Origin of the sequence: Streptomyces sp. CA-179760, assembly GCF_050937045.1 — a bacterium.
In the GTDB taxonomy this organism is placed as follows: Bacteria; Actinomycetota; Actinomycetes; order Streptomycetales; family Streptomycetaceae; genus Streptomyces.
The window spans coordinates 623,934-681,604 of the sequence record NZ_JBNJLZ010000001.1 but is presented as its reverse complement, the minus strand read 5'-3'; the positions used below and the strand labels follow the sequence as shown (position 1 = coordinate 681,604).

Genomic DNA, 57,671 nt, shown 5'->3' with positions numbered 1-57,671 from the left:
TACAGCAGCGAGCTGTTCGACCCGACCACGATCGAGCGGATGGCCGGCCACCTCGTCACCTTCCTCGACGCCCTCGCCGAGGAGGGGGACCGGCCGATCGACGACCTGCCGGTGCTGACCGAGACCGAACGGTCCCGGCTGCTGTACGAGCGCAACGACACGGCCGAGCCGCTGCCCGCGGTGGGCGGTGTGCACGAACTGATCGCGGCACGCGCCGCCGAGCACCCGGACGCCGTGGCAGTGGTGTGCGGTGACGCCTTCCAGGAGTACGGGGACCTCCTGGCGCGCGCGAACCGCCTGGCCCACCATCTGCGCGCTGCCGGCTCCGGTGCGGACACCGTGGTGGCCCTGTGCTTGCCGCGCGGCATCGACATGGTTGTGGCTGCGCTGGCGGTCTGGCAGGCGGGCGCCGCCTATCTGCCGCTCGACCCCGAATACCCCGCCGAGCGCCTGGAGTTCATGCTCGCCGACAGTGGCGCCAAGGTGCTCGTCTGCGCGGGCGCGACGGCCGAGGGTCTCGGGGCGGAGACCGTGATCAGGCTCGACGAGCCGACAGTCGCGGATGCGCTGGCCGTGCTTCCGGCGAGTGCCCCCGAGGTGACGACGTCTCCCGACCAGCTGGCGTATGTGATCTATACGTCGGGTTCGACGGGCCGTCCGAAGGGCGTGCAGGTCGCGCATCGTGGTGTGGTGAACCTGGCGCAGGCGCAGGGGCGTGTGTTCGGGGTCGGTGAGGGCGAGGGGGTGTTGCAGTTCGCGCCGTTCGGTTTCGATGCTGCTGTGTCCGAGGTCGTGGTGACGTTGGCGGCGGGTGGCCGGTTGGTGGTGGCGACGGCGGAGGAGCGGGGCGAGCCGCGTGCGCTGGCCGGGCTGGTGCGGGAGAGGGATGTGCGGGTGGCGACGCTGCCGCCGTCGCTGCTGGCCGTGCTTGAGCCGGCCGATCTTGCCGGTCTGAGGACTCTGGTCACCGCCGGTGAGCGGCTGGAGGAGGCGGCGGCCGCGCGTTGGCGTGGCGAGTACCGGCTGCTGAACGCGTACGGTCCGACCGAGGCGACGGTCTGCGCGAGCATCGCCGTCCTCGAGGCCGACGGTGAGGGGGAGGGGGCTCCGTCCATCGGTGCGCCGATGGCCAACACCCGCGCTTATGTCCTCGACGGTCAGCTGCGCCCCGCGCCGGTCGGTGTGGCCGGTGAGCTGTACATCGCCGGTACGGGTGTGGCCCGCGGCTACCACGACCGGGCCGCGCTCAGCGCCGAGCGCTTCGTCGCCGATCCCTTCGCCGGGGACGGCAGCCGCATGTACCGGTCGGGCGACCGGGTGCGCTCGCTGCCGGGCGGAGAGCTGGAGTTCCTGGGCCGGGCGGACGATCAGGTCAAGGTGCGCGGGTTCCGGATCGAGCCCGGCGAGATCGTCTCGGCGCTGGCCACCCACCCCGCCGTACGCACCGCCGCGGTGACCCCCTTCGGGACCGGGAACGAGCAGCGCCTCGTCGCGTACGTCGTTCCCGAGTCCCAGACCGAGGGCATCCCCGCCGTCGGCGATCTGCGGGACCATCTGAAGCAGTCCCTGCCGGCGTTCATGATCCCGTCGGCGTTCGTGGAGCTTGCGGCGTTGCCGTTGACTCCGAACGGGAAGCTGGACCGTGCCGCCCTGCCCGACCCCGACAGCGCGTGGGCGGGTGTGGCGGGGGTGTTCGTCGGGCCGCGTTCCGGGGTGGAGCGGGTTTTGGCGGAGGTGTGGGCTGAGGTTCTGGGTGTGGAGCGGGTCGGGGTCGAGGACAACTTCTTCGAGCTCGGTGGCGACTCGATCGTGAGTATTCGTGTGGTGGCTCGGGCGCGTGAGCTGGGTGTTCATGTGACGGTGGCGCAGTTGTTCGATCATCAGACGGTGGCGGGGCTGGCGTCGGTGGCGTCGTCCGGGAGTGGGGTTGTTGCCGAGCAGGGTTTGGTGGTGGGTGGGTTCCCGCTCACTCCGATTCAGCGGTGGTTTTTGGAGCGGGGGTTGCCGCGGGCCGGGCATTTCAATCAGTCGACGGTTGTGGAGGTCGACGGGTGGGTTGATGTCGAGTTGTTGCGGTCGGCGGTGGGTGTGCTGGTCGAGCAGCATGATGCGTTGCGTTCGCGGTTCGTGCGGCGGGGCGGGGCGTGGGTCGGGCATGTGGTGGCCGCTGAGACGTCGGATCTGGTCACGGTCGTCGACGCGACGGGCGTGGGGGGTGAGGTTGAGGCGGAGTTCCTTGAGGCGCGAGCCACCGAGATCCAGGCCGGCCTCGACCTGGAGCAGGGACCACTCTTCAGGGTGGCGCTCTTCGACCTCGGCGATCGGGGGCAGATAGTCCTGGTCGTCGCTCATCACCTGGTCGTGGACGCGGTGTCCTGGCCGGTGTTGCTTGAGGATCTGGCGTCGGCGTATGCGCAGGTCGAACAGGGTGTCGGTGGTGTGGAGCTGGTGGCGAAGACGTCGTCGTTCGTGGCGTGGGCGCAGCGTCTGGAGGAGCTGTCGGGTTCGCCGGAGGTGGTGGCGGAGGCGGAGTTCTGGCGGGCCGTCGAGGCGGCGGCGGAGCCTTTGCCGCGGGTCTTCGAGGGCGGGGCGAACCTGGTGTCGGGGGCGCGGCGGGTGTCCGTGGTCCTGGATGCCGTGCTGACGGAGCGACTGCTGCGTGAGGTGCCGGCGGCGTTCCGGACGCAGATCAATGATGTGCTGCTGAGCGTGCTGGGTGCGGTGTTCACCGAGTGGAGCGGGTCGCGGTCTGTCGTGGTGGATGTGGAAGGTCACGGCCGTGAGGACGTCGGTGCGGACGTGGACGTGTCCCGTACGGTGGGCTGGTTCACCAGCGTCCACCCGGTGGAGCTCACCGCCCTGGTCGAGGGTGACCTGGGTGCGCTCCTGCGCCGTACGAAGGAGTACTTGCGGGGTGTCCCTCGCAAGGGTCTGGGTTACGGTCTCCTGCGCCACCTCACCGACTGGGTCCCGCAGGGGCATGCCGAGGTCGGCTTCAACTACCTCGGACAGTCCGGCCGCCGACCGGACGCGGCTGGCGACGCTGCCGCCAAGGACAACAGCCGCGTCCGCTTCCGGCCGTCCGGTGATCCGCTCGGTGCGACGCAGTCGGCCGAGGGCGAGCGCCCCCACCTCATCGAGGTCAACAGCCAGGTGGCCGACGGTCGCCTGGAGATGGTGTGGACGTATGGCGCCGAGGTGCACGACGAGGCCACGGTCACCGGGCTCGCGGAGCGGTACGTCGAGGTGCTGGCCGAGCTGATCGAGTACTGCTGCCGCCCCGACACCGGCGGGCACACGCCCTCCGACTTCCCGCTCGCGGCGCCGATCGACCAGGCCGCGCTGGATCGGATCGCGGCCCGCGTCCCCACCGACATCGAGGACATCTACCCGCTCACTGCCCTCCAGAAGGGCATGCTCTTCCACGGGCAGCTGTCCGAGGACTCCGGCATGTACTGGGTCCAGAACGGTCTGCTCCTGGAGGGCGACCTGAACCTCGACGCCCTGAAGCGGGCGTGGGAGCTGGCGATCTCCCGGCACGAGGTGCTGCGCACCGCCGTGGTGTGGGAGGGAGTGGCCGAACCGCTCGCCGTGGTGTCGCGATCCGTACCGCTGCCTCTGCGCGTGGTGGACTTCGCGCACCTCGACGAGGAGCGGCGGCAGGAGGCGTACGAGCATTTCCTCGCGGAGGACTGGGCGCGCGGTGCGGACTTCTCCGCGTCGACGTTGGTTCGTCTGGCGTTGGTGCGTCTGGGCGAGGGCCGGCATCAGCTGGTGTGGAGTTATCACCACCTGCTGTTGGACGGGTGGAGTGTGCCCATCGTGCTGGGCGAGGTCCTGGAGGCCTATCACGCTTTCCGCGCCGGCCGGCGGCCCGAGTTGGGTGCGCGGGCGCCGTTCCGTGCGTTCGCGGCGTGGGTGGCGGGTCAGGACGAGGAGGCTGCGCGGGAGTACTGGGCCGGGCGGCTGGCCGGGTTCGGCGAGGTGACGTCGCTGGGCGTGGAACGGGCGACCGGCGAGGAAGGCCTGGAGGAGCTGCACCTGCGGCTGCCGGCGACGGTGGCGGGTGAGGGGCTCGCGGGGTTCGCGCGGCGTCATCGGCTGACGTTGAACACGGTGGTGCAGGGCGCCTGGGCGTTGGTGCTGGCGTTGTACGCGGGTTCGGACGATGTCGTGTTCGGTGTGACGTCGTCGGGTCGTGGCGGTCAGATCGACGGCATGGACGAGATGGTGGGCCTGCTGCTGAACACCACCCCGGTACGGGTGCGGGTGGAGCGTGACCGGCCGGTCGCGCAGTGGCTGGCGGGGCTGCAGGACGAGCAGGTTCGGGCGCGGCGCTTCGAGCACACGCCGCTGGTCACTATCGCCGACTGCAGCGAACTCCCGGCTGGGCAGGCGCTGTTCAACACCCTCTTCGTCTTCGAGAACTACCCTGACCAGGCCCTGGTCGAAGGCCGGGAACTCTCCTCCGAGAGTGGCCTTGAGACCGACCTCAACCACGTCCGGCAGCAGGCGAGCTACCCGCTGAGCGTGACCGCGGGCGCCGGTCGCAGACTCAAGATCAAGTTGTCGTACGAGAAGTCCCAGTACGATGCGGCGACGGTCGAGCGGCTGGCAGGTCACCTGGTCACCGTGCTTCAGGCGGTGGCCGAGGAGGGCGACTGCCGGGTCGGCGAGCTGCCGGTGCTGTCGGCGAGGGAGCGCGACCTCGTGCTGGAGGGCTGGAACGCGTCGACGGCGGAGCTGCCGGCGGTGGTCGGCGTGCACGAGCTGATCGCGGAGCGGGCGGTTGCCGCTCCGGATGCGGTGGCTGTGGTGGCCGGCGGGGAGTCGCTGACGTACGGCGGGCTCATGGCGCGGTCCAACCGCCTGGCGCATCACCTGCGCGGTATGGGGGTCGCCGCCGAGTCGGTGGTCGGTCTGTGTCTGCCGCGTGGGGTGGACATGGTGGCGGCCATGGTCGGTGTCTGGCAGGCCGGTGGCGCGTATGTGCCGCTGGACCCGGAGTACCCGGCTGACCGTTTTGAGTTCATGCTCGCGGATGCGGGTGTGCAGGTCGTGGTGGGCGAGCGGTCCCTGGTGGAGGGTCTGCCGGTCGGGCAGGGTGTGTGGCTGGACGATCCGGCTGTACGGGACACCCTTGCGTCCCTGCCGGCGGAGGCACCTGAAACGACCGTATGTGCCGAGCAGTTGGCGTATGTGATCTACACGTCGGGTTCGACGGGTCGGCCGAAGGGTGTGCAGGTCGCGCACGGCAGCGTGGTGGGCATGGTGTCCGCGCTGGCTCCGGTCCTCGACGCGGGGCCGGGGGTGCGGATGCTGCAGTTCGCGTCGTTCAGTTTCGACGCGGCCGTCCTGGATGTGGCCGTGACGCTCGCTTCCGGCGGCGTCCTCGTCGTCGCGTCCTCTGAGGAGCGGGCCGAGGCGGCTCTCCTGACCTCGATGCTGCGGGCCGAGGCTGTGCGCGCGGCGAGTGTCGTCCCGTCCCTGGTGGGTGTCCTGGACCCGGAGGAAGTGTCCGGGCTTCAGACGCTGCTGCTCGGTGCGGAGCGCCTCACCGAGCCGGTTGCCCGTGCCTGGTCGGCCGGTCGTCGGCTGGTGAACACGTACGGGCCGACGGAGTCGACGGTCATGGTGACCACGGGCGTGGTGGAGCCCGGGGGCTTGACGGGTGCTCCCGCGATCGGTGCGCCGGTGGGCAACGCCCGTCTCTACGTCCTGGACGACCGGCTGAACCCGGTCCCTGTGGGCGTCGCCGGTGAGGTGTACATCGCGGGTCCCCAGGTCGCCCGTGGTTATCGCGGTCGCCCGGACCTGACCGCCGAGCGGTTCGTCGCCGATCCGTTCGCCGCGGACGGCACGTGCATGTACCGGTCGGGTGACCGGGCGCGCTGGCTGCCGGACGGGCAGCTCGACTTCGTCGGGCGGGCCGACAGCCAGGTCAAGGTGCGCGGATTCCGGATCGAGCCGGGTGAGATCGAGGCGGTCCTGGCCGGCCACCCGCAGATCCGCACCGCCGTCGTCGCCGCCTTCGGCGACGAAGAGGACCGACGCCTGGTGGCCTACCTCGTCCCCGCCGACCAGACGGCCGGCATCCCCTCGGTCGCCGACCTCCGCGCGTACGCGGGCAGTCGGCTGCCGGCGTTCATGATCCCGTCCGCGTTCGTGGAGCTCGCGGCCCTGCCGCTGACCCCGAACGGCAAGCTCGACCGTGCCGCCCTGCCCGACCCCGACAGCGCGTGGACGGGCTCGGCGGGCGAGTTCGTCGCGCCGCGTTCCGAGGTCGAGCGGATCCTGGCCGAGGTGTGGGCCGAGATGTTGGGCGTGGAGCGGGTCGGGATCGAGGACAACTTCTTCGAGCTCGGCGGCGACTCCATCATCAGTATCCGCGTCGCCGCGAAGTGCCGCGAGCTCGGTGTCCACGTGACGGTGGCGCAGCTGTTCGGCCACCAGACCGTCGCCGGCCTGGCCTCGGTCGCCACGAGCGAGAGCCAGGCGGAATCCGAACAGGGGCTCGTCGTCGGCGACTTCCCGCTCACCCCGATCCAGCGGACCTTCCTGGACCGCGACATGCCGCGGCCGGCGCACTTCAACCAGGCGGTCGTCCTGCAGGCCACCGGGCCCGTCGACCCCGACGTCCTGCGCCGGGCCCTGGGCGCGCTGGTCGAGCATCACGACGCGCTGCGTTCCCGGTTCGTGCGGCAGGAAGACCGGTGGACCGGCCGCATCCTGGCCGCCGAGCCGGCCGACCTGCTCTCCACGATCCACGTCCCCAGCACGGACGTCGACGCCGACGCCGAACGGCAGCTCCTGGACGCCCGCGCCACCGAGATCCAGGCCGGCCTCGACCTGACCGACGGCCCCCTCCTGCGCGCGGCGCTCTTCGACCGTGGCGACGGCAGCGAGATGCTCCTCGTCGTCCACCACCTCGTCGTGGACACAGTTTCCTGGCCCGTGCTCCTGGAGGATCTCGAGGACGCGTACCGGCAGGTCGAGCAGGGTGCTACCGTCCTGGAGCTGCCCGCCAAGACGACCTCGTTCCTGCACTGGTCGCAGCGCCTGGCAGAGCTCGCGGCGTCGCCGGAGCTCGCGCTCGAAGCCCCCCACTGGCGGCAGGCGGAGGCAGCGGTCGTCCCGCTGCCGCGCGACCACGACGGCCCGAACCGGAACGCCTCGGTGCGCAACCTGCGCCTGTACCTGGACGCCGAGCTGACCGAGCAGCTGCTGCGCGAGGTCCCGGCCGCGTACCGGACGCAGATCAACGATGTGCTGCTGAGCGTGCTGGGCGCGGTGTTCACCGAGTGGACCGGGGCGCGGTCCGTCGTGGTGGACGTCGAAGGCCACGGCCGTGAGGACGTCGGCGCTGACATCGACGTGTCCCGTACGGTCGGCTGGTTCACCAGCGTCCACCCGGTGGAACTCACCAGGCCGGCGGCCGACGGTGACCTCGGCGCGCTCCTGCGCCGTACCAAGGAGTACCTGCGGGGCATCCCGCGCAAGGGTCTGGGCTACGGCCTCCTGCGCCACCTCACCGACTGGGCCCCGCAGCAGCGCACCGAGGTCAGCTTCAACTACCTCGGCCAGTCCGGCCGCCGCCCCGACGACACCGCCCTGGCCACCGAAGGCGCCCGCGGACGTGCCGCCGGCGCCCCCGCCCTCCGCTTCCGCCGCACCGGCCGCACCCTCGGCGAGTCCCAGTCCCAGGACGGCACCCGCGCCTACTTGATCGAGGTCAACAGCCACGTCGCCGACGGCCGCCTGGAGATGGAGTGGACGTACGGCGCCGAGGTGCACGACGAGGCCACGATCACCGGGCTCGCCGAGCGGTACGTCGAGGTGCTGGCCGAGCTGATCGCGTACTGCTGCCGCCCCGACACCGGCGGGCACACGCCCTCCGACTTCCCTCTCGCGACGCAGCTGGACCAGGCCACGCTCGACCGTGTCGCGCAGAAACTGCCCACCGAGATCGAGGACGTCTACCCGCTCACCGCCCTCCAGCAGGGCATGCTCTTCCACACCAGCCTGTCCTCCGACCCCGGCATGTACTGGGCGCAGAACGGCCTCCTCCTCGAAGGCGAACTGGACCTCGACGCCCTCACGCGGGCGTGGGAGCTGGTGGTCTCGCGGCACGAGGTGCTGCGCACCGCCGTCGTCTCCGAGGGTGTGCCGCAGCCGCTCGCGGTCGTCTCCCGCGCCGTGCCCGTCCCCCTGGAGCTGCTGGACCTCTCCGCGCTCGACGAGGAGGAGCGGCGGCACGCGATCTCCGCATACCTGGAGGCCGACTGGGCGCGCGGCGCGGACTTCACCGCGCCCACGCTCGTGCGGATCTCGGTGATCAGGCTCGCCGACGACCGGCACCAGCTCCTCTGGAGCTACCACCACCTGCTCCTCGACGGCTGGAGCATCCCCATCGTCCTGGGCGAGGTCCTGGAGGCGTACCGCGCCTACCGGGCGGGCGAGGAGCGGCCGGTGCTCGCCGCGCGCGCCCCGTTCCGGAACTTCGTCTCCTGGGTCGCCGGACAGGACTCGGACGAGGCCCGCGGATACTGGCGCGACTACCTCGCCGGGGTCACCGAGCCGGTCACCCTCGGCGTGGAGCACGCCACCGGGCAGCAGGGGCGGGACGAGCGGCAGGTGCCGCTGCCGGCCGAGGTCGCCGAATCCGGCCTCGCCGACTTCGCACGTCGCCACCGGCTCACGCTCAACACCGTGGTGCAGGGCGCCTGGTCGCTGGTGCTCGGCCTGTACGCGGGCTCCGACGACGTCGTGTTCGGTACGACGTCCTCCGGCCGTGGCGGACAGATCGACGGCATGGACTCCATGGTCGGTCTGCTGATCAACACCACGCCCGTACGGGCCCGGATCGACCGCGACCAGTCCGTGGTGGAGTGGCTGGCCGGGCTGCAGGGCCAGCAGGTGCGGGCCCGCAAGTACGAGCAGACGCCGCTGACCACGATCACCGAGTGCAGTGCGCTCGCCCCGGGGCAGGCGCTCTTCAACACGCTGTACGCGTTCGAGAACTACCCCGACCAGGCACGGGTTGAGGGCGGCGAGGGCCGGGAGTACGCCGACGGCGACGGGCTGCGGGCTGGCGCCAACTACGGACGCGACCAGTCCAATTACCCCCTGGGTGTGATCGCCTCCTCCGCGCGGGAGCTGGTGGTGCGCCTGTCGTACGACCGTGCGGACTTCGACGACGCCACGATAGAGCGGATGGCCGGCCACCTGGCTACGGTCCTGACGGCCGTCGCCGCGGACTCCGGGCAGCGGCTCGGCGACCTGCCCGTCCTGACCGAGGCCGAGCGTGACCGGCTGGTGCGGGAGTGGAACGACTCCGCCGGACCCGTGTCCGCCGCGGCCGGAGTCCACGAGCTGGTGGCCGAGCGGGCAGCGGCGGATCCCGACGCGACCGCCCTCGTGTCCGGTGAAGTCGCTCTCAGCTACGCCGAGTTGACGGCGCGCGCCGCCCGCCTCGCCCGTCACCTGCGGGACGCGGGGGTCGGGGCCGAGTCCGTGGTCGCCGTGTGCCCCGAGCGCGGCGTCGACATGGCCGTCATGGTCCTCGCGGTGTGGCAGGCCGGAGCGGCCTACCTTCCGCTGGACCCGCAGTACCCCGCCGAGCGCCTGGAGTTCATGCTCGCCGACAGCGACGCCACCGTGCTCGTCGGCCATCGCTCCGTCGGGTCCGAGCTCGCGGCCGCCGCCGGGCTCGACACCGTCGTGTGGCTGGACGACCCGGACACCCGTACGGCGCTCGCCGCGCTGCCCGCCGCACCGCCGGCGGTGCCGGTCCTGGCCTACCAGCTCGCGTACGTGATCTACACCTCCGGTTCCACCGGCCGGCCGAAGGGCGTCCACTTGTCTCACCGCGGGCTGGTGAACCTCGTCGCGGCGCAGCAGGCGGCGCTCGGTACCGGCCGCGACGACACCGTGCTCGGTTTCGCGCCGTTCAGCTTCGACGCCTCGGTGTGGGAGCTGGTCATGGCGCTGGCTGTCGGCGCGACCCTGGTCGTGGCCGAGGCGCCGGACCGTGCCGACCCGGCCCGGCTCGCGTCCCTGGCCACCCGCGGCGGGGTGAGCGTGGCGACCGTACCGCCGTCGCTGCTCGAGGCGCTCACGCCCGGCGACCTGGACGGCGTGACCACGCTGGTGACCGCGGGCGAGCGGCTCGACGCCGGCCTGGCCGCCGCGTGGCGGCAGCGCCACCGGCTGTTCAACGCCTACGGGCCGACCGAGACCACGGTCTGCGCGAGCGTCGCCGAGGTCGAGGACCCGGCCCTGAAGGGCGCGCCGCCGATCGGCGCCCCGATCCTCAACGTCGGCGTGTACGTCCTGGACGCGTCCCTGCGCTGCGTGCCCATCGGGGTCTCCGGTGAACTGTTCGTCGGCGGAAGGCAGTTGGCGCGCGGCTACGGAGGACGGCCGGCCATGACCGCGGAGCGGTTCGTGGCCGACCCGTTCGCCGCCGACGGCTCCCGGCTGTACCGGACCGGCGACCGGGTGCGGTGGTCGGCGGACGGGCAGCTCGAGTTCCTGGGCCGCGCCGACGACCAGCTGAAGGTGCGCGGCTACCGGATCGAGCCGCTGGAGATCGAGGCGGCGCTCACCGCGCACCCGGGTCTTCGGACGGCGGTCGTCGTCGCGTTCGGGGACGGCTCGGACCGTCGGCTCGTCGCCTACGCCGTCCCGGCCGACCACGCGGAGGGCCTGCCGCCCGTCGCCGAGCTGCGCGCCTTCGCGGGCGAGCGGCTGCCCGAGTTCATGGTCCCGTCGGTGTTCGTGGAGCTCGCCGAGCTGCCGCTGACCCCGAACGGCAAGACCGACCGGGCGGCGCTGCCCGAGCCCGCCGGATTCCGGACCGGGAGCGGCGGCCGGTACGTCGCCCCCGCCACGGCCACCGAGGAACTGCTCGCCGACGTGTGGGCGAGCGTGCTCGGCGTGGAGCGGGTCGGTGTCCTCGACGGCTTCTTCGAGCTGGGCGGCCACTCCCTGCTGGCCACTCAGGTCGTCTCCCGGGTCCGCGAGATGTTCTCGGTGGAACTCCCGCTGGCCGCCCTGTTCGACCGGCCGACGGTACGGGGCCTGGCCGCGCTCGTCGACGGCGCCGCCCGGGACGCCGCGCCGCCGGTGACGCCCGTGGCGCGGGACGCGGCCCTGCCGCTGTCGTTCGCGCAGCAGCGCCTGTGGTTCCTGGACCAGCTGGAGCCCGGATCGGTCGACTACAACATGTCCACTCGTCTGCGGTTCGCCGGCGAGCTGGACGCCGCCGCCCTCGGCGCCGCCCTGGACGCGCTCGTGGCCCGCCACGAAGTCCTGCGGACCCGCCTCGTCGCCGGTGCGGACGGTGTGGCGCAGCAGGTCGTCGACCCCGCGGCCGGTCTGCCTCTGTCGGTCGTGGACGTGTCCGGCGCCGCCGACCCGCAGGACGCCGCCGACCGGCTGATCGGCGCCGACGGCCTCACGCCCTTCGACCTGGCGACCGGCCCCCTCGTCCGCGCCACCCTGCTGCGCCTGGCCCCGGACGACCACGTCCTGAGCCTGGCCATGCACCACGTCGTCTTCGACGAGTGGTCGGACCGGATCGTCCGGCGCGAACTGTCCGCGCTGTACGAGGCGTTCCGGGCCGGCGAGCCCGACCCGCTGCCGCCGCTCGCCGCCCAGTACGCGGACGTCGCGGCCTGGCAGCGGCAGTGGCTGACCGGCGACGTGCTCGACGAGCAACTCGACTACTGGCGCGCCCGGTTGGACCGGGCCCCGGTCCTCGAGCTGCCCACCGACCTGCAGCGTCCCCAGGTGCGGTCCACAGCGGGTGCCGTCACCCGCTTCAGCATCGCGCCGGACACCACGGAGGCGCTGCGCGCGCTGTCCCGCGAGAGCGGCACGACGATGTTCATGACACTGCTCGCCGCGTTCAGCGTCCTCCTCGGGCGCTACGGCGACACGGACGACGTCGCGATCGGCACGCCGGTCGCGAACCGCTCGCTCGCCGAGACCGAGGACCTGATCGGCTTCTTCGTCAACACGCTGGTCATGCGCACGGACCTGTCCGGCAACCCGTCCTTCGCCGACCTCCTCGGACGGGTGCGGGAGATGGCACTCGGCGCGTACCGGCACCAGGACCTGCCGTTCGACCGGCTCGTCGACGCGCTCGTCGCCGAACGCGACCGGTCCCGCAACCCGCTGACCGACGTCATGTTCAGCTACGTGCCCGGGGAGCCGGGCGACCCCGGTGACCAGGGCTCCGGCCTGGTGGGGACGGCCGTCACCGGAACGGGCCCCGAGCCCGTTCCCGTGAAGTTCGACCTGGTCCTGACCCTGGCCGACGACAACGGCTCGCTGACCGGTGAACTCCAGTTCAGCACCGCGCTGTTCGAGGCCGCGACCGTCGAGCGGATGGCCGCGCACCTGATCACCCTCCTCGAAGGCATCGCTGCCGACGCGGGACAGCACGTGGCCGAGGTGACGCTGCTGCCCGAGGCGGAGCGCCGGCTGCTCGTCGAGGAGTGGAACGACACCGCCGCAGACCTGCCGCCCACCGGCGGCCTGCACGAGCTGATCGCCGCGCAGGCGGCCGCCACGCCCGACGTCGTGGCGGTCCTGGCGGGTGAGCAGTCCCTCACGTACGGCGCGCTGATGGCCCGCGCGAACCGGCTGGCCCACCGCCTGCGCCTGGCCGGCGCGGGACCGGAGTCCGTCGTCGCGCTCTGCCTGGACCGCTCCGCCGACATGGCGGTCGCCTCGCTGGCGGCCTGGCAGGCCGGGGCGGCGTACCTGCCCCTCGACCCCGCCTACCCGCTGGAGCGGCGCCGGTTCATGATGAGCGACACCGGCGCGTCGGTGCTCGTCGCCCACGAGGCGGTGGCCGCCGACCTCGCCACCGACGGCACCGTGGACACGGTGCTGCTCCTGGACGACCCGGCGACCTTGGGGGAGCTCGACACGTTCCCCACGACCCCGCCGGAGGGGCGCTCCCTGCCCGACCAACTGGCGTACATCATCTACACGTCCGGTTCGACGGGACGGCCGAAGGGCGTCCACGTCCCCCACCGCGGCGTGACGACCCTCGCCGAGGCGATGCGCCCGCTCCTGCAGGCCGGCCCGGGCGACCGCGTCCTCGCGTTCGCGTCCTTCAGCTTCGACGCCTCCGTGTGGGAGGTGGTGATGGCGCTGCCGACCGGCGCGACCCTGGTCGTGGCCGAGCGGCAGGACCGCACCCCGCCCGAGCGGCTGACCTCGATGATGCGACGGACCGCCGTGGGCCTCGCCTTCATGACACCCACGCTGCTCGGGGTGCTGTCCCCGGACGACCTCCCCGACCTCGCCGCGGTGCTGGTCGGTGGCGAGCGCGTGGAGGCCGCGCTCACCGCCCGGTGGCGCCGGCGGCTGAATCTGCTGAACGTGTACGGGCCGACCGAGACCACCATCGCCACGACCGGCGGACAGGTCACCGCGGACGGCACCCCGCCGATCGGCACCCCGTTCCTCGACGAGCGGGTCCACATCCTCGACCTGGCGCTCAACCCCGCCCCGGTGGGCGTCGCCGGTGAACTGTTCATCGCCGGCGCCGGCGTCACCCGCGGCTACGGCGGCCGGGGCGCGCTGAGCGCCGAGCGCTTCGTCGCCGACCCGTTCGCCGCGGACGGCAGCCGCATGTACCGCTCGGGCGACCGGGCGCGCCGGCTCGCGGACGGGCGTCTGGAGTTCGTGGGCCGCGCGGACAACCAGGTGAAGGTGCGCGGCTTCCGCATCGAGCCCGGCGAGATCGAGGTCGTGCTCGCCGGCCACCCCGGCGTCAGGACCGCCGTCGTGACGGCGTACGGCAGCGGTGCGGAGCGCAAGCTCGTCGCCTACCTCGTGCCCGCGGACATGGCCGAGGGCATCCCGCCCGTCGCCGCGCTGCGCGCCTTCGTCGGCGAACGCCTGCCCACGTTCATGGTGCCGGCGCTGTTCACCGAGATGGCCGGCCTGCCGCTGACGAGGAGCGGGAAGATCGACCGCGGCGCCCTTCCGGCACCGGACGGGGCGAGCGTGGCGGCGGCGGGCACGTATGTCGGGCCACGCACCGAGGTGGAGCGGATCCTCGCCGAGGCATGGGCGGAGGTTCTGGGTGTGGAACGCGTCGGGATCGAGGACAACTTCTTCGACCTCGGCGGCGACTCCATCATCAGCATCCGCGTCGTCGCCCGCGCCCGCGACTTCGGCGTGCACGTGACGGCGGCGCAGCTCTTCGACCACCAGACGGTGGCCGGTCTCGCCACGGTGGCGGCGAGCGAGAGCACCGCCGACGCCGAACAGGGCGTCGTGGCGGGCGGCTTCACGCTCTCGCCGATCCAGCGGTGGTTCCTCGGCCGTGAGCTGCCGCAGGCGGCGCACTTCAACCAGTCCACGGTCCTGGAGGCCGACGGCCCGATCGACCACGAACTGCTGCGGGTGGCGGTGCGCGCGCTCGTCGAGCAGCACGACGTGCTGCGCTCCCGGTTCCTGCGGGAGGACGGGGAGTGGGCCGGGCACCTGGTGGCTGCCGAGACGGCCGATCCGGTGTCGGTGATCGACGTCTCCCACATGGACGACGCCATGGACGAGGCCGCCTACCTGGAGACACGCGCCACGGAGGTCCAGGCGAGCCTCGACCTGAAGCGGGGGCCGCTGTTCCGGGTCGCCGTCTTCGAGCGCGGCGACCGGGACCCGCTGGTCCTCGTGGTGGCACACCACCTGGTGGTCGACGCGGTCTCCTGGCCGGTGCTGGTGGAGGACCTGATCTCCGCGTACGCGCAGGCCGAAGCGGGCGCCGCGACGGTGGAGCTACCCGCGAAGACGACGTCCTTCCCGCGGTGGACCCAGCGGCTCGCCGAACTGGCCGGCTCGCCCGAGCTGGCCGCGGAAGCCCCGTACTGGCGCGCTGCCGAGGCCGCCGCCGCGCCCCTGCCGCGCGACCGCGCCGGGAGCAACCGCGCGACCTCGGCCGGCGAGATCGTGGCCACGCTCGACGCGGACCTCACCGAGCAGCTCCTGCGCGAGGTGCCGAGCGCCTTCCGCACCCAGATCAACGACGTCCTCCTCGCGGCGCTCGGCTCGACCCTGACGTCATGGGCCGCGGCTCCGTCCGTCGTCGTCGACCTGGAGGGCCACGGCCGCGAGGACGTCGGCGCCGACATCGACGTGTCCCGTACGGCCGGCTGGTTCACCAGCGTCTACCCGGTGGTGCTCACCGACGCGGCCGACGGCGACCTCGGCGCGCTGCTGCGCCGTACGAAGGAGTACCTGCGCGGCGTCCCGCGCAAGGGCCTGGGCTACGGCCTGCTGCGCCACCTCACGGACTGGAGCCCGCAGGGTCACGCCGAGGTCAGCTTCAACTACCTGAGCCAGAACGCCGCGCGCACCAGCGACCGCACGCCCGCCACCACGCGGGGCGCGGCGGGCCGGCTCAGCCCGGGCAAGGGATCGCTCGGCCGCGCCTGGTCGACGGAAGGCGACCGCACCCACCTGCTCGACGTCAACTGCCGCGTCTTCGATGGTCAGTTGGAGATGGTGTGGGCGTACGGCTCCGAGGTGCACGACGAGGCGACGATCGCGCGCCTCGCGGAGCGGTATGTCGAAGTGCTGGCCGAGCTGATCGAGTACTGCTGCCGCCCGGAGACGGGCGGTCACACGCCGTCCGACTTCCCGCTCGCGCCGATCGACCAGGCCGCGCTCGACCGTGTCACGCGCAGCCTGCCGACCCGGATCGAGGACATCTACCCGCTGACCGCCCTCCAGCAGGGCATGCTCTTCCACACCCGGCTCTCCGGCGACCCCGGCATGTACTGGGTGCAGAACGGGCTCTCCCTGGAGGGCGAGCTCGACTTCGACGCCCTGAAGCAGGCCTGGGAACTGGTCGTCTCCCGGCACGAGGTGCTGCGCACCGCCGTCGTCTGGGACGGCGTGCCCGAGCCGCTGGCCGTCGTCTCCCGCTCCGTACCGCTGCCCCTGGACGTCCGGGACGTCTCGCACCTGGACGAGGAGGCACAGCAGCGGGCGATCCGCGAGCACCTGGAGGCCGACTGGGCGCAGGGCGCCGACTTCTCCGCGCCCACCCTGATGCGGATCACCGTCATCAGCCTCGCCGACGACCGGCACCAGCTGGTCTGGAGCTACCACCACCTGCTCCTCGACGGCTGGAGCCTCCCCATCGTCATGGGCGAACTGCTGGAGGCGTACGACGCCTTCCGCACCGGCCGGGCCCGGCCGGACCTGACCCCGCGCGCGCCCTTCCGGGACTTCGTCGCCTGGGTCCACGGCCAGGACCTGGACCAGGCGCGCGCCTACTGGCGCGAGCGGCTGGCCGGGATCACCGAACCCACCACGCTCGGCGTGGAGCGGGCCACCGGTGACCAGGGCCGTGCCGAGGCCCAGGTCGCGCTGTCACGCGCGACCGCCGAGTCCGGCCTCGCCGACTTCGCCCGCCGTCACCGGCTGACGGTGAACACGGTCGTCCAGGGCGCGTGGGCGCTCCTCCTCGCCCTGTACTCCGGCACGGACGACGTGGTGTTCGGCGTGACGTCGTCCGGGCGCGGCGGCCAGGTCGAGGGCATGGACACGATGGTCGGCCTCCTGATCAACACGACCCCGACGCGCATCCGCGTCGACCGCGAACAGGCGGTCGTGGACTGGCTGGTCGGGCTGCAGGACGAGCAGGTGCTGGCCCGCCAGTCCGAGCAGGTTCCGCTGGTGACCATCGGCGAGTGCAGCGAACTGCCGGCCGGGCAGGCCCTGTTCAACAGCCTGTTCGTCTTCGAGAACTTCCCGGACCAGACCCTGACCGAGGGCCGGGACACCTCCGCCTCCAACGGCCTGCAGGCCGACCTCAACTACGGCCGTGAACAGGTCAACTACCCGCTCCACATCACCGCCGGCGCGGGACACGACGTCAGGATCAAGCTCTCCTACGACCGCGCCCACTTCGACGCCGAGACGGTCGCGAGCATGACCGGCCACCTGGCCACCCTCCTGGACGCTGTCGCGGCCGACGAGGGCCGGCGCGTGGGCGAGCTTCCGGTGCTGACGGCGGGTGAGCGGGATGTGGTCGTGCGGGGCTGGAACGACACGGGCGTGGAGGTGTCCGGGGTCGGCGGTGTTCATGGCCTGATTGCCGCGCGGGCCGCTACGGCTGCGGATGCGGTGGCTGTGGTGGTCGGCGGGGAGTCGGTGACGTACGGCGGGTTGATGGCCCGGGCGAACCGTTTGGCGCGTCACCTGCGGTCGGTGGGCGTGGGCGCGGAGTCCGTGGTCGCGGTGTGTGTGGAGCGCGGCGTGGACATGATGGTGGCGGGCCTTGCGGTGTGGCTGGCGGGGGGTGCGTACCTGCCGCTGGATCCGGAGTTCCCTTCGGACCGGCTGGAGTTCATGCTCGCGGACAGTGGCACGGGGGTGCTGGTGGGTCATCGGTCGGTGGCTGGCGGGTTGCCGGTGGAGTCGGTGGGTTCGGTGGTCTGGCTGGACGACGCGGAGACGCGGTCGATGCTGGAGAGTCTCTCGTCTGTGTCCCTCGATGTGCCGTGCATCGAGGACCAGTTGGCGTATGTGCTGTACACGTCTGGTTCGACCGGTCGGCCGAAGGGCGTGCTGGTGGGCCAGGCGAGTTTGGTGAACTTCCTTTCCGGTATGGCGACGCGTCCGGGGCTCGACTCGGACGATGCGCTGCTGGCGGTCACGACGTTCGGCTTCGACATCGCGGGGCTGGAGTTGTGGCTGCCGCTGGTGGTGGGTGGCCGTGTCGTGGTCGCTGATCGTGAGGTGGTGGGCGATCCGGGCGTGCTGGCGGGTGAGCTGGAGCGCTGGGGTGTCTCGGTGATGCAGGCGACGCCGGTGACGTGGCAGATGCTGGTCGCCGACGGCTGGACCGGACGGCCTGGGCTGCGGGCGCTGTGCGGTGGCGAGGCGCTCCCGGACGGCTTGGCACGTGCCTTGGTGGAGCGCGTCGAGGGCCTCTGGAACATGTACGGGCCGACGGAGACGACGATCTGGTCGACGTGTGAGCAGGTGACGCCGGATCGGGCGCCGGGGATCGGGTCGCCGGTGGCGAACACTCAGGTGTACGTGCTGGACGGCCGGCTGGAGCCGGTGCCGGTGGGTGTGGCGGGTGAGCTGTTCATCGGCGGTGCCGGGGTGACCCGCGGGTACCTGCGTCGTCCGGACCTGACCGCGGAGCGGTTCGCGGCTGACCCGTTCGCTGCGGACGGTTCGCGGATGTACCGGACGGGCGACCGCGTGCGGTGGATGCCTGACGGCCGCCTGGAGTTCATGGGCCGCGCCGATGAGCAACTGAAGGTGCGTGGCTTCCGTATCGAGCCGGGCGAGATCGAGGAGGCTCTGGTCGGGCATCAGGCGGTCGGCTCGGCGGTCGTCGTCGGCCGCGGGCAGGGCGTGGAGCGCCGGTTGGTGGCGTACGTCGTTCCCGCCGACCAGGCGGAGGGTGCTCCGTCGGCGGGCGAGCTGCGGGAGTGGCTGCGCGTCGGCCTGCCGGAGTACATGGTGCCGTCGGTGTTCGTCGAGCTGGCCGCGCTGCCGCTCACCCCGAACGGCAAGATCGACCGCAAGGCCCTGCCCGAACCCTACGGATCCCTTGGTGGTCTGGAGGGGCTGTACGTTCCTCCCGCCACGGTCTCGGAGGAGCTGCTGGCGGGGATCTGGTCGCAGGTGCTCGGAGTGGACCGCGTCGGTGCCACGGAATCCTTCTTCGACCTGGGCGGCCACTCGCTGCTCGCGACGCAGGTGATCTCCCGGATCCGGGAAGCGTTCGGGGCCGAGGTGCCGCTGTCGGCGCTGTTCGACCGGCCGACGGTGCGTGGCCTGGCGGCCGCGATCGAGACCTCCGCCGGAGATGCCGCGCCGCCGGTCGTACTGGCGGACCGTACGCAGCCGCTTCCGCTGTCGTTCGCTCAGCAGCGCCTGTGGTTCCTGGACCAGCTGGAGCCGGGCTCGACGGAGTACAACATGTCGACCCGTCTGCGCCTGACCGGGGACATGGACGTGGTGGCTCTGGCTGAGGCCCTGGACGCGATCATCGACCGCCACGAGGTCCTGCGGACCCGCCTGGTCGCGGGTGCGGACGGGGTCGCGTACCAGGTCATCGACTCGCCGGCCGCCATGCCCCTGCCGCTCGTAGACGTGTCCGGGAGCAGCGATCCGGAGGGCGTCGCCGACGACCGGTTCGCCGAGGACATCCTGACGCCGTTCGACCTGGGGAACGGGCCTCTGGTGCGGGCCGTGCTCGTAAGGATCGCTCCGGACGAGCACGTGCTCTCCCTCGTCATCCACCACGTCGTCTTCGACGAGTGGTCGGACCGTGTGCTCCAGCGCGAGCTGGCGGCCCTGTACGAGGCGTTCCGGGCGGGCGAGGCGAACCCGCTGCCGCCGCTTGCCTTCCAGTACGCGGACGTCGTCGCCTGGCAGCGCCAATGGCTGACCGGCGACGTGCTCGACGGCCAGTTGGGCTACTGGCAGCGTGCGCTGGCGGATCTGCCGACGCTCGACCTGCCGACCGACCGGCCGCGTCCGGCGGTGCGCTCCACCGATGGCGCGGTGGCCCGGTTCGTCGTTCCGGCCGACACCGTACGGGCGCTGCGCGCCCTGTCCCGTGCCCACGGCACGACGATGTTCATGACGCTGCTGGCGGCCTTCAACGTCCTGCTGGGGCGGTACGCGGAGGCGGACGAGGTGGTCGTCGGCACGCCGGTGGCGAACCGGAACCGTGCCGAGACCGAGGACCTGATCGGGCTATTCGTCAACACGCTCGTACTGCGCACGGACCTCTCCGGCGCGCCCACGTTCGCCGAACTCCTCGGCCGGGTGCGTGACACCGCCCTCGGTGCGTACGCGCACCAGGACCTGCCATTCGAGCAATTGGTGGACGCGATGGACGTCGAGCGGGACCGCTCGCGCAGCCCGCTCTTCCAGACGCTCTTCAGCTACGTCGCGGGGGACCCGGGCGAGCTGCAGCAGGAGGTCGGCGACAGCGCAGCCGGCACCGCGAGCAGGTCGGCCGCCGACGGGGCCTCGCACAGCGGTCCTGGGCCGGTGAAGTACGACCTGGCGCTGGCCCTGGCGGACGCCGATGGCGCGCTGGCAGCGGAGATCCAGTACAGCACCGCGTTGTTCGACGCGGCGACGGTGGAGCGGATGGCAGGGCACTTGGTCACGTTGCTGGACGCTGTCGTGGCGGACGCGGATCGGGAGATCAATGAGCTTCCGGTGCTGACGGCGGGTGAGCGGGATGTGGTCGTGCGGGAGTGGAACGACACGGGCGTGGAGGTGTCCGGGGTCGGCGGTGTTCATGGCCTGATTGCCGCGCGGGCCGCTACGGCTGCGGATGCGGTGGCTGTGGTGGTCGGCGGGGAGTCGGTGACGTACGGCGGGTTGATGGCCCGGGCGAACCGTTTGGCGCGTCACCTGCGGTCGGTGGGCGTGGGCGCGGAGTCCGTGGTCGCGGTGTGTGTGGAGCGCGGCGTGGACATGGTGGTGGCGGGCCTTGCGGTGTGGCTGGCGGGGGGTGCGTACCTGCCGCTGGATCCGGAGTTCCCTTCGGACCGGCTGGAGTTCATGCTCGCGGACAGTGGCACGGGGGTGCTGGTGGGTCATCGGTCGGTGGCCGGCGGGTTGCCGGCGGAGTCGGTGGGTTCGGTGGTCTGGCTGGACGACGCGGAGACGCGGTCGATGCTGGAGAGTCTCTCGTCCACCTCCCTCGATGTGATCTGCGCTGCCGATCAGCTGGCGTATGTGCTGTACACGTCTGGTTCGACCGGTCGGCCGAAGGGCGTGCTGGTGGGCCAGGCGAGTTTGGTGAACTTCCTTTCCGGTATGGCGACGCGTCCGGGGCTCGACTCGGACGATGCGCTGCTGGCGGTCACGACGTTCGGCTTCGACATCGCGGGGCTGGAGTTGTGGCTGCCGCTGGTGGTGGGTGGCCGTGTCGTGGTCGCTGATCGTGAGGTGGTGGGCGATCCGGGCGTGCTGGCGGGTGAGCTGGAGCGCTGGGGTGTCTCGGTGATGCAGGCGACGCCGGTGACGTGGCAGATGCTGGTCGCCGACGGCTGGACCGGACGGCCTGGGCTGCGGGCGCTGTGCGGTGGCGAGGCGCTCCCGGACGGCTTGGCACGTGCCTTGGTGGAGCGCGTCGAGGGCCTCTGGAACATGTACGGGCCGACGGAGACGACGATCTGGTCGACGTGTGAGCAGGTGACGCCGGATCGGGCGCCGGGGATCGGGTCGCCGGTGGCGAACACTCAGGTGTACGTGCTGGACGGCCGGCTGGAGCCGGTGCCGGTGGGTGTGGCGGGTGAGCTGTTCATCGGCGGTGCCGGGGTGACCCGCGGGTACCTGGGTCGTCCGGACCTGACCGCGGAGCGGTTCGCGGCTGATCCGTTCGCTGCGGACGGTTCGCGGATGTACCGGACGGGCGACCGCGTGCGGTGGATGCCCGACGGCCGCCTGGAGTTCATGGGCCGCGCCGATGAGCAACTGAAGGTGCGCGGTTTCCGTATCGAGCCGGGCGAGATCGAGGCGGCTCTGGTCGGGCATCAGGCGGTCGGCTCGGCGGTCGTCGTCGGCCGCGGGCAGGGCGTGGAGCGCCGGTTGGTGGCGTACGTCGTTCCCGCCGACCAGGCGGAGGGTGCTCCGTCGGCGGGCGAGCTGCGGGAGTGGCTGCGCGTCGGCCTGCCGGAGTACATGGTGCCGTCGGTGTTCGTCGAGCTGGCCGCGCTGCCGCTCACCCCGAACGGCAAGATCGACCGCAAGGCACTGCCCGAGCCGGCCGAGCTGCGCGGCGAAGGGGACACCTCCTTCGTAGCTCCGGCTACGGTCTCGGAGGAGCTGCTGGCGGGGATCTGGTCGCAGGTGCTGGGCCTGGAGCGGGTCGGTGTCACCGATGGCTTCTTCGACCTGGGTGGTCACTCGCTGCTCGCGACGCAGGTGATCTCCCGGATCCGGGAGGCGTTCGGGGCCGAGGTGCCGCTGTCGGCGCTGTTCGACCGGCCGACGGTGCGTGGCCTGGCGGCCGCGATCGAGACCTCCGCCGGAGATGCCGCGCCGCCGGTCGTACTGGCGGACCGTACGCAGCCGCTTCCGCTGTCGTTCGCTCAGCAGCGCCTGTGGTTCCTGGACCAGCTGGAGCCGGGCTCCACGGAGTACAACATGTCGACCCGTCTGCGCCTGACCGGGAACGTGGACCTCGTAGCCCTGAGCGCCGCACTGGACGCGGTCGTCGACCGCCACGAGGTGCTCCGCACCCGCCTGGTGGCAGGCGCCGACGGCGTGGCGTACCAGGTCATCGACCCGCCCGCCTCCCTGCCTCTCCCCGTCCTCGACCTCTCCGGGAGCGCGGACCCGCAGGATGCGGCCGCCCGTCTGATCGCGGAGCTCGGCACGGTCCCCTTCGACCTGGCGGACGGGCCCCTGATCCGGGCCACGCTCGTCCGGCTGGGGAGCGACGAGCACGTGCTCGCGCTGCTGATGCACCACGTCGTGTCCGACGAATGGTCGGACCGCATCCTCCGACGCGAACTCCTCGCGCTCTACGAGGCGTTCCGCGCCGGCGACTCGAACCCGCTGCCGCCGCTTGCCTTCCAGTACGCGGACGTCGTCGCCTGGCAGCGCCAATGGCTGACCGGCGACATCCTCGACGGCCAGCTGGGCTACTGGCAGCGTGCGCTGGCGGAACTGCCGACGCTCGACCTGCCGACCGACCGGCCGCGTCCGGCGGTGCGCTCCACCGCCGGTGCGGTGAGCCGGTTCGCCGTTCCCGCTGACACGGTCCAGGCGCTGCGCGCGCTCTCCCGTGCCCACGGCACGACGATGTTCATGACGCTGCTCGCCGCCTTCGACGTCCTCATGGGCCGCTACGCCGGCACCGACGACATCGCCGTCGGCACCCCGGTCGCGAACCGGAACCGGGCGGAGACCGAGAACGTCATCGGCATCTTCGTCAACACGCTCGTGATGCGTACGGACCTGTCCGGCGACCCGACGTTCGCCGAACTCCTCGGCCGGGTGCGCGAGACCGCCCTCGGTGCGTACGCGCACCAGGACCTGCCGTTCGAGCAGCTGGTGGACGACCTCGTCACGGAGCGGGACCGGACGCGTACCCCGCTCTTCCAGACGCTCTTCAGCTACGTCGCCGAGGACCTCCGGGACACCGGATCCGAGAGCGAACCGGTTGCGACTCCAGGCCGGGATGCCGACGGCTCGGGGTTCGTACCGGAGTCGCCGCCCGTCAAGTTCGACCTCATGGTCACCCTGGGCGAAGGCGAGGACGGCGGCTCGCTCGCCGGGGAGATCCAGTACAGCACCGCACTCTTCGACGCCACGACCATGGAGCGGATGGCCGGGCACCTGGTCACCCTCCTCGCGGCCGTCGCCGGCGAGGACGCGGACCGGCGGATCGGCGATCTGCCGCTGCTGACCTCGGCCGAGCACGACCAGCTCCTGCACGAGTGGACCGACAACGCGGCACCCCTGCCGCTGGTCAGCGGGATGCACGAGCTGATCGCCGGGCGGGCGGTCGCGACGCCGGACGCGGTCGCCGTCGTGTCGGGCGAAGAGAGCGTCACCTACGGCGCGTTGATGGACCGCGCCAACCGCCTCGCCCATCACCTGCGCGACCTCGGTGTGGGCACCGAGTGCCCGGTGGCGCTGTGCCTGGAGCGCGGCCCCGACATGGTCGCCGCGGTCCTCGCGGTCTGGCAGGCCGGGGCGGCGTACGTCCCGCTCGACCCGGGCTACCCGGCGGACCGCCTGACGTTCATGCTCGCGGACAGCGGTGCCGGCATCCTCGTCGGCCACCGCCGCGCCGCGGCCGACGTGGCGGCGGGAGGCACACTGGACACGGTGGTGTGGCTGGACGACCCCGACACCCGTGCGGCCCTCGCGGCCCGGCCGGCCACTTCGCCCGGCGTGGGGGTCCACCCGCAGCAGCTCGCGTACGTCATCTACACCTCGGGTTCGACCGGCCGCCCGAAGGGCGTGCAGATCACCCACGGCGGTGTCGTGAACCGCGTCTCGTGGATGCAGGACCAGCATCGGCTGACCGCGGCGGACCGCGTGCTCCACAAGACGCCGCTCACGTTCGACGCCTCGGTGTGGGAGCTCCTTTGGCCGCTGTCGAACGGCGCCGAACTGGTCCTCGCCGCTCCCGGGCGGCAGGGCGACCTGGACTACCTGGTGGAGCTCATCGAGTCCCGGCGGATCACGGTCGTTCAGTTCGTGCCGTCGCTGTTCAAGCTGTTCGTCTCCCACGCCTGGCCGTCGTCCCTGTCAACGCTGCGGATGGTGTTCTGCGGCGGTGAGGCGCTGCCGGCGGCTGATGTGACCCGTTTCTATGCGAGGAACGCCACGGCGCTGGTGGCGAACCTGTACGGCCCGACCGAGAACACCATCGACGCGGCGAGCACGGTGTGTCCGCGCCCGGACGGCACGACGGACTGGTCGCCCGGCGGCCTCGTCCCGATCGGCCTGCCGCTGACGAACGTGCGGCTGATGGTGCTGGACGAGCGGCTGAAGCCGGTGCCGGTCGGCATCGCCGGCGAGCTGTACATCGCCGGTGCGAGCCTCGCCCGGGGTTACGGGCACCGGCCCGCTCTGACCGCGGAGCGGTTCGTAGCCGATCCGTACGCGGGTGACGGCTCCCGCGCCTACCGGTCGGGCGACCAGGTGCGCTGGCGCGCCGACGGGCGCCTGGAATTCCTCAGCCGCATCGACCAGCAGGTGAAGGTGCGCGGCTTCCGTATCGAACCGGGAGAGATCGAGGAGGCACTCGCCGGCCATCCCCAGGTCAGGTCCGCGGTCGTCACCGCCTGGGGCGAGGACGAGGACCGCCGTCTGGTGGCCTACTTGGTGCCGGCCGACCACGCCGCCGGGATGCCTGCGGTGGCCGAGCTGCGCGAGCATTTGAGGCGCAGCGTCCCCGAGTTCATGGTCCCCTCCGTCTTCGTCGAGCTGGCCGATCTGCCGCTGGCCCCCAACGGCAAGCTGGACCGGGCCGCACTGCCGGAACCGGAGCTCGGCCGCTCGGAGGCGGACACCTCCGTGGCCCCCACCGGTGCCGTCGAGGAGCTGCTCGCGGGGATCTGGACGAGTGTTCTGGGCATCGACCGGGTCGGCGCCGAGGACAACTTCTTCGAGCTGGGCGGGCACTCGCTGCTCGCCACCCAGGTGATCTCCCGGATCCGGAACGTCCTGGGCGCCGAGGTCCCGCTGGCGGCGCTCTTCGACCAGCCGACGGTACGCGGCTTGGCCGCGACCGTCGCGGAGACGGCCGACCGGCCGGATATCCGGCCGGTGACGCCCGTCGACCGGGACCGGACGCTGCCGCTGTCGTTCGCGCAGCAGCGCCTGTGGTTCCTGGACCGGCTGGAGCCCGGATCGCTGGAGTACAACCTGCCGATGCGGGTCCGGATAGGCAGCGACCTCGACATCGCCGCCCTCCAGGGGGCGCTGACCGCGGTCGTGGCACGGCATGAGGTGCTGCGGACGCGCCTGGTCGCGGACGCGGACGGTGTGCCGCACCAGGTCATCGCTCCGCCGACGACCTTCGCGCTGCCGCTGATCGACGTGTCGGCGGAGGGCGCTCCGTTCCTCGTGGCCGGGAAGCTCGTCGCGGCGGACGAGGCGACCCCGTTCGACCTCGCCGCCGGCCCGCTGATACGCGCCGTGCTGATCCGGGTGGCGGCCGACGAACACGTCCTGGCCCTCTCGATGCACCACGTGGTCTCGGATGAGTGGTCGACGCGCATCTTCCAGCGGGAACTGATGTACATGTACGCCGTGTTGCGCGAGGGCGGCGAGCCGTCGCTGCCGACCCTGCCCGTCCAGTACGCGGACTTCGCGGTCTGGCAGCGGCAGTGGCTGACCGGCGAGGTCATCGACGCGCAACGCGCCTACTGGAATGAACAGTTGGCCGGCGCTCCGACCTTGGAGCTGCCCACCGACCGGCCGCGACCGGCGCTGTGGTCGCCGGCCGGCGCGACGGCGCGGTTCGAGGTCCCCGAGCCGACGATGACCGCGCTCAGGGCGCTGTCCCGCGAGCACGGCACGACGATGTTCATGACGCTGCTGGCCGCATTCGACGTGCTGCTCGGCCGGTACGCGGGGTCGGACGACGTGGTCGTGGGAACGCCGGTCGCCAACCGGAACCGGGCCGAGACCGAGGACCTCATCGGGTTCTTCGTCAACACGCTCGTGATGCGCACGGACCTGTCGGGCGACCCGACGTTCGCCGAACTGCTCGGCCGGGTACGGAAGGTGGCCCTGGACGCGTACGCGCACCAGGACCTGCCGTTCGAGCAGCTGGTGGACGAGCTCGTCACGGAGCGGGACCGGTCGCGCAGCCCGCTGTTCCAGGTGCTGTTCAACTACTTCACCGAGGACGGGCGGTCCGCCGACGCTTCCGCCGGCGACGACAGCCTCGGCCCCGAGTCGTTCCCGGACGACGCCGGAACCACCATGACCAACCGCTTCGACGTCCGTCTGGTGCTGACCGACGGCGGGGGTGCGATGTCCGGAGCGATCGAGTACAGCACCGCTCTGTTCGACGCGCGCACGATCCACCGGATGGCCGGGCACTTCGTCGCCCTCCTCGGCACCCTGACCGCGGACGCGCACCTCAGCCTCGGCGAGCTGCCGATGCTGACGGCGGCCGAGCACGATCAGGTCGTACGGGAGTGGAACGCGACGGTTGAGCGGCTGCCTGCGGTGGGTGGCGTGCATGAGCTGATCGCCGAGCGTGCTGCGCGGACGCCGGACGCGGTGGCTGTGGTGTGTGGTGAAGATGCCGTTGTCTACGTGGAGTTGATGGGCCGGGCGAATCGTCTGGCGCATTACCTGCGGTCGGTGGGTGTCGGCTCGGAGTCGGTGGTGGCGCTGTGCCTGCCCCGTGGGATCGACATGGTGGTGGCCGTCCTCGCGGTGTGGCAGGCGGGCGGGGCGTATCTGCCGCTGGACCCGGAGTACCCGGCGGAGCGGCTGGGCTTCATGCTGCGCGACAGCCGGGCGGCGGTGCTGGTGGGCACCGAGGAGCTGGTCGACGAACTGCCGGTGGGGCGCCTGCGGACGGTGCTCGTGGACGACCCGATGGTGCGGGCGGCGCTCGTGGAGCTTCCGGCGAGTGCCCCCGAGGTGACGACGTCTCCCGACCAGCTGGCGTATGTGATCTATACGTCGGGTTCGACGGGCCGTCCGAAGGGCGTGCAGGTCGCGCATCGTGGTGTGGTGAACCTGGCGCAGGCGCAGGGGCGTGTGTTCGGGGTCGGTGAGGGCGAGGGGGTGTTGCAGTTCGCGCCGTTCGGTTTCGATGCTGCTGTGTCCGAGGTCGTGGTGACGTTGGCGGCGGGTGGCCGGTTGGTGGTGGCGACGGCGGAGGAGCGGGGCGAGCCGCGTGCGCTGGCCGGGCTGGTGCGGGAGAGGGATGTGCGGGTGGCGACGCTGCCGCCGTCGCTGCTGGCCGTGCTTGAGCCGGCCGATCTTGCCGGTCTGAGGACTCTGGTCACCGCCGGTGAGCGGCTGGAGGAGGCGGCGGCCGCGCGTTGGCGTGGCGAGTACCGGCTGCTGAACGCGTACGGTCCGACCGAGGCGACGGTCTGCGCGAGCATCGCCGTCCTCGAGGCCGACGGTGAGGGGGAGGGGGCTCCGTCCATCGGTGCGCCGATGGCCAACACCCGCGCTTATGTCCTCGACGGTCAGCTGCGTCCGGTGCCGGTCGGCGTGCTGGGCGAGCTGTTCATCGCCGGTGTGGGTGTGGCTCGGGGTACGGGCGCCGGGCGGACCTGACGGGTGAGCGCTTCGTCGCCGACCCGTTCGCCGGGGACGGGTCGCGCATGTACCGCTCCGGTGACCAGGTGCGATGGCTGGCGGACGGACGGCTGGAATTCGTCGGCCGGGTGGACGATCAGGTCAAGATCCGAGGGTTCCGCGTCGAGCTGGGCGAGATCGAGACGGTCCTGGCCGGGCACGCCGCGGTGCGGGCGGCGGTGGTCACGGTCGAGGGTCTGGAGGGGGATCGCAGGCTGGTGGCGCATGTGGTGCCGGCGGATCAGGAGGAGGGGATGCCGGCCGTCGGTGAGCTGCGGGCCTTCGTGGGCGAGCGGCTGCCCGGGTTCATGGTTCCCTCGGTGTTCGTCGAGCTGGCCGCGCTGCCCCTCACGCCGAACGGCAAGGTCGACCGAGCCGCGCTCCGGGTGCTCGACGGCGCGACCCGGTCCGGCACGGGGGAGGGATATGTCGCGCCTGGTAGCGAGACCGAACGCGTCCTCGCGGAGATGTGGGCCGAACTGCTCGGCGTGGAGCGGGTCGGGGTCGACGACAACTTCTTCGACCTGGGCGGGCACTCCCTGCTCGCCACGCAGGTGGTCTCGCGTGTCAGGGCGGTGTTCGGGGTCGATCTGCCGCTCGCGTCGGTCTTCGACCGGCCCACCGTCGCGGCGATCGCCGTGATCGTCGGAAGCGGTGCGGCGGCGGAGGGCGCGGTGGGCGCTGAGGACACCGAGTACGAGGAGTTCGACCTCTGAGCCCCGGCGATCGGATCTCGACGGCCCGTTCCGCACGACAGAGCCCGGGCCTCATCCTCAGGTAGGAGACCGCCCCTCCCTCGTACGAGGGAGGGGCGGTCTGCTTCGTCCCCCACGTGTGCAGCCGGAACTTCGCTCGTTGCCGTGAGGACTCGTACCCCCTCGTTCCCTAGCCTTCTTGCATGGACAAGACGATCGATGGGTTACAGGCCGTGATCGAGGTCAGGGACGTCTACAAGCGTTTCGGCACCACTCAGGCACTGGACGGCATGTCGTTCTCCGTCAGGCCGGGGCAGATCACCGGCTTCGTCGGTCCGAACGGTGCCGGTAAGTCGACGACGATGCGTGTCATCCTCGGGCTGGACAGGCCGGACAAGGGGAGCACTCTGGTCGGCGGGCGCCCGTACCAGACGCTGCGTACTCCGCTGAAGCACGTCGGCGCGCTGCTCGACGCGGCCGCCGTGCAGCCCAGCCGGACGGCCCGCCACCACCTGCTGTGGCTGGCACACTCGCAGGGGCTTGGCACCGCTGCGGTGGACGAGGTGATCCGCAGGGTCGGCCTCCAGGACGTGGCAGGGCGCAAGGCCGGTGGCTTCTCCCTGGGCATGCGGCAGCGGCTGGGTATCGCGGCCGCGCTGCTCGGCGACCCACCGATGCTCATGCTGGACGAGCCGTTCAACGGCCTGGACCCCGAGGGCTTCATGTGGATGCGGGGCTTCCTGGCGTCGCTCGCCGAACAGGGCCGTGCTGTGCTGGTGTCCAGTCACCTGATGAGTGAGCTCCAGGACTCGGCTGATCACGTGGTCGTCGTCGGGCGCGGCAAGGTCGTCGCCGACATGAGCGTGCAGGACCTGCTTGCGTCGGTGTCCGAGGGGCGCGTCACCCTGCGCACGTCCGCCCGTCAGCAGGCGATGGACGTGCTCGCGCGGGCCGGCGCGACGGTGAGTTCCACCGGGAGCGACACGATCAGCGTCACCGGCCTGTCGGCCGAGCACGTCGTGTCCGTGCTCGGCTCGCACGCGGTGCCGTTCTCCGAGGTGTCCTCGCACCGTGCGTCCCTGGAGGAGGCCTACATGGAGCTCACCCGGGACTCCGTGCAGTACCGCGGGGTCGTCACCGGGGAGGCCGGACGATGACCACCACCCTCTCGCCGCCGCCCGCCACCAGCCGGCCGGCACGCGGCGGCTTCGGACGCGTGCTGCGCGCGGAGTGGACCAAGTTCCGGACCGTGCGTGGCTGGGTGCTCAGCACGGTCGGTGCGCTGGTCGTCACCTGCCTGGTCGGTCTGCTCGCGACGGCCCAGAGCAACGGCGGCGGCGCGTCGAAGCTGCCGGTCGGCCCCTCGGGCCATGCGGTCAACGACGCCTTCTACTTCGTGCACCAGCCGCTGAAGGGCGACGGCAGCATGACGGTGTCGGTGTCCTCGCTGACCGGTCAGGTCGCGGCGTCTCCCACGGAGAACAAGCCCGGTCTCGCGCCCTGGGCCAAGGCCGGCATCATCGTGAAGGACTCCCTCGAGCCGGGTTCGTCGTACGCGGCCATGATGGTCACCGGGGCGCACGGAGTGCGGATGCAGTACGACTACACGCACGACAAGGCGGGGCTTCCCGGTGCGGTGTCAGCCGAGGCGCCGCGTTGGCTCCGACTGGAGCGCTCCGGCGAGACCGTGACGGGCTATCAGTCGACGGACGGCAGCGCGTGGACCGAGGTGGGCTCGGCCCGCCTCTCCGGACTCTCCGAGTCGCCGCAGGTCGGCCTGTTCGTGGCCTCGCCGTCCGCTACGGAGGACACCGGTACGGGAACGGGGTTCAACCCCGCTGTCGCGACCGGCACGTTCGGCGCGCCCACCCTGAGTGGCGGGTGGAGCGGCGACGCCTGGCAGAACCGGCAGGTCAGCGACGGCGCGGGTACGAGCGGCAGCTACAGCCAGACGACGAAGGGCGAAGCGGTCCGGTCCGACGGGGGTTACCGCATCACCGGGGCCGGCGACATCGCTCCGGTGGTCGGCGGGCCGGCGGCGAGCGGTGTGCGCATCCTCTCCAACTTCCTCGTCGGCGCATTCGCAGGACTGATCATGATGGTCGTCGTGGCCGCGGGCTACATGACCGTCGAGTACCGCAGGGGGCTGATCGGCGTCACGTTCGCGGCCAGCCCGGGCCGAGGAAGCGTGCTGGTGTCGAAGGCCCTCGTGGTGGGCTGCGCCGCCTTCCTCGCCGGTACGATCGCCGCCGCGTTCATGGTGCCGTTCGGTGCGTCACGGTCTCTGGCGAACGGCTTTCCCGTTCTGACGGTGCCGACCTCGACCGAGCTGAGGGTCATCGTGGGCACGGGCCTCCTGCTGGCTGCGGCCAGTGTCTTCGCCCTGGCGGTCGGAGTGATCCTGCGGCGCAGCGCCGTGACCATCACGGTGGTGGTCGTCAGCATGGTGCTGCCCTATCTGCTCGCCACCGCGTCCGTTCTGCCGCCCTCGGCCTCGGATTGGCTCCTGAAGGTCACACCGGCCGCCGGGTTCGGCATCCAGCAGACCGTCACTCACTACGATCAGGTCGTCACGGTCTACTCGCCGATGCACGGCTACTTCCCGCTGGCGCCGTGGGCGGGCTTCGCCGTCCTGTGCGCCTACGCCGCGGCCGCCTTCGTCGGCGCCCTGGTCCTGATCCGACGGAGGGACGCATGAGGTACGCAGGACGCGCGGAGTGGACGAAGCTGCGGACGGACACCAGCAACGCGTGGCTGCTGTTCGGTGCCGTGGCGCTGACCCTGGCGGTCGGCGCGGCGGTGGCCATGACCTCTCGGTGTGATGCCCTGGGCTGCGGCGAGGACGCCACGAAGCTCAGCCTCACCGGTGTCATGGTCGGTCAGGTCGTCGTCGCGATCGTCGCGGTACTGATGGTGGGCAACGAGTACAGCACCGGCATGATGCAGAGCACGGTCGCCGCGGTACCACGCCGGCTGACCGTCCTGTTCTCGAAGGCGGCCGTGCTCAGTGGGGTGATCATGGCGGCGGGTGCCGTCGCCGTCGTCGGGTCCCTGCTGATCGGCGGGATGGTGCAGCCGGGGCGTGGCTTCACCGAGGCGCACGGCTACGAGGCGATGTCACTGGCCGACTCGGTGACGCTGCGCGCCGCCGCGGGATCCGTCCTGTACCTCGCCCTGATCGGGCTGCTCAGCCTCGGTATCGCGCTGATCGTGCGGAGTTCGGCGACGGCGATCGGGATCGTGCTGGGGCTGCTGTTCTTCTTCCCGATCCTTACCCAAGTGATCACGGACCCGGACTGGCAGCGGCTGCTCCAGCAGATCGCCCCCATGACGGCCGGCCTCTCCGTGCAGACGACGATCGGCATCGACCGGCTCCCGATCGGCCCCTGGGAGGGTCTCGGCGTGGTGGCCCTGTGGGCCACCGGCGCGCTGGCCGTCGGCGGCGCGATGCTGCGCCTGCGGGACGTATAAGCGCACCAGGCTACCCGCTAATCCCCCGGGCGGGTAAGGCGGTCCCGTGTCCAACTGCGCGAAGGCGCCAGTTGGACACGGGACCGCCATTTCTCTGTGCTTGGACTTATGGATGGGCAGGCACGGTTGTCGTACGCTGAGGGCGCCCAAAAACGTATTGCGTTGTGCAGCATTCGGATAGGCCGTCCCGGGCGGTCCCTCGGGTGCTGAATGTGGCGCGTCCGCTGTCGGCCTGCTTTCGGAGGTTCCGGTGAGGAAGTACTGCAAATCGTACCCACTGGGTGAATTGCGAGGCTTTCCCGGCTGGTCTGCCGGGGCGCAGCCCGAAGAGCGTGAACTTGCCGATGACGCCACGGTGTTCCTCTGCGATGAATTCACGGTCATGCTGAGTCCTGTCGGTGTCGACAAGGACAAGCGGCTGTTCACCGAGGACACCCCGGAGTGGCGTGAATTCTGCGAGACCACTCTGAAATTCAGCATCCCGGACGACCTGGCATTCGCCTACGTGGAGTCCGAGCCGTCCTGAGCCGGCCGTTTCGATCGGAGAGATGAACCATGGACGAACTGACGGAGCGCCTGAGTACGGAGCAGAGTGTGGAGGTCGGCGGACCCGAGCCCACGCTCGAGGAACTGCACACCCGACTGACGGACATCGGGACCGTCTTCGTGAAGTTCACGGAGACCAGAGGCGGCACCGATCTGGGCATACGCCTGGACCGGGAGGCGTCGGACCTCAGCGGCGCCGACTTCGACGCCCGGACCGGCACCGTGCACGTCGAGGGCACCCTCACGCTCAACGGCGACCCGGTGCGCTGCATCGCCGACATCGATCTGGCCACCCTGAAGGGGGTCGGCCGACTCGCGCTCGTGGAAACGGCCGGCGCCTGACGGAACCTCATCCGGTGCTTCATGGGGCCGTGAGCCGACCCGCCACGCTACTCAAGAATATCGGATCGCTGATGACAAGGGCTGTGAAATCTGCGGACCCTGTGTACTCACCGGTCGGGAACACCCCGATGGTGCATGTTTCCCTGGATGTGAACGGGAAGACGCGGCGGCTGCGACTCAAGCTCGAATCGAAGAATCCTTTTGGCTCGCTGAAGGACCGCATCGCCGTCTCTTTGATCGAGCATGTGGCCGACCGCATCGACAAAGACATCGGCGTCATCGAGTCGACATCGGGAAATCTTGGCGTCGCCATGTCGGCCGAATGCGCCGCACGTGGTGTCCCGTTCACCGCTGTCGTCGATCCGCGCACCAGCGTATTCTTCATCGATCGGATGCGCGGCCTCGGAGCCAGGGTGCAGGTGATCGAGGAGCCGGATGCCGCCGGCGGATTTCTACTCAGCCGTATTCGATACGTCAAGGAACAGCTGAAGGTCCGTCCCGGCCTTGTCTGGACGAATCAGTACCGGAGCGAGGCGAACCCGAATGCCCACTTCGAGGGCACGGCACCCGAACTCCTGCGACAGGTGCCGGGTCCGGCAACGGTCCTGGTTCCCGTCTCCACGGGCGGCACGCTCGCCGGCCTGACCCGGTTCGTCGACGCGACCGGCGCGGACTGGCGCCTCATCGGTGTCGACGTGCACGGATCCGCGGCGCTCGGCCGCACTTCCGGGCGGCGGCTGCTGTCCGGGATCGGGGCGAGCTGTCCGTCGAGCTTCCTGGACCCCGCGACCGCGACCGTGCAGTACGTCGATGCCGCGGAGGCGGTGTCGGCCTGCCTGTGGCTGTCCGAAGAGGCCGGCATCGGCGTCGGGGGCAGTTCCGGGGCGACCGTGGCTGCCGCTCTGCGGATGTTCCGACAGGACCCGGAGATCGACGAGCTCGTGTGCCTCTGCCCCGACGGAGCGGACCGCTACCGGACGACCATCTACCACGCCGACTGGCGGACTGCCCAGGGGATCACCACAGCCGGGATGGGCGGCGCCGTCGTCTACCGCGCCCTGGGCGAGAGCGGAGAATGATGTCCACCGAGGCACGCGGGCTGCTGACGCTGTCCGAACTGACCCGGGAGGAACTGCAGGGCCTGGTCGCCAGGTCCCGCGAGCTCTTCCTCGACCGCACGGCGCACGACAGGCCGCTGCGCGACAAACTGGTCGGCGTCCTCTTCGCCAAGACGTCGACGCGGACCAGGACCGCCTTCACGAGCGGCGTCGTGCGGCTCGGCGGGTTTCCCATCACCTACGGGCCCGACGATCTCCAGACGGCGACCGGAGAATCGGTCAGGGACACCGGACGCATCCTCGGTTCCATGCTGGACGCACTCGTCGCGAGGACGTCCGGACCGCTGAAGGACCTGCGGGAGATGGCCGGCGCCGGGCGGCTGCCCGTGATCAACGCAATGGCGGCCGAGGAGCACCCGACCCAGGGTGTGTGCGACCTGGCGACGATGCTCCTGCAGTTCGGTTCGCTCGAAGGCATCTCCGTGCTCTACCTGGGCGAGGGCAACAACACGGCATCCGCCCTCGCCCACGGCATCTCCCACATCCCGCGCTGCCGCATCACCTTCGCCACCCCGGCCGGCTACGGACTGGACCCGCAGGTGCTGGACGCGGCCGCGAAGCGGGCGGCCGGGGCGGGCGGCAGCGTCCGCGAGGTCCACGACACGGACGACCTGCCGAGCGACGTGGACGTCGTCTATACGACGCGCTGGCAGACGACCGGCACTGTCAAGGTGGACCCCGACTGGCGGGAGCGGTTCCGCCCGTTCCACATCGACGAGCGGCTCCTCGCGCGCTGGCCGGAAGCGACGTTCATGCACGACCTGCCCGCGCACCGCGGCGAGGAGGTCTCCGGCGCGGTCCTGGACGGTCCGCGCTCGATCGCCTGGCAGCAGGCCGAGATGAAGCTGACCAGTGCCATGGCCGTACTGGAATGGGTCGTGGGCGGCAAAGCGCCACAGACCAAGCGCAGTTGACGAACCGCCGCGGACGGCCGCTCTCCTGCGCGGGCCGTTCGCCGTCCGCGGCCTTTTGACCATTCGGCATTGATTCAGGCAATTCTCTGGAGGACGGGCACCCATGTCTGACGAGCTGTACTTGCGATCCAAGGTCATCGTGGAACCGCTGGTGGACCGGTTCTACGTCTGGCCGCACACCCTGGCGCCCGTCCAGGCCGCGATGAACCTGGCCTTCCTGCAGGTACCGCTCCTCGAGTCGTACCTCCAGTCCCCGAAGGTCCACGTGGCGGCCAGCGTCAACCCCGAGCTGCGCGGCGGCTACTTCGTCAACATCGCCGAGGAGCGCGCCGACGAGGTGCGCGACCTGCTGGCCACCATCAAGCGCGAGCGGGCCGCCATGATCCGCTTCGCCGAGGCGATCGCCGAGGGGCAGGAACTGCTCCGTGCGAACGCCACCGGGTTCGACCTGACCCCGCTGTACCCGAAGCTGCCTGTGGAGCTCGCCGGCCTCGTCGAGCTGGCGTACGACACCGACAACCAGGCCCAGATGCGCTTCATGGAGCCGCTGGCCTACCACAGCGACTTCTACCAGGAGGACCGCCAGTCGGTGCAGCTGTCCTTCGAGACCGGCATCGAGCGGCCGTTCATCCTCAGCACGCCGCGACTGCCCTCGCCCGATGTGCTGGAGCTGGACATCCCGTTCCGCCACGCCGGGCTCGAGGCGCTCTTCAGGGCCCGGGTGCAGCCCACGACGCTCGCGAAGCTCCGCGAGGTCCTCGAACTCGACGACGCCCAGACCAAGCAGCTGTCCGGCATGCTGAGCGACCGGCCGAGCCTGGCCGAGGACCGGCACATCGACGCGGGCGGCCGCATCCGCTACTTCGGCCACGCCTGCCTGGTCCTCCAGTCGCCCGAGGCCGCCGTCGTCACCGACCCGTTCATCAGCGCCGACAACACCGCCGGCGACCGGTACACCCTCGACGACCTGCCCGATTACATCGACCTCGTGCTGATCACGCACGGCCACCAGGACCACATCGTCCTGGAGACCCTGCTCCAGCTGCGCGGCCGGGTCGGCCAGATCGTCGTCCCCCGCTCCTCGCGCGGCAACCTCACCGACCCGTCCATGGCGCTCATGCTCCAGCACCAGGGCTTCCCGGTCGTCGAGGTCGACGACTTCGACGAGGTGGAGTTCCCCGGCGGCAAGATCACCGCGACGCCGTTCCTCGGCGAGCACTGCGACCTCGACATTCGCGGAAAGTCCACGTACTGGGCGGAGTTCGCCGGCAAGAAGGTCTACGTCGGCGCGGACTCCTCGGGCATCGACCCGATGCTGTACCGCTACGTGCAGCGCCACCTGGGCACCGCGGACATCGCCTTCCTCGGCATGGAGTGCGACGGCGCCCCGCTCACCTGGCTCTACCAGGCGCTGCTCACCAAGCCGGTCACGAAGAAGATGAGCAACTCCCGCAAGCTGTCCGGCTCCAACGCCGCTCAGGCCGCCGACATCATGGTCGAGCTCGGAGCCAAGGAGGCATACGTCTACGCGATGGGCGAGGAGCCCTGGCTCGGCCACGTCATGGCGACGACGTACACCGAGGACACGTACCAGATCAAGCAGATCGACGAGTTCATGGACTGGTGCAAGGGCCGCGGCATCAAGGCGGGCCACCTGTACGGCCAGCAGGAATGGCGCTGGTAGACGGACGACCGGCAACCCAGCGGCTCTTGAGGAGACAGACATGACAGTGCAGGACCTGTTGTACGTCGAGCTGTACACCCGGCACGCACCGACGGCCGTCGACTACTTCGTCTCGGGAATGGGCTTCACCCGCATCGCCGACTCCGTGGAGCCCGACCGGAGTTCCATCCTGCTGCGCCAGGGGGAGACCCGGCTGATCGTGACGTCGGGCCCGGGCACCACCCGCTTTCTCGACCGGCACGGCGACGGCATCGCGGACATCGCGTTCAGCTGCGACGACGTGGTGGCGACGCACGACGCGGCGGTGGCCGCCGGCGCCCGGTCCCTGGCCGTCTCGCACGGCCACCCGGTCGTCTCCGGCTTCGGCGACGTCAGCCACACCCTGCTGCCGCACGCCACCGCGGCGACCGCCGAACTGCCGCCGGGCCGCAACTGGGTACCGAGCACGCCGGTGCCGGATCCCGCGCAGGAGGGCCCGGTCCGGCTGCTCGACCACGTCGCGGTCTGCCTGGAAGGGCACCGCCTCACCGAGTACGCGGACTTCTACGAGAACGCCTTCGGGATGTCCCGCTACTCCTCCGAGTACGTGGCGGTCGGGGACCAGGCGATGGACTCGATCGTCGTCCGCAGCGACTCCGGGCGGGTCACCTTCACCCTGGTCGCCCCGGACCCGTCGAAGGAACCGGGGCAGCTCGACGCCTTCATCGAGCGCAACGGAGGGCCCGGTGTCCAGCACCTCGCCTTCCTGGTGGACGAGATCATCCCCACCGTGCGGCGGATGAGCGAGGCCGGCACCGAGTTCCTCGCCACTCCCGACTCGTACTACGAAGTGCTCGCCGAGCGGATCACCGGCATGCGCGAGAAGGTCGCGGAGCTGCGGTCCGTCCAGGTGCTCGCCGACCGCGACGAATGGGGCTACCTGCTGCAGCTGTTCAGCCGCTCGCCCTACGAGCGCAACACCCTGTTCTTCGAGCTCATCCAGCGCCAGGGCTCGCGCGGCTTCGGCAGCGCCAACATACGGGCCCTGTACGAGGCGGTCGAGCGAGACCGGCTGGCCGCAGGGTGAGCGGCGCGGCGCCGGACGGCGGCGCACCGGGCCCGTATTCCCTCGCGGACTGGGCGGACCTGGCCCGCGCGGGCATGGACCCGGGCGTGTGGGATTTCTGCGCGGGCGGCGCGGGGGAGGAACGGACCCTCGCGGCCAACGTGGAGGCGTACGACCGCGTGCGCTTCCGGCCGCGGGTGCTCACGGGGGTGGGCCGGCCGGACACCACGACCCGGATCCTGGGCCGGCCCTGGGCGGCGCCCATCGGGGTGGCCCCCCTCGCCTACCACACCCTGGCGGACCCGGCGGGCGAGGTCGCCACGGCCGGGGCCGCCGGCCGCGCCGGTCTGCCCCTCGTGGTGAGCACCTTCGCCGGGCGGACCTTCGAGGACATCGCGCGGGTCGCGACGGCGCCGCTCTGGCTGCAGGTCTACTGCTTCCGGGACCGCGACACGACACGGGCCCTCATCGAACGTGCCGAGCGGGCCGGGTTCGAGGCGCTGGTCCTGACGGCGGACGCGCCCCGGCTCGGCCGCCGGCTGCGCGACCTGCGCAACGGCTTCCGCCTGCCGGACGGCATCGTGCCCGCCAACCTCACCGGTGCCGGCTTCTCCTCACCAGTGGACCACGCGCTGGCCGAGTTCGACGCCGCCCTGGACTGGGGGTGGTGGCCTGGCTGCGGGAGATCAGCTCGCTGCCGGTCCTGGTCAAGGGCGTCCTGACGCCGGCCGACGCACGGCAGGCGGTCGCGGCCGGGGCCGCCGGCATCGTCGTGTCCAACCACGGCGGCCGCCAGCTGGACGCGGTCCCCGCGACGCTCGACGTCCTGCCGGAGATCGCGGACGCGGTCCGGGGCGCCTGCCCCGTACTCGTCGACGGCGGTGTGCGGCGCGGCTCGGACGTGCTGGCGGCGCTCGCGCTCGGCGCCGACGCGGTGCTCCTGGGACGTCCGGTGCTGCACGGCCTCGCGGCCGGCGGCGAGGCGGGCGTCGAGCGGGTGCTCGGCACCGTCGTCGACGAGCTGGTGGAGACGATGACGTTCACGGGCACGCCGTCCGTCGACCGGGCGGGTCCGCCGCTCGTCGGTGGGCCGGAGGAGGCCGACGACAAGCTTCCCGAGCCCGCCCGACGGCTTCCCGAGCCACCGCGTAACCGGACGGGCGCCCCCGGACTCCGCAAGGAGGAGCTGCACGGCAGCGTCTCCGACCCGGTCCTCGACACCATGAACTTCCTCAACGAGGTCACCCACCGCTACCCCGACGCGGTCTCGTTCGCCCCCGGCCGCCCCTATGACGGGTTCTTCGACACCGAGGACGTCTTCAGGCACCTGCGTCGCTATCTGGACCACCTGGCCGCGGAGGGCGCCAGTCCCGAGCAGGTCCGCTCCGCGGTCTTCCAGTACGGGCCGACCGCCGGCCAGATCCGGGAGCTCGTCGCGGACTCGCTGCGCAAGGACGAGGGGATCGACGTGTCGCCGGCGTCGGTGGTCGTGACCGTGGGCTGCCAGGAGGCGATGTTCCTCGCTGTACGCGCCCTCATCTCCGGCCCCGACGACGTGCTGCTCGTCTCCAGCCCCTGCTACGTGGGCATCACCGGCGCCGCACGGCTCCTTGACGTCGAGGTCGGCGCCGTCGAGGAGGGCGAGAAGGGCTTCGACTGCGCCGCACTGGAAGCCGCGATCCTCGCGGAGCGGGCCCGGGGCCGACGCCCGCGCGCGTTCTACGTGATCCCCGACCACTCCAACCCCTCCGGCACGTCTATGACGCTGCCCGCCCGCCAGGAACTGCTCGACCTGGCGGAGCGGCACGACATCCTGATCCTGGAGGACAGCCCGTACCGGATGGTCAGCCCCGGCGAACAGCTGCCGACGCTCAAGTCCCTGGACCGCGAGCACCGGGTCGTGCACCTGGGGTCGTACTCCAAGACGCTCTTCCCCGGAACGAGGGTGGGCTTTGTCGTCGCGGACCAGCCGGTCGTCGACGATGCGGGCAACACCGGACTGCTCGCGGACGAACTCGCCCGGATCAAGAGCATGCTGACGGTCAACACCTCCCCGGTGAGCCAGGCGGTCACGGCCGGAATGCTGCTCTCCGTCGACGGCCGGACCTCGGAGCTGAACACCCGCACCGCCGCGTACTACGGCGACGCCATGCGGGTCACCCTTCGGGAGCTCGACCGACGCTTCCCCGAGGACGAGCGCGGCGCGCTCGGCATCAGCTGGAACGAGCCCGCCGGAGGCTTCTTCCTCGCCGTCAACGTCCCCTTCCGCGCGGACAACGCCGCGCTGGAGCGCTCCGCGGAGGAGTTCGGCGTCATCTGGACGCCGATGTCCTACTTCTATCCGCAGGGCGGCGGCGAGTCGAGCCTGCGGCTGTCCGTCAGCTACCTGAGCCACGAGGAGATCGTGGACGGCGCCGACCGGCTGGCCCGCTTCGTACGGGCGCAGACACCGATCCGGCTGAACCGACCCATCTGACAGTAACGACGTCAACTCACTGAAAGGCGAGCGGTGTTGGTAGCAAAGATTCTCATCCGCAGCAGGACCCGTATGTGGGGGTGGACGTTCCGATGACCGCATTGACGATCACGTCCGACATCGACGCCATGGGGGAAGGTGCCTCTCGGACCAAAGCCACCGCCACGGCCCGGATCGCCGGTGTCGGCACGGCGAACAGCGAACACTCCTATTCACAGCAGGAGTTGCTCGACCACTTCGCCATCGAGGACCCCAAGGTCCGGTCGGTCTTCCTCAACAGCGCCATCGACCGGCGCTACCTCACCCTCCCTGAAGTGGACTCCGACGGCGCCGTGACCGAGGAGAGCCAGGGCGAACTGCTCGCCAAGCACCAGCGGATGGCGCTCGACATGGGCGCCCGCGCCGTACGCGCCTGTCTCGAGGACTCGGGCCTCGACCTGGCGGACATCGACTACCTGTGCTGCGTGACCACCACCGGCTTCCTCACCCCGGGACTGAGCGCCCTGCTCATCCGTGAGATGGGCATCTCGCCGCGCACCAGCCGGGTCGACGTGGTGGGCATGGGCTGCAACGCCGGCCTCAACGCCCTCAACGCCGTGAACGGCTGGTCCGTCGCCAACCCCGGCAAGGTGGCCGTCGCGCTCTGCGTGGAGGCGTGCTCCGCCGCGTACGTCATCGACTCGACCCTGCGCACCGCCGTGGTGAACAGTCTCTTCGGGGACGGCGCGGCCGCGGTCGCCCTGATCACCGACACCGAGGACACCGCCCACGGCGCCCCCGACCCGGGGACCGAGTCCGGCAGCCCCCGCATCCTCTCCTTCGCCAGCCACCTCATCACCGACGCGATCGACGCGATGCGCTTCGACTGGGACGACTCCCAGGGCAAGTTCAGCTTCTTCCTGGACCCCCAGGTCCCGTACGTGGTGGGCGCGAACGCGGAGCAGATCATCGGCCGCCTGCTGGACGGCGCGGGACTGCGCCGCAGCGACATCAGCCACTGGCTGGTGCACTCGGGCGGCAAGAAGGTCATCGACGCGGTCCGGGTCAACCTGGGCCTGACCCGGCACGACGTGCGCCACACGGTCGATGTCCTGCGCGACTACGGCAACCTGTCGAGCGGCTCCTTCCTGTTCTCCTACGAACGGCTGCTCCAGGAACGAGCGACCCGATCCGGGGACTACGGCGTCCTCATGGTCATGGGACCCGGTTCGACCATCGAGGCTGCGCTGGTGCAGTGGTGACGGAGACGAAGATGACAGACGCGACCCTGACAGACGCGACGAAGGACTCCGCCCTCCCCGTCGACCTCGCGGACGCGAGGGACCACGTCCTGCTGCGCATCGACGGCCGGCAGGCGCTCTCCGCGGAGACCGTCGCGGCCGTCGCCGCGGCCTGCGACCAGGCGGAGGACCAGGGCGGGCGCGCCAAGGTGATCGTGCGGGTGTCCGGCGCGCCCGAGGGGCCCCGGGCGCGCGACCTGACCGTGTCGCTGGTCAACAAGTGGGAGCAGGTGCTGCGCCGTCTGGAGCGGCTGCCCGCGGCCACCTTCGCCGTCGTCGACGGTGACTGCGGGGGACTGGCCCTGGACGCCTTCCTCGCCGCGGACTACCGCATCGCGACGCGCTCGGCCCGCCTGATGGTGCCGGTGGAGGACGGTGCGACCTGGCCGGGCATGGCTCTCTTCCGGCTCGCGAAGCACGGCTCGACCGGCACCATCAGGCGGGCCGTGCTCTTCGGCACGCCCGTCGAGGCGGCCGACGGGCTGGCCCTGAACCTCGTGGACGAGGTGGTCGACGACCCGGCGAAGGCCGTGGCCGTCGCAGTGGAGCGGTCGGGCGCCGTCGCCGGGACAGAACTGGCCATCCGGCGCCAGTTGCTGCTGGACGCGCCCACGACGAGCTTCGAGGAGGCCCTCGGCGTCCACCTCGCGGCGTGCGACCGCGCGCTGCGCCGTGCCGCGGTGGCGGGAGGCCGGTCGTGAACCTCACTGAACCCGTGGAAGCCGGAGCCGGCGGACAGGACGAGCTTCGGGCGGTGTGCGGCGGGCTGGCGCACGCGCGGGTCGCCCTCGCGAAGGCCGCCGCGCGCGCCGACGAGGTCATCGCGGCCCTGCCGGAACAGGCACGGCGTTCATCCGCCCAGCGCGCGGCCGCCGCGGCCGCGCGGACCGAGGCGCGGGAGCTGCGCGCCGCGTTCCTCGGCGTGCACGCCGACGCCGTGTACGACGAGCTGACCGGCGGCCGCACGCGCTACCTGCGGGTCGCCGAGCTGGTCGACGGCGCGGCGGCGGCCTTCCCCGGCCTGGTGCCTACCCCCGAACGGCTGGCGACGGAACGCTCCCGGCCGCAGGCGGAGAAGGAAGGGGACGAGATCGACCAGGGCCTCTTCTTCCGGGCGGTCCTGCGCTCGCCGGCCGCGGGTGCGCATCTGCTCGACGCGATGCTGCGTCCCACCCCGAGGGCGCTCGGCCTGCTGCCGGAGTTCCTGCGCACCGGCACGGCGGACCTGGGCTCGGTGCGCCTGGAGCGGACGGAGGGAGCGGCGCGCCTGACGATGTGCCGTGACGACTGTCTGAACGCCGAGGACGACCAGCAGATCGACGACATGGAGACGGCGGTCGATCTCGCGCTGCTCGACCCGGCGGTGGAGGTCTGTCTGCTGCGGGGCGGGGAGATGACGCATCCCCGGTACCGGGGCAGGCGGGTCTTCAGCGCGGGCGTGAACCTCAAGACGCTGCACGGTGGCGGGATCTCGCTTGTCGACTTCCTGCTGCGTCGGGAGCTCGGGTATATTCACAAGATTCTTCGCGGCGTCCTGACCGGGAAGGCTCCAGGCGGACTGCCGGCCACGGTGGAGAAGCCGTGGGTGGCGGCCGTTGACACCTTCGCGATCGGCGGCGGGGCTCAGATCCTGCTGGTGTTCGACTGCGTACTCGCCGCGTCGGACGCCTACTTCAGCCTTCCGGCCGCCAAGGAGGGCATCATCCCGGGGGCGTCGAACTTCCGTCTGGGCAGGGCCGTCGGTCCGCGTCTGGCCCGGCAGCTGATTCTCGGCGGCCGTCGGCTGCGGGCGAGCGAGCCGGAAGCCCGGCTCGTCTTCGACGAGGTGCACGAGACCGAGGCGCTGGACGAGGCCGTCGAGGCGGCGCTGCGCCGGCTGCGGGGTTCCGCGGTCCTCACCAACCGGCGGATGCTGAACCTTGCGGAGGAATCCCAGATCGAGTTCCAGTCATATATGGCCGATTTTGCGCTCCAGCAATCGTTTCGCCTGTACAGCACCGATGTCATCGACAAGGTGGGGCGATTCGCCGCTTCCGGTTGATGGCTGGAGCGGTGCTTGCATGACGCGAAGCAGCAGTTGAACACTCTTGCCATCCGGCCGGTATCGCGACGGTGCTCGGGTTTCGTCCGACCGCTGGCGCATACAGGCCGGTCGGCATCGACTGCTGCGACTGATGTGACGCGTTTTCAGCCGGGGAAAATTGAAACGTCCCGTAGACATGGCGGGGCCGAAAAGCGACGATGTTAATGAACGGCACGGCAGACAGAAGTGTTACGGGGGCCGAGATCGTGGTGCTCTGTGCTGCCCCCCCGCAGGTTCCAGGACGCATGATGGCGCCGACGCGTCGGAGCGGTCGGGGGTGGGGTCGGGAACGGCAAGTCAGGTGCTCGGCGAACGGTATTTGGATCGCCATTCGAGTCGACTTGAATGGCGCATTCCGGATCGGAACCGGATTAGGTGAATGCCTTGATTCAGTCAGTTCGCACGCTCAAACCTTACTCGCGCAATGTCGCTGGCGAGGGCGACGGTGATCCGTGGACTCCCTCTGATCGTCAAGGGAATGTTTCCCTGATGTCGATCGAAGTACTCCTTCCCGGAGAGTCTCCGCGTTCGGAAGGGCTGGACGAGGAGCACATAGCCAGATTAGCGGAGATCGACACACCGATCCCCGCGATCCTCGTGGATCGCCGCACCATGCGGGTGATCGACGGGATGCACCGCCTCATGGCCGCGAAACTGCGAGGCCATAAGCTGATCCAGGTCGAGCTGTTCGACGGAACGCCGGAAGAAGCGTTCCTGCGGGCGGTGGAGGTGAACGTCTCCCACGGCCTTCCGCTGACCCTGGCCGACCGGCGGGCCGCCGCCGGCCGCATCATCGCCTCCCACCCGCAGATGTCGGACCGGGCGATCGCCCAGGCGGCCGGCCTCGGCGCCAAGGCGGTCGCGGCGATTCGGCGCCGCGTGGCCGACGCGCTGCCCCAGCTCAGTGCCCGCATCGGCAGGGACGGCAAGACGCGTCCGCTCAGTAGCGTGGACGGCCGGCTGAGGGCCGCCGAACTGATCGCCGAACGACCGGAGGCGTCGCTGCGCGAGGTGGCCCGCCTCGCCGGCATCTCTCCCGCGACCGTCAGCGACGTCCGCAAGCGGCTCGAGTCGGGCCTGGCCCCGGTGGTGGAACCGGCCCGCGCCCCCGAAGCTCCCGCGGACCCGCCCGCGGCGGCCGACGCCGGCGACCGGCGCGTCGAGCCCAAGCGGAACCAGCTCCCGGCGGACCCTGCCGCCGCCCTGGAGAAGCTGCTGAGGGACCCCTCGCTCCGGCACAAGGAGGGCGGACGCCAGCTGCTCCGGCTGCTGCAGCAGCAGAACGCGGTGGCGACGCGCGCGGGCGAGGACCTCATGGAGGCCGTACCGAGCCACTGCGGAAGCCTCGTACTGGACCTGGCCCGGTACTACGCGGACACGTGGACGGACCTCGCGAAGCAGCTGGACGAGCGCGTGCGCCAGGGGAACCGGCGCGGTTTCGGTGGGTGACATGCTGACGGCCGGAGCATGACCGGGACGGCGGCGTTCGAGGCCGCGCGACAGGAAATCGCCTACGCGTTCGAAAATACAGCCTTCTTCCGGAAGCACATGGAGGACAACGGCCTCCGTCCGGCCGACATCAAGGACGCAGACGACTTCCTGCGGATACCGCCCACCGCGAAGCCGGACTACCGGCGCCACTTCCCCGTGGGGGTGCTCGCCAAGGGGTACACCCTCAACTCGCCCCGCGTGATGCGCTTCCAGAGCTCCGGAACGTCCGGGGATCGCCTCAACAGCGCCATCCTCTCCTACGATCTGGCGCGGCGGCAGGCGACGGCCCTCGCGGTCAACCGTCGGTTCGACGACCTCTGGCGCCCCGGCAGCGGGCCCAGGACGTGCCGGTTCGCCCCGCCGAACTGCTCGGACGTGGAGTGCGCGACGGGACTGTCGACCCTGGAGGACCGGACGCTTCCGGACGGCACCGTGGTGCTGTCCGTGGCCCACGACCTGATGACGACTCCGGAATGGCAGATCGTCAAGGCGCTGGACGAACTGGAGATCTGCGAGCCCGACCTGCTGCTGGTGGACTCCACGCACTTCGCCTTCCTGATCAGGTGGGCGCGGCGGCTCGGACGGCGGATCAGCTCGCCGCGCACCCTGCACCTGGTGAGCGGCTACACCCTCATGACGCGGGTGGCGCGGCGTGAGATCGACGCGTTCTGGGGTGCGGACATGCCCGTCGGCGACATGATCGGCATGTCCGAGCTGGGCTACCTGGGGTTCGAGTGCCACAAGGGACGCCGGCACATCAACGACCAGGACTTCTACCTGGAGTTCGTCCGGGACGGCCGGCCCGTCGAGCTCGGCACCATGGGCGAGCTGTACGTCACCACGCTGGACGACACGCTGGTGCCGCGCATCCGGTACGCCACCGGGGACTACTTCACCCCGCTGGGGGACGCGTGCGACTGCGGCAGTGACCTGCCGGTGGTACGGATCGAGGGCAGGGCCACGCAGGCGGTGCGCCTGCGGAACGGGCGCCTCGTCTCGCCGGGCACCGTGGACGCGGTGGTCGGCGACGCTCCCTGGATGGACCTCTACAAGCTGGAACAGGACCCGACGGGTGCGTGCACCTTCCGGTACGTCGCCAACTCCGCCGAACAGGCGGGGGACGCGTCGGCACTCGAAGCCCGCCTGACCGAGGCCCTGGAACCGAACCCGGTCCGCGTCGAGGCGGTCGACTACATCGCGTGCGAGCGCAGCGGGAAGTTCCAGGCATGCGTGTCCCATCTCTCCGCGGAAGGCGCGTGGTGACCGTGAAGGAACCCTGCCGGGACGATTTTCCGGCGCTGGGACGGGAGATCGACGGACGCGCGATCTCGTACCTGGACAACGGGGCCACGACCCTGAAGCCGCGCTCGGTCATCCAGGCCGTCTGCCGGTACTACGAGTCCAACGGCGCGAACATCCACCGGGGCAAGCACCGCCTCTCCGAGGAGGCGTCCGACGCCTACGAGTCCTCCCGCACGGTGATCGCCCGGCACATCGGAGCGGCGGCGAACGAGGTGGTCCTGCTGAGGAACACCAGCGAGGCGCTGAACCTCGTAGCCGCCGGTCTGGAACTGGCCCCGGGCGCCCGCGTCGTGGGCTGCCTGGACGCGCACCACTCCCAGCTGCTGCCGTGGCGCAGGGTCGGACACCTCGACCTGGCACGGGTGGACGCGCACGGCCGCCTCGACCGCGACCACTTCCGGAAGCTGCTGAGCGACCCGCCCGAGGTGGTCGTGCTCACGCACTGCTCCAACGTCACCGGTGTCGTCCATCCGGTGCGCGAACTGGTGGCCGAGGTCCGTGCCGCGTGCGACGCGACGATCGTGCTCGACGCCGCGCAGTCCCTGCCCCACGGGCGCCTCAACGTGCGCGACCTGGACGTCGACTTCATGGCGTTCTCGATGCACAAGATGCTGGGCCCCACCGGGGTCGGCTGCCTCTTCGGCCGCAGCGAGCGGCTCGCGGCGCTGCGCCCCCTGACGGTCGGCGGGGGGATGGTCGACTGGGTCGACCTCGACGGCAGCGTGGACCGGCGCATCCCCTTCCGGTTCGAGACGGGGACACCGGCCGTCGCCTCCGTCATCGGCTCCGCCGCGGCGATCCGCTACCTCGAGGAACTCGACCCGGACGAGCGCCACCGGCGCGAACAGGACCTCTGCGCGGCCCTCGTCGACGGAGCGCTCGCGCGCCCCGCCCTGACCCTGATCGGACCCCCGGACCACACCGACCGCATCGCGCTCGCCTCCCTCCGCATGGACGCGGCCGTCCCCGCCGGCGAGGTCGCCCGCCTGCTGAGCGACTCCTACGGTTATATGGTTCGCAGCGGCCACATGTGCGCCCAGCCCGTCGTCACCGAACTCGCCGGCGGCGAGGTCCTCCGCGTCTCGGCCTACCTGTACAACGAGGTCCCCGAGATCGAGGGCTTCTACCAGGCCCTCGACGAACTCCTGACCTGGCTGGCACCCCCTGCCGGCGGCTAGGCGTGCTGTCCCGGGACGTTTAGGAACGTGCAGGTCAGAGGCACATGTGGCGGGCTGCGACCTGTCACATGTGTCGATCGACAGCCACGGGGCGACTGACCTTGCGCTCATGGTCGGGGCGAGTCGGCAGACGGCGTAGGCCGTCCTGGTCAGGTCGTCGGCGGCGTGGCGCAGTGCGGTGTCGAGGTCGCGGGGGCCGGTGCCGATGGCAAGGACGGCGGTGGCGCCGTGCCGGTAGAGGCGGTCGGCGTCGGGAGTGATGGTCCCGCCGAGTACCACGCATGGAAGGCTGGCCTGCGCGCATGCGTCGACGACTGCGCGGACGGTCTTGCCCGCGTCGGTACTGGCGTCCACTTTGCCCTCGGCCGTGAGGCAGAGGTCCGCCGTGGCCAGGTGGCTGTCGAAGTGGGTGAGCTGTCGGATCAGCTGTGCCCCGGGCACCAGCTCGGCGCCCAGGGCGAGCAGGGCGGCGCCGAGACCACCGGCCGCGCCGCCGCCGTCTGCGGCGCCGGTCCCGAGCAGGGGAGCGAGGCGGCGCAGACCGTCGTCGAGGAGTTCGACCGTGCGGGAGCAAGCGCCCTTCTGAGGGCCGAACACATGGGCGGCACCGTCCGGTCCGAACAGCGGACTGACGACGTCGGCGGCAACGACGAGATCGACACCGGCCAGGCGTCGTCGTGCCGGTGCGAGGTCGACCGACGCGATGCGGGAAAGGTCCGCTCCACTGCCGGCCAGCGGGTTTCCGTCTGTGTCGAGAACCGCAGCGCCGAGGGATGCCAGCAGTCCCGTACCGCCGTCCATGGTGGCGGTACCACCGAGGAAAACGATGATCCGCCGGGCTCCCTGCCGTACCGCTTCGAGGAGCGGAGCGGCCAGGCCGGCACTGGAGGCTCGCATCACGTCGTGCTCGGCGGCCGACGTCGACGGTGTCCACCCACCCGACCGTGCCACCACGCGCTGCCTGCACCGTGTGGCGTGAGCCTTCCCCGCCGTCGGCGACCGGGTACTCGACGGGTGTTCCGCCCGCTGCGCGAACCCCTGCCGCGAGAGCGGCGGCGGCCTCGGCGGCGTCCAGCGAGCCACGCATCTTGTCCGGAGCGCAGACAACGCGCATGGCTGTTCCTTTCGTCGGGGGCTGAGACCGACCGGCAAGTGGGAGCGCGCGACACCGCCCCTCATGTGCCGGTCGGTCTGAAGGCTGTCGGCGGCCACGGGCGCTTCAGACGGTCATCCAGCCCAGTACCGGGGTCGACTGCAGGTAGATGATCACGGCGAACGCGGCCAGGAGTCCGAGGCTCCAGCCGAGCACCTTGCGGAAGAGGATGCTTTCGCTGCCGGCCATGCCGATCGCCGCCGCCGCGACGGCGAGGTTCTGCGGCGAGAGCATCTTGCCGAGGACACCGCCGGTGGAGTTGGCGGCGGCCAGCAGCACGGGGTCCAGCCCGGTCTGGTGTGCCGCGGTCACCTGGAGGACACCGAAGAGCGAGTTGGCTGAGGTGTCGGAACCGGTCACCGCGACACCCAGCCACCCCACGATCGGGGAGAAGAAGGCGAACGCCGTGCCGGTCTGGGCGAGTGCCGTGCCGAGGGTGACGGTCTGGCCGGAGAGGTTCATGACCCAGGCCAGCGCCAGCACCATCACGGTGACGAAGGTTCAGCGCAGCTGGTGCAGCGTCGCGCCGTACGCCTTCACGGCCCGTCCCGGCCCCACCCGGTACAACGCCATCGTGAGCAGGCCCGCGACCAGCAGAACCGTGCCTGCAGCCTTGATGCGTTCCGGCTTGAATGTCACGGCCCCGGCAGGCTGGCCGGCCGCGGTTTCGACGTCCAGGCCGGGCCAAGTGAACTGGGTGGCGCCATGGACGGCCAGCCAGTCCTTGACCGGGCCGATCTGGGTGAGCGCGAAGAGGGCGACGATGATGAGGTACGGGGCGAATGCCATGAGGGCGCTGCCCTCGCCGGTCTCCGACCGCTGCGCATGGTCTCCGCGCCCGCCGCGCCCGGCCTCGGTGCACCCCGAGCCTCCGGCGCCGGTCCAGCCCCTGCGCCGGCTGCGCCGGCGACGGGCTCGGTGAAGGCCGGCACTTCCTCCTGGTCCGGCTGAACCACGCCCCTGGGCTGCCAGACGCGCAGGAAGCCGAGGACCGCCACCAGCGCGACGACGCCGGCGATGATGTCGGTGACCTCGACACTGAAGTAGTTCGCCGAGACGAACTGGGCGATTCCGAAGGTCAGGCCCGCGACCACCGCGACGGGCCAGGTCTCGCGGACACCGCGGCGCCCTTCCAGGAGGAACACGAGGACCAGCGGGATGAACGCGGCGATCAGCGGGGTCTGCCGTCCGGCCATCGCACCGAGCTCGTCCAAGGGCAGGCCGGTGACACCGGCCAGCGTGGTCAGTGGCACCGCCATGCTGCCGAACGCGACGGGCGCGGTGTTGGCGACCAAGGCCACGGTGGCCGCCTTGAGCGGGGCGATGCCGACCGCGACCAGCATGACCGCCGTGATGGCCACCGGCGCGCCGAAGCCCGCCAGCGCCTCGATCAGCGCGCCGAAGCAGAACGCGATCAGAATGCCCTGTATCCGCTGGTCTTCGGAGACGGTGCGGAACGACCGGCGCAGCACCGCGAACCAGCCCGTGATCTCGGTCATCCGGTAGATCCACAGCGCGTTCACCAGGATCCACAGGACCGGGAACAGCCCGTAGAAGCCGCCCTCGGCAGCGCCGGACAGGGCCTGCGAGGCGGGCATCCCCCACGCGCCCACAGCTAGTAGTGCTTCGTTAGGTTCTGGGCTGTCTGTGGCTTCTTCGGGGGTTGGGCAGGGGGCGTCCGCAGGTGGTGCAGGTACCGGTCCAGCACCTGAGCAGGTCCTGAAGAATGTCGAGGACCTGGTAGAGGGTCAGGCCGGTGTGCGGACTTTTGGGTCGAGCCGCCTGAGGGTGAGGAAGGCCTGGGCGGCGGTGACGAGGGTGACGTGGTGGTGCCAGCCGCGCCAGGTGCGGCCCTCGAAGTGGTCCAGTCCCAGGCCATGCTTGAGCTCGCGGTAATCGTGCTCGATCCGCCAGCGCATCTTCGCCCACCGCACCAGGTCAGCGGCCGGTGTGGTGGCGGGCAGATTCGATATCCAGTAGTCCGTCGGAGTGTCCTGGCCCTCCGGCCATTCAACGAGGAGTGTCTGGACGGGCAGGACACCGTCCCACTGGTTGCGGCCGCCGCCCGCCGCCTGGGCTGCGGCGAGGGACTGCTTGCCCGCGGGCCGCACGCTCAGCACCGCGAACCGTGAGGTCATCGCGCCTTTGCTGCCCTGCCGCCAGGTCACCTCGGTGAACCGCTCCGCACCCGCCTCCGCTGCGAGGACGCAGACGGCTCGTGGTGGGGTGCGATAGCGGGGAAGGGTGGGCGGCCCGAGCCCACCGTAAGCAGGCTGGTGCGGCTCGGTATTCTCCGGGTGAGCGACTTCCTTCCCGTTCAGGGCCAGAACATAGGACAGCCCTCGCTCCTCAAGGCCGAGCCGGAAGGGGGTGCTGACGCCGTATCCGGCGTCGGCGACCACGACCGGCGCCTTCAACCGCCAGTCGGCGAGCGTGTCCAGCAGGCCGAGCGCGAGACGCCACTTCTCCTGGTGCACCACGTCGTCGGGGACTCCTGCTCTGCGGCATCGGTCCGGCTCGTCCGTCCACTCACGCGGCAGATACAACTGCCACTGCAACGGGCACGAGGCGGTGTCGGTGGCGGCATGGACACTGACCGCGACCTGGCAGTTCGCCCGTTTGCCGAGTGCTCCGCAGTACTGGCGGGCCACTCCGGCCGACGCCTTGCCGCACTTGGGGAACGACACGTCGTCGATCACCCACACCTCAGGTGTGATCACCTCGGACAGCCGCTCGGCGATCCGCTGCCTGACCGGCAGCGGATCCCACGGCGACTGGTTCACGAACTGCTGCAGGGCCTGCATGTTCCCGTCCGGCAGACGCTCGGCCATCGGCTGGACCGACTTGCGCCGGCCATCGAGCATCAGGCCCCGCAGATAACACTCGCCCCACCGCCGCTGATCCCGCCGCGGCAACGACCCGAACACATCGGCAACGAACTCCGCCAACTCACCCCGGAGCCGTTCCACCTCCCCCAACCTCACCCCGGGAAGCTGCCCACAATCAACCGAGATCACTCAACGTAACGAAGCACTACTAGGGCGAGGGCCAGCACCAGGGAGGCGACCGCCGCGATCTGGGCTCGCACCCGGAAGACGCCGAGCAGGACGAAGAGGGTGAGCAGGGGGAGGGCCGCGCAGAACGCGGACCAGTACAACGACCCGGCGAGCGGGTCGAGGACCTGGGTGTACACGGGGGGACCTCCTGGTGCGGCGGAGCCGCCGCGTGGGGCAGCGGTTCGTTAACTTGTTAGACAAGTACTCACGCCAGTCAAGAGTTCCTGTATGGTAACTTGGTGAGGTTGGCTCATCACCCATGGGGAGGCGTGATGGTGGGTCGCCTGCAGGCGACATCGCTGATCGACGCACTTGTCGTCGAACTTCGCGAACAGATCCTTGACGGACGGCTCGGCGCCGGGTCGGTGCTCACCGAGACGGAGGTCGCCGGCCAGTACGAGGTGGCACGTCCCACCGCCAAAGCGGCGATCGAGCGGCTGACCGGTGAGGGCCTGCTGCGGCGCAGCGGTGCCCACAAGAGCGCCCGCGTTCCGGTCTTCAACGCCGAGGACATCGCCGATCTCTACTTCGCCCGCACCTGCGTGGAGCGTCAGGCCATGCGTGAACTGGCGCGGCGCCGGCTGATCCCGGCCGCCGCCCACACCGCGCAGGGGGACATCCGCAAGCTGGCCGAGGTGGAGGACTCCACGGTCGACGCGGTGGAACCCGACGTCCGCTTCCACCGCTCACTCGTCGACGCTCTCGGCAGCCCGCGCCTGACCCGGGCGCACGCCTCGCTCATGGGTGAGATGCGCCTGTGCATGGCCCAGGTCCAGACGTACAAGTTGCTCCGTATCACCGATATCGCCGACGAGCACCAGGCCATCCTGACGGCCGTCGCCGACGGCGATCCCGACCGCGCCGACCAGGCCCTTGCCGCTCATCTCACCCGAGCGAGCGAACAGCTCCGCAGTCACACGCCCTGACGCTCGGCATGGAGGGTCATCACGAACCGATCACCGGCAACAGCGGGTTCGCCTGACGCTCAACTCCACCTGGGCCGGTCCGCGTGCAGGGCGTCGGCGGTCAGTTCCGGCCTGCGGTCGCCGGGGGCTGGCTGCTCCGTAGTCGTGTGCGGTCCTGCAAACGACAGGCGCAGGACCCATGCCCCGCGCGCGAGGCAGGCGGGAGGAATCCGTGGCGGTCATGGCCGGATCGACGGCGCCCGCGCGGCTTTACGGTGCGCCCCGGCTTGCCTGGCCTGCCTCGCCTCTGCCGCTCGGGAAGTCCTTGCCAGCACAGAGCGGGCGAAATGCGCAGCTCGGACGGTGCAGCAGTGACAGGTGTGCACATGTGCACCATGTCATAATGCGTGCATATTGCCATTAAAGGAGCATGTGGACGTGTCATGACAGGGCCGCGCATCGCATTGAGGGCAGCCGTCGCCCTGGCGCTGGCCGGGACGCTGGTCATGGCGTGTGGCGCCGACGGTGGCGGCTCGAAGACGTTGACCTGGTCGATGTGGGCCAGCGGTGGTGAGGAACAACAGGTCTGGCATGAACTCGCGGACCGGGTGTCCCTCGAGGATCCGCAGATCACGATCAAGCTGGAGACCTCGTCCTTCGATGACTACTTCGACAAGCTCGGCACCCGTTTCGGCAGCGGCGACGCACCCTGCATCGTCTCGATGCAGGCGCTCCGCACCACGGGCTACACCCAGGGCATGCTGCCGCTCGACGATCTGATCGCCAAGAGCAAGTTCGATGTGACGGACTTCGACAAGTCCGTCATGGAAGGGCTGAGTACCGACGGGAAGCAGTACGCGCTGCCGTACGACGTCGGCCCGGTGATCCTCACGTACAACAAGGACATGTTCCGGAACGCGGGGGTGCCGGAGCCCAGGGTGGGGTGGACTCTGGCCGAGTTCGAGTCGGCCGCCCGCAAGCTGACCGGCGACCGGACGTACGGGTTCGTGGCGGCGCCTCAGGATGTGTGGATGTTTCCCATGGTGCTGACCAAGACCGGGGCGCAGCCCACCGACGGGGCGGGGCACCTGCGACTCACCACCCCCGCCATGACCGAGGGCGTGCAGTGGTACGCCGACCTCGCGGCAAGCAAGAAGGTCGCCCCCCGCCTGCCCGCGGTCGATCCCGCCTTCTCCGACAGGGAGTTCCTCAGCGGCAACGTGGCCATGGGCACCAACGGGCCGTGGGCGTTGCTGAACCTGAAGAACCAGGCCGGCTTCCAGGTGGGCCTGACCACGCTTCCCGCCGGCCCGGACGGCAGCAGGACGTACTCGTCCGGTTCCGGGTTCGGCATCTCCAAGTCCTGCCCGGACCCGGAGGGGGCGTTCAAGGCGATCACGCTGATGACCGCCAAGAAGCAACTGGAGTGGCTCGGCGGGGTGGGTCGTGCCTATCCGTCACGTGAGTCGGCACAGCACGCGTGGTACGAGAACGCCCGCCTTGCCGGTGCCCGAGAGGTCCTCGAAGCCGCCAACGCCACCGCGATTCCGCTGCGGACGACGAAGAACTGGGAGCGCGTCAACGCACTGCTCAACCAGTACGGCCCCGACCTCTTCAGCGGGGCGAGCTCCGCGAAACAAGTACTGGAGCAGGTGCAGAGACAGGCCGGGCAGGATTGATCGCCGACGACCCGCAGGGGTACGCGACCCGCGGCCCGCCCGGCACCGGACAAGAGACAGGCAAGTGAGGTCAGTCATAGCCGGGCTGTGTCGGTGGGGATGCCCAGGAGGATCCGTCCGGTCGTTTCCCACGTCGCCGGGCTCACCTGGATGTGGGCGGTGATGGCGTTCGCATCCCGCAACCGGCGCTGGAGCGGCTGGTCTTCGTAGAGTGCTGATGCGCCGCCGAGCTCGTGCATGGAGCGTACGACGTCCGCGGACGTGCGGGTGGCGTGCGTCGCGGCCAGGCGCAGGCCGGTGCGGAGGGCCAGCGGCAGCGTGTCTTCGGTGGTCGCTGCCTGCCAGGCGTCCTCGATGGCCGAGTAGAACAGGGCGCGTGCGGCTCGCAGGGCGGCCTCCGCCTGTGCGACGACGGCCTGCGTCGAGGACTTCTCGGCGAGCGTGCGTCGCGATCCCATGGCGACCTTGTGGCCCGCGAGATCGACGAGGTCGTCGATCGCCCCGCGGGCGTTGCCCAGCGCGGCCACGGCCACGGCCACGGCCAGGGCGAAGTAGCCGAAGACCGGGAACCGGTAGAGGGGGGCTTCGATCCGGGGAGCCTCGCTCAGCGACAGGACGCGACGCTCGGGCACGAACACCTCGTCGGCCACGACGTCATGACTGCCCGTCGCCCGCAGTCCGGAGGTGTGCCAGGTGTCGAGTATCTCCAGCTGGCTGGCCGGGATCGCGACGATGCGCAGCACCGGGGCACCGTCGGCGTCGCGGCGTGCGTCGTCGAGGACGCAGCCGCCGAAGAAGTGGTCCGCGTGGGTGATGCCGCTGCAGAACGCCCGGCGGCCGGAAACCACCAGGCCCCGTCCACGGGGCGGGCCTTGGCCGTGGGGGCCCACACACCGGCCGCGATCGAGCGGGGGTCGCCCAGGGTCACCTCGGCGCCCTCGGCGCCCTCGGCCGGCAGGTAGGCGGTGAGCAGACTGGTGGTGAGAGCGATGGACACGCACCACGCGGTGGCGGCGTCTCCACGGGCGACCGTCTCCGCGCACTCCAGCGCGACGGCCGGCGGCCCGCGCTCGGCCGGGGCGAGCACCACGTTCGACGCGGCGCTCGGCGGCCGGCCCCACGACGGTATCTGCACCCCCGGCGACTCCCACGCCGACATCGCGGTCGCCGCCCTGTCCGCCGGCAAACACGTGCTGTGCGAGAAGCCCCTCGCCAACACGGCCGAGGAGGCCGAGCGCATGGCCGCCGCCGCGCAGGCCGCCGCCCGGGCCGGCGTCCGGTCGATGGTCGGCTTCAACAACCGGCGGGTGCCCGCACTGGCACACGCCGCCCGCCTGATCGCCGAGGGCCGGATCGGCGAGGTACGGCACGCCAGGGCCTTCCCGCTGGTGTGGCGGCTGCGCAAGGAACGGGCCGGCTCCGGCGCCCTGGGGGACCGGGCGGTGAGTTGACGTGACGTCACAGGTCGACGACCGTCGCCGCCTCGCCGGGGATCTCGTCCGCGTCGGCGGGCAGCAGCCGGCCTGCCGTTCCAGCCGGTCGGCCTGCCGGTTCACCTTCTTCACGTAGAGCCCAGGCACCGCTGCCCACCGAGGAGTTGAAGGTGCCTACGGCAGCAAGGGCACGCCCTTCGACGCCCAGGTGTCGCGATGTCGAGGATGCCGCGGCTCTCGTGCTCCGGGACGCCCCCGACACAGAGGCAACGCGCCGCCTCACCTCGCCGGGAGTGCGAGCCCGCCTCGCTGCCTGTTTCCGAACCGTGATGATCGGAATTTCCGCCTCCCTGACCTGCGCCACCGTACGCCCTGCCATGAGCTAAACACTCGGTGTATACATGTTGCGTATACACGGTGTGTAGAGTGCTCGGCATGTCCATCGGTCACACCCTTTTAGGGATCCTTGAGTCCGGCCCGCGGCACGGTTACGACCTGAAGCGGGCCTTCGACGAGAAGTTCGGTCAAGGCCGGCCGCTGCATTACGGCCAGGTCTACTCGACGATGTCCCGCCTGCTGAAGAACGGACTCGTCGAGGTCGACGGGACCGAGGCCGGCGGCGGCCCCGAGCGCAAGCGCTACGCGATCACCGACGCCGGCATCACCGACGTGGGGCGGTGGCTCGCGACCCCGCAGAAGCCGGAAGAGTACCTCCAGTCGGCCCTCTACACCAGGGTCGTACTCGCACTGCTCACCCACCGGGACGCCGCCGACATTCTCTACACCCAACGCTCCGAGCACCTGCGCAGCATGCGCGTCCTGACCGACCGCAAGCGCACGGGCGATCTGGCGGATCAGCTGATCTGCGACCACGCACTCTTCCACCTGGAGGCGGATCTGCGCTGGCTGGAGCTGACCGCCGCCCGACTCGACAAACTTCGTGAGGCCGTAGCCCGATGACCACATCTCCCCCTGGATCCCTGCTCACCGGGCAGGACCTGCGCAAGACCTACGGGCACACCCACGCCCTCGACGGCGCCGGGTTCTCCATCCACCCCGGCGAGGTCGTCGCGGTCATGGGCCCCTCCGGCTCCGGTAAGTCGACGCTGCTGCACTGCCTCGCCGGCATCCTGCCGCCCGACTCCGGGTCGATCACCTACAACGGGCGTGAGATGACGACGATGAGCGACGCCCAGCGCAGCGCGTTGCGCCGCTCCGAGTTCGGCTTCGTGTTCCAGTTCGGGCAGCTCGTGCCGGAACTGACCTGCGTGGAGAACGTCGCCCTGCCGCTCAGGCTGAACGGGTCCTCCCGCAAGGAAGCGGAGCGGGCGGCGCTCGGCTGGATGGAACGCCTGGAGGTCGACGACCTGAAGGGCAAACGGCCCGGTGAGGTCTCCGGCGGCCAGGGCCAGCGCGTCGCCGTGGCCCGCGCGCTGGTCACGAACCCCGGGTGGTGTTCGCCGACGAACCGACCGGCGCGCTCGACTCCTACAACGGTGAGCGCGTGATGGAACTGCTCACCCAGGCGGCCCGCTCCGCCAACGCCGCCGTCGTCCTCGTCACCCACGAGGCACGGGTGGCCGCGTTCTCCGACCGCGAGGTCGTCGTACGCGACGGCAGGTCCCGGGACATGGAGCGCGCCGTATGAGTCCGCGACAGTGGGCCGTGGACCTGGCCATGGGAGCCCGGTTCGCCGTCACCGGCGGCCGCGAGGGCTGGGTCCGGACCTCGCTGACGGCGGTCGGCGTCGGCCTCGGTGTGGCCCTGCTCCTGCTGTGCAGCGCGGTGCCCAACGTGCTCGCCTCCCGCGGCGAGGTGAACGACGCCCGCTACGTCAACCTGTACGGCCAGAACGTTCCGCCCAAGGGCGACGACACTCTCCTGGTCGCCGGCGCTAACACCACCTGGCGCGATGTCGACGTCCTGGGCCGGCTGGTCGAACCCGAGGGCGGGCGGGCGCCGCTGCCCCCGGGGGTCGACCGCTTCCCGGACAAGGGCGAGATG

Annotated in this window: 29 protein-coding genes and 6 pseudogenes (2 of these 35 cut by a window edge); 27 read left to right on the top strand and 8 right to left on the bottom strand. The window is 70.9% G+C overall.

Annotation, left to right across the window (positions count from 1 at the left end; translation table 11 throughout):
* The 21 genes and pseudogenes from ACQEV8_RS03055 to ACQEV8_RS02955 all read left to right on the top strand — a co-directional run.
* A pseudogene (locus ACQEV8_RS03055) lies at positions 1-1,641 on the top strand (amino acid adenylation domain-containing protein) (its annotated part extends 4,482 nt beyond the left edge of the window); the annotation flags it as partial.
* A 39-nt stretch (positions 1,642-1,680) separates the two neighbouring features.
* Positions 1,681-27,795 carry a non-ribosomal peptide synthase/polyketide synthase gene (locus ACQEV8_RS03050; protein WP_432972383.1) on the top strand — a complete coding sequence of 8,705 codons (26,115 nt, stop codon included), beginning with the start codon at positions 1,681-1,683 and terminating at the stop codon, positions 27,793-27,795.
* 47 nt (positions 27,796-27,842) lie between these two features.
* Positions 27,843-28,532 (top strand): phosphopantetheine-binding protein, encoded by a 690-nt coding sequence (locus ACQEV8_RS03045; RefSeq protein ID WP_432957114.1) that lies wholly within the window; start codon positions 27,843-27,845, stop codon positions 28,530-28,532.
* A 182-nt stretch (positions 28,533-28,714) separates the two neighbouring features.
* Positions 28,715-29,668 carry an ATP-binding cassette domain-containing protein gene (locus ACQEV8_RS03040; RefSeq protein ID WP_432957112.1) on the top strand — a complete coding sequence of 318 codons (954 nt, stop codon included), beginning with the start codon at positions 28,715-28,717 and terminating at the stop codon, positions 29,666-29,668.
* On the top strand, positions 29,665-31,209 hold the full coding sequence (locus ACQEV8_RS03035) for an ABC transporter permease subunit (RefSeq protein ID WP_432957111.1): 1,545 nt from the start codon (positions 29,665-29,667) through the stop codon (positions 31,207-31,209). Before ACQEV8_RS03040 ends, ACQEV8_RS03035 begins: the two co-directional genes overlap by 4 nt.
* On the top strand, positions 31,206-31,982 hold the full coding sequence (locus ACQEV8_RS03030; RefSeq protein WP_432957109.1) for an ABC transporter permease: 777 nt from the start codon (positions 31,206-31,208) through the stop codon (positions 31,980-31,982). The genes ACQEV8_RS03035 and ACQEV8_RS03030 overlap by 4 nt, the downstream gene beginning before the upstream one ends.
* Before the next feature lie 250 nt (positions 31,983-32,232).
* Positions 32,233-32,508, top strand: a complete 276-nt coding sequence (locus ACQEV8_RS03025; RefSeq protein ID WP_432957107.1) for a hypothetical protein — start codon at positions 32,233-32,235, stop codon at positions 32,506-32,508.
* Between the two features lie 29 nt (positions 32,509-32,537).
* Positions 32,538-32,870, top strand: coding sequence for a hypothetical protein (locus ACQEV8_RS03020; RefSeq protein ID WP_432957105.1), 333 nt, complete (start codon positions 32,538-32,540; stop codon positions 32,868-32,870).
* A gap of 71 nt (positions 32,871-32,941) precedes the next feature.
* A complete protein-coding gene (locus ACQEV8_RS03015) occupies positions 32,942-33,949 on the top strand; it encodes a pyridoxal-phosphate dependent enzyme (protein ID WP_432972380.1) in 1,008 nt (335 codons plus the stop codon).
* Complete coding sequence (locus tag ACQEV8_RS03010) at positions 33,946-34,902, top strand: ornithine carbamoyltransferase (protein WP_432957103.1); 957 nt, start codon at positions 33,946-33,948, stop codon at positions 34,900-34,902. The genes ACQEV8_RS03015 and ACQEV8_RS03010 overlap by 4 nt, the downstream gene beginning before the upstream one ends.
* Before the next feature lie 103 nt (positions 34,903-35,005).
* Positions 35,006-36,586 carry an MBL fold metallo-hydrolase gene (locus tag ACQEV8_RS03005; protein WP_432957101.1) on the top strand — a complete coding sequence of 527 codons (1,581 nt, stop codon included), beginning with the start codon at positions 35,006-35,008 and terminating at the stop codon, positions 36,584-36,586.
* A 40-nt stretch (positions 36,587-36,626) separates the two neighbouring features.
* A complete protein-coding gene (gene hppD / locus ACQEV8_RS03000; protein ID WP_432957099.1) occupies positions 36,627-37,652 on the top strand; it encodes a 4-hydroxyphenylpyruvate dioxygenase in 1,026 nt (341 codons plus the stop codon).
* Positions 37,649-38,353 (top strand): alpha-hydroxy acid oxidase, encoded by a 705-nt coding sequence (locus ACQEV8_RS02995; protein WP_432957097.1) that lies wholly within the window; start codon positions 37,649-37,651, stop codon positions 38,351-38,353. Before hppD ends, ACQEV8_RS02995 begins: the two co-directional genes overlap by 4 nt.
* A pseudogene (locus tag ACQEV8_RS02990) lies at positions 38,296-38,646 on the top strand (alpha-hydroxy-acid oxidizing protein); the annotation flags it as partial. The gene ACQEV8_RS02995 and the pseudogene ACQEV8_RS02990, both read left to right, overlap by 58 nt.
* Positions 38,647-38,853: 207 nt before the next feature.
* Entirely contained in the window at positions 38,854-40,107 is a 1,254-nt protein-coding gene (locus ACQEV8_RS02985; protein WP_432972377.1) for a PLP-dependent aminotransferase family protein, read from the top strand.
* A 128-nt stretch (positions 40,108-40,235) separates the two neighbouring features.
* The gene (gene dpgA, locus ACQEV8_RS02980; RefSeq protein WP_432972374.1) at positions 40,236-41,348 is read left to right on the top strand and encodes a 3,5-dihydroxyphenylacetyl-CoA synthase DpgA; all 1,113 of its coding nucleotides are present in this window, start codon (positions 40,236-40,238) and stop codon (positions 41,346-41,348) included.
* An 11-nt stretch (positions 41,349-41,359) separates the two neighbouring features.
* The gene (dpgB, locus tag ACQEV8_RS02975) at positions 41,360-42,088 is read left to right on the top strand and encodes an enoyl-CoA-hydratase DpgB (RefSeq protein ID WP_432957096.1); all 729 of its coding nucleotides are present in this window, start codon (positions 41,360-41,362) and stop codon (positions 42,086-42,088) included.
* Positions 42,089-42,141: 53 nt separating this feature from the next.
* Positions 42,142-43,428 carry a (3,5-dihydroxyphenyl)acetyl-CoA 1,2-dioxygenase DpgC gene (gene dpgC, locus ACQEV8_RS02970; RefSeq protein ID WP_432972371.1) on the top strand — a complete coding sequence of 429 codons (1,287 nt, stop codon included), beginning with the start codon at positions 42,142-42,144 and terminating at the stop codon, positions 43,426-43,428.
* A gap of 531 nt (positions 43,429-43,959) precedes the next feature.
* The gene (locus tag ACQEV8_RS02965) at positions 43,960-44,919 is read left to right on the top strand and encodes a transcriptional regulator (protein ID WP_432957094.1); all 960 of its coding nucleotides are present in this window, start codon (positions 43,960-43,962) and stop codon (positions 44,917-44,919) included.
* 18 nt (positions 44,920-44,937) lie between these two features.
* The gene (locus tag ACQEV8_RS02960) at positions 44,938-46,224 is read left to right on the top strand and encodes a phenylacetate--CoA ligase family protein (protein ID WP_432957092.1); all 1,287 of its coding nucleotides are present in this window, start codon (positions 44,938-44,940) and stop codon (positions 46,222-46,224) included.
* The gene (locus ACQEV8_RS02955; protein ID WP_432957090.1) at positions 46,218-47,441 is read left to right on the top strand and encodes an aminotransferase class V-fold PLP-dependent enzyme; all 1,224 of its coding nucleotides are present in this window, start codon (positions 46,218-46,220) and stop codon (positions 47,439-47,441) included. The genes ACQEV8_RS02960 and ACQEV8_RS02955 overlap by 7 nt, the downstream gene beginning before the upstream one ends.
* 132 nt (positions 47,442-47,573) lie before the next feature.
* Here the strand turns inward: ACQEV8_RS02955 and ACQEV8_RS02950 are convergent.
* The 7 genes and pseudogenes from ACQEV8_RS02950 to ACQEV8_RS02920 form a co-directional block, all read right to left on the bottom strand.
* Positions 47,574-48,392, bottom strand: a pseudogene (locus ACQEV8_RS02950) (glycerate kinase); the annotation flags it as partial.
* A pseudogene (locus ACQEV8_RS02945) lies at positions 48,379-48,555 on the bottom strand (glycerate kinase); the annotation flags it as partial. The pseudogenes ACQEV8_RS02950 and ACQEV8_RS02945, both read right to left, overlap by 14 nt.
* A 105-nt stretch (positions 48,556-48,660) precedes the next feature.
* Complete coding sequence (locus tag ACQEV8_RS02940; RefSeq protein WP_432972368.1) at positions 48,661-49,080, bottom strand: L-lactate permease; 420 nt, start codon at positions 49,078-49,080, stop codon at positions 48,661-48,663.
* 15 nt (positions 49,081-49,095) lie between these two features.
* Positions 49,096-49,233: a hypothetical protein gene (locus tag ACQEV8_RS02935; RefSeq protein WP_432957088.1), complete on the bottom strand. Its 138-nt coding sequence runs from the start codon at positions 49,231-49,233 to the stop codon at positions 49,096-49,098.
* The gene (locus tag ACQEV8_RS02930; protein ID WP_432957086.1) at positions 49,230-50,192 is read right to left on the bottom strand and encodes an L-lactate permease; all 963 of its coding nucleotides are present in this window, start codon (positions 50,190-50,192) and stop codon (positions 49,230-49,232) included. The genes ACQEV8_RS02935 and ACQEV8_RS02930 overlap by 4 nt, the downstream gene beginning before the upstream one ends.
* A 150-nt stretch (positions 50,193-50,342) precedes the next feature.
* A complete protein-coding gene (locus ACQEV8_RS02925) occupies positions 50,343-51,578 on the bottom strand; it encodes an IS701 family transposase (protein ID WP_432956627.1) in 1,236 nt (411 codons plus the stop codon).
* A gap of 29 nt (positions 51,579-51,607) precedes the next feature.
* A complete protein-coding gene (locus ACQEV8_RS02920; protein WP_432957084.1) occupies positions 51,608-51,787 on the bottom strand; it encodes a hypothetical protein in 180 nt (59 codons plus the stop codon).
* A 135-nt stretch (positions 51,788-51,922) separates the two neighbouring features.
* Between ACQEV8_RS02920 and ACQEV8_RS02915 the strand changes: the two genes are divergently transcribed.
* The gene (locus tag ACQEV8_RS02915) at positions 51,923-52,576 is read left to right on the top strand and encodes a GntR family transcriptional regulator (protein WP_432957082.1); all 654 of its coding nucleotides are present in this window, start codon (positions 51,923-51,925) and stop codon (positions 52,574-52,576) included.
* A 422-nt stretch (positions 52,577-52,998) separates the two neighbouring features.
* Complete coding sequence (locus ACQEV8_RS02910) at positions 52,999-54,234, top strand: ABC transporter substrate-binding protein (RefSeq protein WP_432957080.1); 1,236 nt, start codon at positions 52,999-53,001, stop codon at positions 54,232-54,234.
* A 74-nt stretch (positions 54,235-54,308) separates the two neighbouring features.
* Here the strand turns inward: ACQEV8_RS02910 and ACQEV8_RS02905 are convergent, their stop codons facing one another.
* Entirely contained in the window at positions 54,309-55,082 is a 774-nt protein-coding gene (locus ACQEV8_RS02905; protein ID WP_432957078.1) for an acyl-CoA dehydrogenase family protein, read from the bottom strand.
* A 279-nt stretch (positions 55,083-55,361) separates the two neighbouring features.
* Here ACQEV8_RS02905 and ACQEV8_RS02900 point away from each other — a divergent pair.
* From ACQEV8_RS02900 to ACQEV8_RS02885, 4 genes and pseudogenes are all read left to right on the top strand, one after another.
* Positions 55,362-55,670: pseudogene (locus ACQEV8_RS02900) on the top strand (Gfo/Idh/MocA family protein); the annotation flags it as partial.
* A gap of 432 nt (positions 55,671-56,102) precedes the next feature.
* A complete protein-coding gene (locus ACQEV8_RS02895) occupies positions 56,103-56,627 on the top strand; it encodes a PadR family transcriptional regulator (protein ID WP_432957076.1) in 525 nt (174 codons plus the stop codon).
* Positions 56,624-57,315: pseudogene (locus tag ACQEV8_RS02890) on the top strand (ABC transporter ATP-binding protein). The gene ACQEV8_RS02895 and the pseudogene ACQEV8_RS02890 overlap by 4 nt, the downstream one beginning before the upstream one ends.
* On the top strand, positions 57,312-57,671 hold the 5' portion of the coding sequence (locus ACQEV8_RS02885; RefSeq protein ID WP_432957074.1) for an ABC transporter permease. It continues 1,992 nt past the right edge of the window; 360 of the gene's 2,352 nt are visible here — the first part of the coding sequence; the start codon lies at positions 57,312-57,314; its stop codon lies off the right edge, out of view. The pseudogene ACQEV8_RS02890 and the gene ACQEV8_RS02885 overlap by 4 nt, the downstream one beginning before the upstream one ends.

What these genes read in the sequence shown, in the direction of transcription:
- ACQEV8_RS03030 (WP_432957109.1), top strand. Translation starts at nt 31,206, where the DNA reads ATGAGGTACGCAGGACGCGCGGAGTGGACGAAGCTGCGGACGGACACC.
- ACQEV8_RS02910 (WP_432957080.1), top strand. Translation starts at nt 52,999, where the DNA reads ATGACAGGGCCGCGCATCGCATTGAGGGCAGCCGTCGCCCTGGCGCTG.
- ACQEV8_RS02930 (WP_432957086.1), bottom strand. Translation starts at nt 50,192, where the DNA reads ATGCCCGCCTCGCAGGCCCTGTCCGGCGCTGCCGAGGGCGGCTTCTAC.
- ACQEV8_RS03045 (WP_432957114.1), top strand. Translation starts at nt 27,843, where the DNA reads ATGTACCGCTCCGGTGACCAGGTGCGATGGCTGGCGGACGGACGGCTG.
- ACQEV8_RS02895 (WP_432957076.1), top strand. Translation starts at nt 56,103, where the DNA reads ATGTCCATCGGTCACACCCTTTTAGGGATCCTTGAGTCCGGCCCGCGG.
- hppD (WP_432957099.1), top strand. Translation starts at nt 36,627, where the DNA reads ATGACAGTGCAGGACCTGTTGTACGTCGAGCTGTACACCCGGCACGCA.
- ACQEV8_RS02915 (WP_432957082.1), top strand. Translation starts at nt 51,923, where the DNA reads ATGGTGGGTCGCCTGCAGGCGACATCGCTGATCGACGCACTTGTCGTC.
- ACQEV8_RS03010 (WP_432957103.1), top strand. Translation starts at nt 33,946, where the DNA reads ATGATGTCCACCGAGGCACGCGGGCTGCTGACGCTGTCCGAACTGACC.
- ACQEV8_RS02940 (WP_432972368.1), bottom strand. Translation starts at nt 49,080, where the DNA reads ATGGTGCTGGCGCTGGCCTGGGTCATGAACCTCTCCGGCCAGACCGTC.
- ACQEV8_RS03040 (WP_432957112.1), top strand. Translation starts at nt 28,715, where the DNA reads ATGGACAAGACGATCGATGGGTTACAGGCCGTGATCGAGGTCAGGGAC.
- ACQEV8_RS03020 (WP_432957105.1), top strand. Translation starts at nt 32,538, where the DNA reads ATGGACGAACTGACGGAGCGCCTGAGTACGGAGCAGAGTGTGGAGGTC.
- ACQEV8_RS03015 (WP_432972380.1), top strand. Translation starts at nt 32,942, where the DNA reads ATGACAAGGGCTGTGAAATCTGCGGACCCTGTGTACTCACCGGTCGGG.
- dpgA (WP_432972374.1), top strand. Translation starts at nt 40,236, where the DNA reads ATGGGGGAAGGTGCCTCTCGGACCAAAGCCACCGCCACGGCCCGGATC.
- ACQEV8_RS03005 (WP_432957101.1), top strand. Translation starts at nt 35,006, where the DNA reads ATGTCTGACGAGCTGTACTTGCGATCCAAGGTCATCGTGGAACCGCTG.
- ACQEV8_RS02960 (WP_432957092.1), top strand. Translation starts at nt 44,938, where the DNA reads ATGACCGGGACGGCGGCGTTCGAGGCCGCGCGACAGGAAATCGCCTAC.
- dpgB (WP_432957096.1), top strand. Translation starts at nt 41,360, where the DNA reads ATGACAGACGCGACCCTGACAGACGCGACGAAGGACTCCGCCCTCCCC.
- ACQEV8_RS02985 (WP_432972377.1), top strand. Translation starts at nt 38,854, where the DNA reads ATGAACTTCCTCAACGAGGTCACCCACCGCTACCCCGACGCGGTCTCG.
- ACQEV8_RS02965 (WP_432957094.1), top strand. Translation starts at nt 43,960, where the DNA reads ATGTCGATCGAAGTACTCCTTCCCGGAGAGTCTCCGCGTTCGGAAGGG.
- ACQEV8_RS03035 (WP_432957111.1), top strand. Translation starts at nt 29,665, where the DNA reads ATGACCACCACCCTCTCGCCGCCGCCCGCCACCAGCCGGCCGGCACGC.